We start from the raw sequence: 57,671 nt of genomic DNA, 5'->3' as shown, positions 1-57,671 counted from the left end.
GCGCTAAAAAGAATGGCAATGTGATTTGGCAGACGATGCATCCAACCTGACAACCAGTGCCAGTTTCCTAAAACACCTGCCGGATCCATCACATCAGGCTGTCTGGCCAAACTCAAAATCAGGTCAGTCTCAAAGCGTATTTGAGCAAGCTGTAAGGTCCACTCTTTTTGCCAAAGGCCAAACACTGTACTCGGGAACATGATCGTGCCAGACAAGGCGTAACTTCTGATGCTATGAACCAGGGTCGCCACCGCAAGCAACAAAGCCACTTTTATTAAACTGATGCTTTTTACAGAAAGCCGACCTCGTATAAACACCAGTGCACACATGACACAGGCTGCAGCAAAGGCAACACCGCTAAGCTTGATCGCGACCGCGGTAAAGGCCAACAGCGCAATGGTTGCAAAATCCCGATCAGTTTGTGAAGATATTTTTGTCGCAAACGCCAAACGCATCAGTAAAAGCGACATGGCGATTTCGACTAATCCAATCGCCATGTCTGGTGCTGGGTTGGCGATGGTGCCAGCGACGTAGCCAAAATAGATAAACAGCACACCACCAACAATCCATCGCCATAAAAGCGCCTGCCTTATCCCCACTTCAATCACTGTGCTCAACGACAAAATCAAAAGAAACAAACCACCCGTTGCATAGCCTTTGCCCCAAAAGGGATAAAAATTGAGCAGGGCAAGAAAGCCAAAATAGCTTTGATTAAAGGCAAAGCGCCAGTGAATGTTTGCCAGCCCCATTAACAACGGGTACTCGTTTAGCCATCGAATACTTTGAAAGTGATACAGGCCCGAATCGACGTTGTTGGGTGCCCCCATCGCACGCAAGCACCAAACGACCAGAAGGAGCACAAGGCAAATGAAGCCAAATTGGTAGGTTTTGAAAAACCCAACGAGATGTTTCAGTGACTGCACGATTGAAAATTGCTTATCGAACAAGCAGACACTCAGACCAACTACCACTGCGATCAGGCTGGCGATCCAATCGATTCGGATAAATAACTGTGCCAATTCGACCACAGCAGTAACAGCCGTAAAACCCACCCAAAGCGTGCCGCAATCGATGAGCCTTGCATTGGGGATGCCAACCAGTCTGAGCGTCAACCGACCCCAACCTGCTAAAGTGAAGGCGATCAACGCTAGTGCGACTGACAGCACACTGAAATCTATCGCGAGGTGGGTTGGATGAATGATTGGCAAAATGCAGTGACCTGTATTGTTAAGACCGCGAAATTTGCATACGTCGTGCCAACTCTCGTCTCGCTCGCAGGTAAACCGTAGTACCTTTATCAACCAAGTTTCTTTTGCGTCCCATATATTGCTCAAACAACTGGTCGAGCTCGGCAAGATACAAACGTTTCAGACGCCCCGAGCCAGAAATTGATCCCTCATAGAGCCTAAAAACCGCCAGATCTTGATCGATCACTGCATGCGTAGCGCCTTGTGCCAGAAGCTTCAAATAAAGCTCGTAATCCCAGCAGGTGTTGTTTTCAGCGTTGAACCCACCCGCCTGTTTATAGCTGTCAGCCGAAAAAAAAGTTGCTTGCTGAAACAACACGGCTGACCGATAAAGCATGGCCTGTTTAGTCAACACATTCGGTTTGACGCGTTTTCGCTGGCTGTCAGCATATTCGGTGAAGCCTTGACCAGTAACAAAAGTGTTTGTGCCATGCTGTTCAAAAAATTGACGGACTGCCGACAAGGCGCCAGGCAACAAGTAATCATCGGAGTTGATAAACCCGTAAATATCACCCGTGGCTCTAGCAAAACCTTGATTTAAACCATCAGCTGGGCCTTGATCTGTCTGAAATACTTTAATGATTTGATCCCCGTATGAGCTGATCAGTTCACGACTGCCGTCAGTGCTTCCTGGGTCAACAATGATGTACTCAAGCTCACAACCCGTTTGGTTCAGTATGGAGTCAATACATGCTTTCAAATATTGCTTCTGATTAAACGAGATGGTCACGATTGTTATCTTCATCGCGTCTTCTTGGTTGCGTTAGTTTTTTTGTACTGCGCGTAAACCTGCCCGATGTAGTCCCAAGTTTGCTCTGCACAACGCGGCCAGGAATAGGACTCAGACAAGGTTTTTGCTTGTTGTGCCAAGTGCTCACGTCTGACTGGATCGTTAATCAACTGTTCGATCGCGTCAGCAATAGATGTATCGTCAGTTGGATCAAAATAGACACCACCATCCTGTAAGGTCTCAGGCAAGCTGCTTTGATTCGAGCTCGCAATTGGTACGCCGACCGCCATGGCCTCAAGTAGCGAAATCCCGAATGTTTCACACCCCGAGGCGAAGACAAAAATGTTAGTCTGCGCAATACGCAAGGGTATTTCTTCGTGTGGCACAAAATCTAGCACCGTGACAAACTCATGACGAGGGTCTGATGCTTCGATTTGCTTGTTCAACAGACGCAAGGCGCGCCGCCCACCACCACCGACCAGAGTCAGTCTGAGCTGATGGCCACGATCACGCAACAACTTGATCGCCCTCACAACCACCCATTGATACTTGTACTCCAGGATTGGCGATACGTACAGGCATTCAATGGGCTGTGCTTTGTCACTTGGCCAGCTCGCTTGCGGCAAGGTTTCTTTAAAAACTTGCCCGACGCCATGAGCAATCACTGTCGTGTTCAGAAGCTTACCCGTGTAATGCTGGACTCGTTTTGCAGCATAGTGAGTAAGAAAAATAGACGCGGTTGCAAACCGAAAAGCACTTTTTTGAACAAGATAGATAACGGTTTGCTGTAAGCGATTCCGACTAAAGCCGAACAACTTTAATACGCCCTCGTCATAAGGCAGCATATTTTGATTAAGCGCAACCATGGGTTCGAAGCGACATACAGTACCGGCATCCGCCGAAAACAAAATCTGACAACCTGCCTCTCGAATCTCAGTTGGCAAACGGGTCGCCTGCCAAAACAGCTGGGTCAGCAAGGATTGCTCAGTCTCTTTAGCGTGATGCTTGACCAGCCAAGGTTTATCGGGGATTAAATCCAGTAATTTTCGATAGCTCCAGACGTGGATCTCTTTAAAGCCAAATCCTTCAATTCGCTCAATATCTAAGATGCCGATCAAATGGGCGACGCCCCCTCCGGAGCGTATGCGCGATGCATCGATAGCCACAACGAGATCACTCATGAACCGAATCCTTGACGACAGACATCAAACTCGAAGTAGCAATTTCAGGACTCAGTGTTGATGCCAGTTGCGCACTTCGTTGGCCCATTTGAATGAGCTGCTCATCGCTCTGTGAGGACAGGCGATGCATGGCTTCAGCAAGCTGGTCAACCGCGTGATCGCTAAAACCATCACCGTTGTAGTGCTTAATCAAAAACTGCAATTTTGAACCAACTTGATCTGACAGGATCAATGGCAAGCCTGCACAAGCAAATTCGTGCGCAACAACCCCCCAGGGTTCATAACGACTCGGCAAAATAAATGCCCCAGACTGTTCGGCATAACTAACGAGGGCAGACTGCTCTGCAAACGGTTCGATTGAAATAGCCGAGTCGTTTTTTTGTGCTTGCAAAAGCTCTGCATCCATAGGGCCATTGCCCACACACTTTAATTTCCAGGTGCCATGATAGGTAGATCGATAGCGGACATAAGCTTCGAGCAAGATATCAATCCCTTTTGCTTTGGCAAACCGCCCAACATATAAAAATTGCTTGGGGTATAAACACTGCTTGGCATCTGTCAAGCTTGTTGCCGCTTGTGAGAACAGCTCAGTGTTGCCAGATAAAAGATTGCCAATGATTTCGTTTTTTGTAAAACCAATCCTCGCAGCGTACTCATACTGCAATGGGCCCGGCACCCAAGCGAAAGAAAAATAGCGTTCCTTATACCAGTGCCGAATAAGTCGGGCGCCGATTTGCTGCCTCAGATTACCAAACCACTGACTATCCAGACCCATGACGACTGGCGTCCCTTGCTGCTTCAGCAAGCGCGCCACGGGCAGATAGCCCTTATCCTGCCATCCTGAGATATAAGCGACAACCGGCTTTAGGTTACTGGCAAATTCGAGCAGCGTTTTAGGCGAAAACGACGATCGATCGTGATAGTTAACACCCTCGATCGTCGCTGGAACAAAGGGGGTCAACTTGTTGTTTGTCCACCTGATCACGTGAACGGTGGCCCCATATTCACGGACTAACTGGGCAAAAATGGGCAGGTTATAGCCCATGATTTCGGTGTATAGATAAAGTATGTTCATCGAGTTTTACTTTGATCCTGATACGATAGTCTGATACAGATGCCTGGTCTCTGACGCACAACGAGCCCAATCAAACATGCTCGATCGTAACCTGCCCTTAAGTATCAAATCTTCGCGCCTCTCAGACCAGTAGACCACTCGTTCAATCGCTGCGCTGATGTAATCCGCTTGGTGTGGATCAAAATATTCTGCCGCATCGCCAATCACCTCTGGCATTGAACTGGTGTTACTGCTCACAACAGGACAGCCCTGCGCCATTGCCTCAAGTGGCGGCAAGCCAAAGCCTTCATAAAGAGACGGATAGACGAACGCCGAGGCATTGCGATAAAGCTGGACAAGATCGTCGTCCGAGCCGCCGCTGTGCTGCACTTGATCCAAAGATAGACCGAGCGCGTTGATCTTGGCTGTTTCTGCGGTCGTAAACGGGGCTGAGCCAAACGCAACAAGATTGAAGTCGCTCGATAGTCGCTTAGAGTTAGCGTACGCCTCTAGCAAGCGAGCGAAATTCTTGTAGGCGCCTCTCAAGCCAACGTAGAGTAAATAAGGCTTTGGTTGCCCCATGGTGCCTATGTAGGTTCGATCTACCTTTTGCGCTTCGTTAGCGTGAAACGCATCGCAACCAAGATGGATAACTGAGGTTTTAGCAGATGGTACGTCAAACAGACGGATCAAATCCCTTTGTGTCGAATGAGATATACAAATGACATGATCTGCTCGATGTACTGCTTGATATTTAGGGCTACTTTTTAAATCAGCGCTTGAGCACGTATCGCCCATTAGTCCAAGCTCACTGATCATGTCAAAGACAGACAAGACGGTGGGCGCCTTTTTTGAACCGCTGCGCCTGTTGCTGTAATACGTCTCATGAATGATGTCAGGCTGCCAACTCTCAATCAGGGCAGAGGCCAAGCGGCCGTTCAAACTCGTGCAAATTGAAGCCGTATAGGGGGGGTAGTCGGTCACCGCTATGCCGCGCACGATCGTCCGCGGTAATTCACGTAAATAGACATTTCGGTAAACAGGGGCGAAAATTTTCAAGCAATCTGCTGGCTGTTGCATTGCTCTCGCCAGCTCGCAAAAATAGCGGGACACGCCACCAGTACGTTGCAAGCAAAAGGCCTGATGATCAAATGCGATTCGCATTCAACGCATCCGTAAGAGATGTCTTTTGATACGACGCCACTGGCGCTTGGCAAAAGACGGTGCGATTTGATCATCGGCAATGAATTGATCGCCTTTGCAGTCTTGTAAAACTGCATCAGGGTGAATCAACGGGAAGATCATCGGTTCGGTCGCCATATTCGCATGGATGCCAACCACTTGGGTGTGTGTCGCCTCAGGCCCAAAACCGATGTTAGAGATCAGATTGACATTGGGGGCAACCTGCAGCATGCCCTTCAACAGACAGGTAAACGTCCACGAGCAATCCCAAGTATCCAGGCTGCCATTGTGAACCGCCTCAAAAGAATTGCGCCAGTAGGCCTGCTCGCCCTTGCTTGAGAAGGTCGTTTCAAGCCAACCTTCATCCCTGTACTTTGGCCAGAGGGTGAGGTCGCGATCATAGTGCTTCCAGGCTCTGCGCCATGACGCCCAACCCCAGATATGGGTGTAACGCGAGAAATAGTAGCTTGCCGAGCCCCGCTGACGACCAAACTGCAAATTGCCGCCTGACACCATACTGACACGGTCATCTTCACGATAGCGGCTCAGCATCTCTTCGCAAAACCGAAAGAAGGTGGGTTCAGGTAAACAATCATCCTCAAGGATAATGGCCTCTTCCACCATTTCGAAAATCCAGTCGATTCCACTCGACACCCGCATCTTGCAGCCCATATTGGCATCGGCAAAATTGGTCAATACCTCGCAAGGCCAATCGACCTGCTCGATGATGGCGCGGGTTTGTTGACATCTTTCTGCTTCGCCCAAACGATTGCTGCGCGGCCCGTCAGCGACCACCAACAACTTAGGTGGTCTGGCCTTCGCAATCTCTTTAAACACCCGTGCAGTCGTATCGGGGCGATTAAAGATGATGAGCGCAACGGGAGTATTGAGTTGAAAGTCTGACATCATGCCTTTGTATTTGAATCGGCGTGCCTAGCTTGCAAGACCCGCTTGGATAAAGCGCGACAATCGTTGCCTAGCCACATCAAGATTAAAGTCTTGTCGGTAGGCTTCAAAATGGTCAACAAGATCGGGGATCGCACTCAGTTGAGCCAAGCCATCGCAGATACTGTCTACGCTATCTTCTTCTACCGCCAGCCCGATTTTATAACGGCTGACCCGCTCACCCATTAAGTAGGCCGCTGAGACAAGAATGGGCTTCTTAAAATAGGCGGCCTTAGAGAGCATGTTGCTGCTTCGCGTAAAGTCGCGATAGACAGCAAAAATAATATCTGATGCCGCCATCACATCGTTGAAATGACGTTCATCCGGCAAATAATCCGGATAAACAAATAAATTGGCAGGATGATCAACGACCAGCGAATCCAAGGCACGTTGATCCGCTGGGGTGAGATTATTACGATTAATCCGGCCGATTTGCACAAAGTACCAAGCTTGCGGATCTAAACGACGAATCACGTCATACCAGCGCGCAAGATTTTTCTGCTTGCCGATTGAGCCACCCAGAAACACAATTTTGCGGCCTGCCGCTTGGGCGATAATTTGTTGGGTTAACGCAGTACGCGTCGCCGGCAAATCGACATCGGCAATATCAGGCATATATTCAAAATGCCGGTCAGGTAGTGTCTGCTGATAATGGTTGCAAACCAGTTCATCCAAAAAGCAGGTGCCGCGGTAGTTTGGTTTTTGGTAATACGCCTCGACCGGCTCGGCCCCTGGCGTGATGCAAACCGCTGACCACGGCGTCGATTCGATGAAGTCGACGTCGCGCCAAGCCTCTTCGTCGATCCGGTAGGCATCAATATACATATTCAGTACGTGACTGACCTGCCCAGGATAGTGAGTAAGGACCTCGTTCACAGCAGCGGCAAACTGCGCCGGCTGCAAGACCGATTCAGTTCTAGGCTGAGCTTCGTCCGAGGATGGCAAGGCCTGTCGACCCAGGCGAAAGCGTCGATAGGCGCTGTGAACGATCCCAACCACACGATGCGCGAAGAGTATGCCTAAGCGATGACCATGCTGCGTCAGAGTCTTAGGTCTGCCTTGATACCGCACTTTGTCATAGCCAGTATTCAACGCTTGCCAGGCCTGTCGCATCATCGAGGCTTGGGTTGCGTGGTGTTGCTTTGCTTCAAAAACAACCAACGCATCCGACGGCTCTAGCCCTTTTGCTAACAATTTTGCTCGCAAAGCACGAGGATCTGTCGATACGGCAATTACACGCCATCCCGCTTGTCGCAACATGTCGACAAACAGCACATGCCAAGAATCCAAGTGCCCTTCGTTCGAGATGGGGTTATAGACAAGGATATAGCCGTCGGGATTCATCGGTGCTCGGACGACTGCTTTGCATAACTGGTGACAGCAGTTTGATAGACCTCAAGATACTGACGCACCACAACCTCGGGGGCGAAGCGTTGCTCAACCAGCTGACGCGCATGAGACGATAGCTGCAACCAGCGCGCCGGGTCCTGAAGTATCCAGGTCATCCCATGCGCCAAACTGTCAGTGTCAAAGGCAGGCGCCAACCAGCCGCTTTGCTGATGTTCAACGATATCCGGTAACCCACCAATGTTGAAAGCCACCACCGGTATGCCACAGGCATGCGCTTCAATCGCCGTGTTGGGCAAGTTATCTAGCCGAGACGGCACCGCCATCACGTCTGCGGCGGCGTAGATCAATCGCATGACGGAATCGTCATTGACTCGGCCTAACCAGTGCACCTTGCACGGCCACTCCTGTGCAAGTGCTGGACGATGCTGACCAAAGATCAACAAATCTGGCACGACTTGCCCTGTCTTTTTTAACGCCATCAAAGCATCGCGCAGCAAGTCTTCGCCCTTGAGCTGCGCCATCCCGCCCGCAGAACCTGACAATACGTACTGCTTGTCTTGGGCTAACCCTAAGACGGCCCGAGCAAAGGTCTTATCAATCGGGTGCCAGAGGTGCTTGAGCTCGAGCGGGTTAGGGATCACACGCACCGGTTGATGCCCTAACAAGGCACTATCACCGACGCAACCTGCCATCCAATGTCCTGGTGTGACAATGTTGAACGTCTGGTTCGACCAGGCCTTGCGCTTGCGCTCCCAGGTCTGGCGATTCAGATCAGGGCCAGACTCACCCCTTGGCCGGTTGTCAGGTCGATAACCCACCCTGAAACGAGCCTCAGCCTGTTCATCGAACACCACATGCTCACCACCACAAAACGCCCACATGTCGTGCAACGTCCAGACAATCGGTTTGCGAATGCGGCCGATATCTTCAATGGATAGCAGATTGGCCACCCAGTGCAAGTTGACGACGTCGGCATCGCTCTCATTGATCTCAGCCACGACGTAAGCACTTTCGTCACCAAACGAATGCATGATGGTGTTAGTGCTCTTGAATTGACGGCGGTCAAAGTCACGCCACTTCTGCTGTAATTTGTTTTTGACTTTCTGACTGAAACTGCGCGGCCCTTTGCCTGCAATCACCCGGTCATTCGCCGTCTGGTGGGTCAATACCCGCATGCGACTATCAACACCACATTGCAACAAGGCCGTGTGCAAGCGGTAAGCGGCCCGCGAGGCGCCTCCACTGAAATCATCGGTCGAGAGTTGCAAGACTTTCATCTGTTTATCCAAGCGGTGATCAGGTTGGTTTGTGCATACAGTCGGTTAAAAACTTCATCAAGTGCTTACCCAAGGCGTCGCTACTGAAATCTTTTCTATAGAGGTCGAACTGTGCCTGACGACAAGGCGACTGGTTAACAAGTGCGACCAGGGCCGCTTGCATGGCGGGCACGTCGTTCTCGTCAACCGCCATCCCGATATCATATTGCAGCACTCGCTGACCCATTAAATGCCCACTCGCAACCAATATTGGTTTATCAAACGCAGCGGCTTTGCCGGGCATGTTGCTGCTGATTGTGAAATCGCGATAAACCGCAAAGATCACGTCACTCGCTTGCATGATTTCGTTAAAGTGCGCTTCGTCTGGCAAATAGGCAAGCTTAATGAAAAGATTCTCAGGACATTGCACCTTGATCTTGGCAAGTTCTCGCGCATCCTCTTCGGTGAGGGTTTTTTCAAACATCTCGCCGATCTGCACAAAAAACCACTGTCCGGCATCCATGACCGCAATCAGTTGATACCAGCGCGCCAGATTTTTGTTACCCCCGAGGGTTCCCCCCAGGAAAACAATATTGCGACCTCGGGCGCGTTGCTTAATTTCAGTCAAGAGGGCGGTTGGCACCTCTGGCAGTTTGCTCTCTGTGATGTCTGGCAAGTACGCGAAGCACTTGCGTGGCAAGGCGTAGAGGTATTGATCTCGGACGCGCTCATCCAAAAAGCACATACCCGCAAAGGAAGGCAAGTCGTAATAAGCTTCGCTGCCGTCGACGGTTGGCACGAAACGAATCCCCGCCCAAGGCAGCATGCGAGCTGAGTCAAACCGCTGCCAGCTTTGGCGTGTCGTCGGATACATGTCCATATACATGTTGAACACCAGGGTGGGTGACCAGCGACATTGTCTTCTGAACGCCGCAAGCCGTTTAGCGAAATCATCTGGGTTGAGAAACCTCGGATCATGGCCGGGGGTGTCTGGATCGGCACCCAACAAATGTTTCAACCGCGCATTCAAGAGAGGCTTCAAAGCGCGAAGCACGCGACCCCAAACTCGCTCGCTCAGCGTGCGCGGTGAGACAGCCCAATCCAGCACCTGCAAGTTTGGTGAATCCGCTTGCCCCTTGATCTGCAGCCTGGCGATTAAATCAGCCGTATCCGGGGTGGCTGCGATAACCCGCCAGTCAGCCTTGAGCAAGAGCGACACAAAGAGAGCGTTCCATGAATCGAGATGCCCGTGTCCAGAGATCGGGTTGTAGAGCAAAATGACCGGTGCAGATCGGTTCATCGAGCGACCACCTGCTGGTACCACATCTCAAGCAGCACCAATTTATAAGTGAAAAACAAGCCATGCCAGCCCTGCGCCTTCGTCGTTGCCAGCAGGTCATCCACTTTGTCGCGAAGAAGGACACCGCACTCAACGAGCTGCCCCGTGCGCAATTGATCACCATAGGCCTGGATTACGCCCGTCAGCCATTGATGCACCGGTGGCTGAAAACCCGCTTTGGGGCGCGATAACACCGCATCCGGCAAAACGCCTTTGAGTGCTTCACGCAGCCAGGCCTTCTGGCCTAGCGCTTGGTCAGGTTCAACCGCTCTGAGTGACATGACGGTTTTAATCAAGTTAGCATCGAGAAACGGCATGCGCGTTTCTACCCCGACGGCCATGCCGACCCGATCACCTAACGACAAGCAGTTTGACGTCAACCAGGTATCAAACAATAGGCGGATGATCGCTGCGGGTATTTGATCTCGAGCGGGTTGTCGGTGTGCGGTGGGTTCAAACAAAGTCTGCTGATTAACAGCACGCATCGCCTCACCGTAAACAGCTTTGGTTAAGGGATACGCCCCGGCGAAATCGGGATGCAAGAGGTAATACAGCAATTGCTCAGGCGGCTGGCGAGGGTCACCCAATTTCTGCAAGATATCTGCCCAATGGCGAAGGGCTGGATGCGCCCGAGGGTAATAAGACACTTTCAATAAGAATTGATGCGCCCCGGCCGAGCCTACCCAGCGGGCAAAGCGAAGCAGTGTCGGATGATCAGCAGCCAACTGGTTAAGCCTGACCGCCTCGGTCACATAGGGATAGCCCCAGAACAGTTCGTCGCCCCCAATCCCCGACAGCAACACTTTGATGCCTTGATCGGCAGCTGCTTTAGGCACAGAGTAATGCCCAAAAGCGGCCGGATCAGCAATCGGCTCATCCATGATGCTCACGAGTTCTGGGAAGAAATCAACAAAGCTCTCGACGGGCAACTCGACCTCATGGACAATCATCCCCAGCGAGGTTGCCAATTCACGAGCCTGCGCACGTTCATCATAATGTGGGCGACCTGGATAGCCAACACAGAAGGCGTGCATTGGCTGTGGGTTACTTTGTTGAGCGAGCGCTGCAATTGCCCCTGAGTCAATCCCACCTGACAGCGCGACACCTACAGGAACATCGGCGCGCAACGTCATGTTGACGGCAGACGTCAGACTGGCTTTGATTTCAGCAAGAATATCTGTCTTGCTTTTTGGTCTGACAATTGGTTCAGCGACCGCCTCGACATCCCAGTAGCGCTGCGGGTCGACTCGCCAGTCAGCGAGCGACAAGGTCATCGTGTGCCCTGCAGCTAGTTTATGCACACCGTGCAACAAGGTCGCAGGCTCAGGGATGAACTGATAGTGCAGGTACTGGTCGATGGCAACCGGGTTGAGCGCTGGTCGCTCGGCGAGCAAAGGCAACAGCCCTTTGAGTTCAGAGGCAAACGTTAATCGGTGCTCGTTGAATTGATAAAACAAAGGTTTTTCGCCGCAACGATCACGGGCAATAAAAGCGGTCTGTGCCTGCTTATCCCAAATGACGAAGGCGAACATGCCCACAAACCGCTTGACGCAAGCCGACCCCCACGCCTCGTAAGCGGCCAGTAGCACTTCAGTATCAGAATGGCTGGTAAAGCTGACCCCCTGCGCTTCGAGCTCGCCTCTCAATTCAAGGTAGTTATAGATCTCACCGTTGTAGGTCACCACGTAGCGTTCATGATGACTGAGCATGGGCTGGTGTCCCGCCGCAGTCAGATCGATAATTGAGAGGCGGGTATGGCCAAACTGAACGTGAGCATCGCTATAGGTGCCTGAGTCATCGGGCCCGCGGTGCGCGAGCTTGGCCACAAGCCGGTCAGACAGTAGCGGGCGAGACTCAGCTTGGCGATGGATCAGACCGAGGATGCCGCACATGCTAGCCCCTAGACCCGAAAGCTTGCTTCAGCTTTTTGAGCGCCCATTGTGGCGATCGAAAAAGCTGTTCTTTTCTTCTTCTGAGCTGATTGTTGAATCGATCTGGATGGCTGGATCCGCCGAAATTCTGATTCAACACGTGACGATCAGCGACCAGATTTTGTTTAACAACGGTTGGGTGAGTCAGCGGGCCTAAGGGCAACACCGGTAACCCTGCTTGATCGTCTGCGGTCACGGTGTGCGTCGCCTCAGGCCCAAACCCGATATTCGTCACGAGGTTCACTTGAGGTGTCGCGGTCAAACCACCGTGATACCAAACCGTCGCCGTCCATTGATAATCCCAGGTATCGATCTCACCGCGCTGCACCCGATCGAGCAAGCCTGACCAGATTTTTCGCTCAACGGGGTCGGGCAGTTTTTTCACCCAGTCAACGGTGTCCTTCCAGCCAGGCCAAAAGGGGATATCAACCCGATAGTGCTGCCACGCTCGGCGCCACGTCGCCCAGCCCCAGCAATGGTTGAATTTCGAAAAATAATACGCAGCGTCGCCACGCTTCTTACCGTTCTGAAAGTTATTGCCCGTGATGACCCAAACGCGCGAATCAGCCTCGTAACGCGTCAACAGGGTGTCACAAAAAGAGAAAAAGTCTTGGTTAGGCAGGCAATCATCCTCAATCACGATCGCCTTTTCTACTTGCTCGAAGACCCAGTCAAGGCCAGAACTGACGCGACGTTTGCACCCCATATTTGCTTCAGCGTAATTTCTTAACACCTCACAAGGCCAATCAATGTGAGCAACGATCTCACGCGTTTCTCGACAACGAGCGGCATCAGTGGGGTGCCCTGCGCGCGCACCGTCGGCGATGATCAATAATTTACTTGGCCGCTGCTCGCGAATCACCGCGAAACTTTGCCGGGTGTGTTGCGGCCTGTTGAAGATGATGAAGGCGATAGGGGTATCTAGCATCATCTATTCAACGTCAGTCAATGCGTTGCCTGCTAGCCGTTTAAACAAATCCGACGTTGCCATCAAATCTTGGTAGGTGCCATCTGCAACGATACAACCACTATCGAGCATCACAATCCGATCGCACGCCTGCACGGTACGCAAACGATGAGCGATCAAGATCATCGTACGCTCTTGACTCAAGTCTTGCACGGCCTGCATCACTGCGTCTTCTGTCATCCCGTCGAGTGCACTGGTGGCTTCATCGAATACCAGCACATCAGGGTTATGGTAAAGCGCCCGGGCAATCCCCAACCGTTGACGTTGGCCGCCAGAGAGCTTAACGCCACGCTCACCGACCACGGTGCCGTAGCCGTCGGGCAATTGGTTAATGAATTCTTCAGCTTGTGCCATCTGGGCGGCGCGATGAACAGCCTCGTGATCGATCTCGTGATCGGGGATACCTAAGGCGATATTTTTCTCGATCGACGCATTAGTCAAAAATACTGCCTGCGGCACATAGCCGACTCTTTTACGCCAAGCTCTCTCGTTCTGCTCGGTCAACTCAACCCCGTCGATCGCAATCGTGCCACTTGCCGGGGGATACAGCCCAAGAATAACGTCGGCCAGCGTAGTCTTGCCTGAGCCGGTTCTACCCACCAAACCGATACTTTGATTTTGGGGGATGGTGAGGGTAAGTTTGTTAAGCGCTAAGCGCTCAGCGGTTGGATACTTGAAACTCAGATCCGTCAATTGGATTTCGGTTTTAAAGCTCAAGGCAACTGCTTGCTCATCGTCAGCTTCTGTTTGCGCAGAACGCACCGTCGCCAAGTCAGCTTCTAAAGACTCGACGGCTTTGGTGTGATATTTGATCGTGATGGCGGCAGCAAACAGCTGCTGAAAGATTGGCACCAAGCGATTACCCGCCAAGGCATATAAAGCCAGTGAAGGGATGGCAGACATCCCCTGCCCTTTGAGAACGAAGGCCAACGTAACAGCCACAATCCCCGCATAGGCAAAGACCTCTATGACATAGCGCGGCATCGCCGAGGCCAGCGAATTAGACGCTTGAGTATTCATCAGCTCGGTCATGGATCGGTTGTATTCAACGGTCGAGGCATTTTCGCGGCCTAAGACGCGTAATTCTTTGATGCCTGATAGACCTTCGAGCGCGGTGCGACCCACGATCGTACTGGCCTCAACCATCTTTGCACCGAGCCTGACCTGTCTGACCCTGATCAACCGGTAAACCATCATGTAGCCACAACCCAGCACCATCACAGTCCCCAGTGCCACGACTGGGTCGATCGCCACGATCAGAGAAATAAGCACCAGGCCGCTGAGTCCTTTAGACACGACGCCAAGAAGCGATGCAAGAAAACCACCAACGGCAGATTCCACGTCGCCACCCAACACTCGGCCTAATGAGCTCGTATCGCGCTGAATATGAAACGAATAAGGTAAATAGAGATACCCTGAGAACAACTCGGTCGCTAAGTGACGCCGAGCAGATGCCAGATAGCGTGTCTGTACCCAGAGATTCGATGCCGTCACGGCATTACCAATTGCGAGCACGGCAACCGTCAGGCCACCAGCTGCAATAATGGCTGCCTGTTGGCCTTCGATACCCAAAAATTTCAACAAACTTTCAAGCCATTGATATTTGGTCAAGATTGTTGGATCCATCACAATCGCCATGAAAGGCAAAATGGATGCCACGCTGGCAGTCTCGAAGATTGATGCCACCAAACTGATCAAGACAACAAAGGCAAGGCCACGCTTGCTAGGAACAGGCAATATCTTATAAAGCCGGCTGAACGGCTCAATGACGCCCGAAACAATACTCACTGGGTAGCCTTAGCGAATTTGATTTAAGAAATCTGCATAGGCAAGTTTCAAGCCCGTCTCGATGTTGATTTTGGCCTGCCATCCAAGCCGCTTCAACAAACCGCTATCGATCAATTTTCTTGGTGCGCCGTCAGGCTTGGTTGAGTCGAACACAATTTCACCGCTGTAACCCACCACGGATCCAATGGCGTGCGCCACCTCTAAGATGGTGATGTCTGAGCCATAACCCACGTTGATATGACTTTGCATCGGGCTCGTATGCTCGTCATAGATTGCCTTATCCAGATTCATGACATGAACGCTGGCAGAGGCCATGTCATCGACAAACAAAAATTCACGATAGGGCTTACCCGAGCCCCAGATCGATACCGTCGGTGCCTGGGCGATTTTGGCTTCATGAAAGCGCCTGATTAAGGCCGGGATGACGTGAGAATTCTCTGGATGATAGTTATCACCAGGCCCGTAAAGATTGGTTGGCATCACCGAACGATAGTCAATCCCATGGTCCTTTTGATATTGCCGGTTATAGCTTTCGCAAATTTTGATGCCTGCGATTTTGGCAACTGCGTAGGGCTCATTGGTAGGTTCGAGAAACCCCGTGAGTAGGGCATTTTCTGGCATTGGCTGCGGCGCCAGCTTCGGATAAATGCAGCTACTGCCTAAAAACAGAAGCTTTTTGACTCCGTTGCGAAATGCTGCATCGATGACGTTGGCCTGAACCATCAAGTTGTCGTAAATGAATTCAGCCGGGTAAGTATTGTTAGCGTGAATGCCACCGACCTTAGCAGCGGCCAAATAGACCTGATCAGGCTTCTCAGTGGCAAAAAACGCCCTGACGGCCGCTTGGTCTGTTAAATCAAGTTCAGCGTGGGTACGACCAACGATTTGAGCCGGATCATGGCCGTTTGCGATTAACTGACGCACAATGGCCGAGCCGACCATACCACGGTGGCCTGCAACATAAATCTTGGGCATTTTGTTATTCATCGTCATTTCAAAAACTCACCGCAGGTTTAAAGACACGAGGCTTTGGTATGAAGCAGTTGCTACCAATAGCAACCGTTTTCAACCATCTCTTTATTGGTCGGGATATCCGTTGGTAACGGTTTTATCCAATACTGCGAATTATTGTAAAAGTTAGCTTGGCGCCAGGCTTCATCGTATTCGGTCTCCCAGCGCTGGCCTCGAATACCGAATAATAATTGGGTTTGGCCTCCCAAATGCACGCACGGCACCCCCATTTGCTTAATAAACTTCAGCAAGGGAAGAGAGTAAGCACCTGCGCCGACCACCGCAAAATCAAACTGATGTTTAGCAATCTGTTTTTTGATCGCTGTTAAACAATCAAAAAAGTTCTTGTAAGGATGTGATGTCGTTAACCAAGGTGGGTAGAACGATCTGACACAGATGGTTTTTTTAATAGAGGCGCCTGGCCAGATAGATGCAAACCGCAGGGCTTGCGCCTCGATGCTGTCAACCATGGGGTGGACCACCAAAACCGTCTTATCCGCCAACCCATAATGCCAAGCGTCTTTACCCAGATAAAAGGGCAGCAGATCGTCTATCACCGTCGTCGTCAGTCTGGTGGGGTTATATTGATCAAGTAGCGCGGTATCTTTACCAAACCACCACTCTGCGACTGCATCGAGCGAGCGGATTGAGTCGAGATACTCCTTCATCCACTTGGCGACAATTTTCTCGGTTAAGGGGAACACCCCCGCATTAATTCCGAGATTTTCGCCCCAAATAATTTGTTTATTTGCCTGACTATTGGCGATGCAATCGGTCTCAACTGCACCCAGTTTGCCAAAGGACATTGGCCGTTTTTTTTGGATGCTTTGTTTGATGAGTTCGTTGAACAGAACGACTGACATGTTTTTTGATCCGTCAGTGGTTGCTGACGTCTTTCTGAGCACGTTTGGTCAGACGCAATTTAGGCAACACCCAGCTAAAGTGTATTAATCGCGCATACAAAAATGCGTACACAACCGCACAAAAAACAAATGCAAACATTAAGCCCAGTGTACTTTTGCGGTAAACAATAGATAAGGCAACAGGGATCAAAGCGTAAGCCAACATCATAGGCATCACGCTAGAGTTTTGTTTCAGGCTCGACGAATCCGCCATCCATTTGCGGGCGATCCGCGACCAGACCAGGCTGTGCAGGTGCAGCCTGTCTGGGTGCCCCATTTTAAGCGTTCGCGCTGAGCGACGCGCCATCGAAAACAGCACTTCTAAAATCGGATAACCGCAAGCCAGAAGCGGTGCCCAAGGCGACATGCCTGGATTGCGGATAGCAACCATCACTGCGATCCAGCCTAACAGGAAGCCCAGCAAATACGCCCCGCCATCACCCAGAAAGATCTTGCCCGACGGGTAATTAACCAAGAGAAACCCAAACGTTGCCCCACCCAGAATGAAGCAAATCTTGGCCATTTCAGCATCGCCGCCTAAAAAGGCCAACAACCCTAGCCCAGCCAAACAAACCAACACCGTGCTGCTTGCCAAACCATTAAAACCGTCAATGATATTGATGGCGTTGGCTACACCACCCACCGCAAACGCAGTAAACAGCACCGACACGGGGGTGATCGCGAGCAACCAATCCACCCCACCAATACCTACCCTGGTAAGACTATCCCCAGTCAGCCACCATGCCAGCACACCGCTGGCGCAGGTCGCCAGCAAGCGCTCGGTCACACGCCCCCGTTTAACCACATCTTCAGTGACGCCGGCGATAAAAGCTGGCAAGGCAGCAATGAGGATCGGGCCCAACATGACCGCGATCTCTGGCGGCGCAAAGAACCAACCGATCCAGCAACCAATCAAAATGGCGACGCCACCGATACGGGGTGTTGGCTCTTGATGCACTTTTTGTACACCGGCTTCTGAGTCAAGGGTGTGAGACCCGTGTAAATGCGTCGTCCAAACAATGCCGAGACAGATTGCTAGAGAGGCAAAACCGGCTGCAGCAAGTGCAAGGTGAGGGATGGCAAAAAACACTGTGGCTGGACTCGTTAGGCGAGAAAAATATCGCACATGATAGCATGCTTCATGTCACTTGTTTCTTATCTTATTGACGATAAGCCTTTGATCTATTTGATTTTTATAGGTAAATGATGGAGTTGGTCAGAGGTCAGCATACGATCCCAGAACCCTTGGTCATACCTTTGCCACGCATGGCAACCAAACGGCAGGCGTTGCTCATTGAGACAATAGAGATGCTCAGGCTCGGCTTCAAAGGCGAAAGCAATGGCTTCGTCAACAGGTGGGACTTTAAAAAAACTGCATGCAGCTGGTACAAACAAGCCCCAAAAAACGTCTTCGTTTACGTCGATATTCAGCTGTGTGTTTTTGTAAGAGAAGCTCCAATAGTCTATAAGGTAACGGTAAGTTATCGATATCCAACCACCAGGCCAGTCCTCCATGAGTTTGTTTTTAAATAGGCGGGGTTGCCGCAATACCTTCAAAAAATCTTCGATATTGCGCAACGAGAAGCCGCCGTTTCCCACGCAAAAAAGGGTTAACGGCCTGACTGGTGTGGTGAAACCTTTAAACATGGGTGCACCGATATATGAATAGCCCTTATTGCACCAGAGTGCTAGCTCATCCTTAAGCACAAGGGCGTCTGTCTGCACCAGCAACATGTACTCGTAGTCCGTAAAGCGAGCGTAAAACTGCTCTGAAACAAGTAAGCGGTTGTAGCCCGCGATACTTTCAAAAAAATGATCCGAAAATAGTTGCAATCGGAGCCGTTCGCCATATTGCTTAGATAAAGCCACAAAATAAGATTGCAGACGCTCTGGCCCGACAATAAAAAGATCGTGCTCAGCCAGCACGTTCAAGGTGCGCTCAAGGGACATCAGCTCTGGCTCGGTCAACTCAGTTTTATAGAGCGGCACAACGATGGCTTGCTTGCTCGTCACGGCTGGCCCTTGAGGATTCTGACGAGCTTGTTTTTAACTCGTATGGGGAAAGCCAGATATTTGCGGGGAAATTTCTGATTCAAACCACCAAGATCATGATCGAAAAAATACTGATCAGCTTGGGCATTCTGCTTGATCTCAACAGGGTGAGTGATCAGCCCCAAAGGTTTGACTGGGATGCCGGGCTCGTCTTCAAGCGCGACGGTGTGGGTGCCGTCTGGCCCAACACCAATATTCGTAACTAGATTTACTTGTGGAATTGCTGTTAAAGCGCCATGGTGCCAAAGGGTAGCAAGCCAAGGATATGCCCATGAGTCAATTTTGCCTGCCCGAGCGCGATCAAAAATATCGATCCAATAAACTCGCTCAAGCGGGTCGGGCATTTTTTTATCCCAATCAGCTGAGCCTTTCCAATCGGGCCAAAACGTAAGCTCGCCATCAAAGTGTTGCCAGGCGCGCCGCCAAGTTGCCCAACCCCAGCAGTGCCCGAACTTAGAGAAGTAGTAAGACGCATCCCCACGTCGCTTGCCGCGTTGAAAGTTGTTACCCGTGACGACCCAGACACGCTCGTCATCTTTGTACCGCTCGAGCAAATCTTCGCAATAGGTAAAGAAATCCGGATGGGGTACGCAATCGTCTTCAAGAATAACGGCGGATTCAACTTGATCAAACACCCAGTTCAAGCCGCTCGATACCCTTCGCTTAAGCCCCATATTTTGATCGGCATAGTTGCGAAACACCTCACAGGGCCAATCGATCTGAGCAATGATGGCTCTGACTTCTTTGCACTTTTGCGCTTCCTCAGGCCGATCTGCACGCGGGCCGTCTGCGATCAAAAACAGCTTCTTGGGTTGTTGTACACGGATGCTGGCAAACGACTCCCGCGTGTGGCGAGGTCGGTTGAACACAATCAGGGCAATGGCTAGATCTGACATCGTCTCAACGCAAAATGGTATTAACTCGATAATACATTCTTCCAAGTAGCTCTCTAATACAAAAGTCTGTGGTTGCCAAAGCGCTGGGGTTAGGCAAAAAAGCAGTATACAAATCGAGTCGCCCGCTTGCCCTGAAATCAACTGGGTAGGCAAATACATCAAAGCCGAGATCGTCAAATAACGCTTTTGCCCGTGGCATGTGAAAGGCAGACGTCACCAAAATAATTCGGCTTTTTATCGGATCGAGCATTTTGGCGATCGCTTTTGCTTCATCGTGAGTGGTTTCAACAGGATCGCTGACCAAGATCTTTTCTTCTGGGACCTGTGCTTGGATGGCGTAACGCTTAAGGACTTGTCCTTCCGTTTCATCACCTAATTGCCAAGGAAGTTTGCCTCCTGTGAAAATAAGCATTGGCGCTCTTCCAGCTTTTATGAGTGCAATGCCGTCCCAAAATCGATCTGGATCACCCCACTCTGGGGCCACGCCGTGAGTAGTTTTGACCCAATCAATCATCCCACCAAGCACGACAATCGCATCTGCTTGGGGCGAATCATCGACAGTAAGCTTAAGCTGATATTGTTCGATCGAATTGATCAGAGTAAAGGCTGTGATCGGGATACTGGTCAGGTAAAGCGTCAGCGAGGCAATCGCGACCAATACCCTGCGTTTCAGCCAGATGCTCAACGCCAGCAACATAAAAACGACGAACAGTGGTGAAAAAAATAAAGGGAGAATTTTATGGGCGTAAATCAATGGGGTCTCGCATCCGGTGAAATAGAGCCTTTCACTCGAGTTGCCACTGCGTCTTTCTTGGCAACGGACAGTCGAAGCCTCGCACTATAATGCGCAAACGGTCATTGTGACCTATTCAGTCTCATCGTTTCTGATGTATTGAAATGGTTTTTTGGTATTCATAACGTCTTAGCCGATCCAACATGACAAAAACACGAAAGGGTCTCATTTTAGCTGGCGGGGCTGGTACGAGACTCTATCCGGCGACCAAGGCCGTATCTAAGCAATTGATGCCGATCTACGACAAGCCAATGATCTATTACCCCTTGTCGACTCTGATGCTGGCGAACATTCGCGACATTCTATTGATATCGACACCGGAAGACACGCCACGATTCGAAGCATTGCTTGGCGACGGGCACCAATGGGGGCTCAATATTGAATATGTGGTGCAACCCAGTCCGGATGGTCTGGCCCAGGCGTTTATTTTAGGTGAGCGATTTATTGGCGGACATCCGAGCACACTCGTGCTTGGGGACAACATCTTCTATGGTCATGACCTGGTCAAGAATCTAAAACATGCAAGCCAAGCCAATCACGGGGCGACAGTTTTTGCCTATCACGTACCTGACCCAGAACGCTATGGTGTAGTTGAGTTCGATTCAACATTTCGCGCTGTCAGTATTGCCGAGAAGCCGTTGAAGCCCAAAAGCAATTATGCAATTACCGGTTTGTATTTTTATGACGAACAAGTCTGCGAAATTGCTAAAAGCATTAATCCGAGCGCACGAGGTGAGTTAGAGATTACTGACGTCAATCAACGCTACCTTGATTTGAGCCAACTCAATGTTGAGATACTTGGTCGTGGCTTCGCTTGGCTGGATACAGGCACGCACGATAGCTTGCTCGAAGCGTCAAGTTTTATCGCTACGCTTCAAAAGCGACAAGGCTTGCAGGTTGCATGTCCAGAAGAGATTGCGTTCCGACAAAAATGGATATCAGTCGAACAACTTCAACGCCTGGCTGATCCATTAAAGAAAACCAACTACGGCCGCTATCTGCTAAAACTCATTGATCAGCCAAGCCTGTAATGATACTGGGAGCTTCCATTGCCCTACACTGTTAGTAAAACTGAGTTAGCAGGGGTGCTTGTACTAGAGCCGAAAGTCTTTACCGACTCGCGTGGCTTTTTTTTTGAAAGTTTCAATCAGAAAGATTTTGCCGCTGCGACGGGTCTTGATGTCACGTTTGTTCAAGACAATCACAGCCAAAGTAGCAAGGGCGTATTGCGGGGGTTGCACTATCAGATAGAACAACCTCAGGGCAAATTGGTTCGTGTCGTTCGAGGGGCAGTATTCGATGTATCAGTTAACCTACTGCGTAATCACCCAGAGTTCGGTAGGTGGGCTGGTGTCTATCTGGACGAGAGAAATAAACGGCAGTTGTGGATACCACCCGGATTTGCGCATGGGTTTCTAGTATTGAGCGATCAAGCCGATTTTTTATATAAGACGACTGATTTCTATTCACCTCAGGCCGAGCGCTGTTTAGCCTGGAACGATCCTACAGTTGGTATAGATTGGCCTCTCGAAATTGAGCCGATTCTCACAACTAAGGACCAAAACGGAGCATCGCTCACGCAAGCCGATCAGTTTCCGCACATGTAGGCACGACGTCACTAACCTCTATCTACGAATGAATTCTCTCAAGCTTCACCCTCTGGCACTGTTGAAACCAATCGTGAGCAGTGCTGGATTGATCATAGCCCTTACCGCTGGGTTGCTGATTATCCTGAATCAATATCCCGCTTTGGTCAGTCTCGATCCAAAATATCGGATCTCCACTTCTGCTCTTGGCCTGATTTGCGCATTTGCAACGAGCCTTGTCAGCCCCCGTGCCGGTTTGATCGGTGTCATGTTTGCCCTGCCTTTGCAGCCTAAGCTTGCGTGGCAGATTCAACAATATTTTGGTTATGGGCGGATACTGCCTGTACACAACGCGGGTCTTGACTTAGTGGCTGGATTGGCACTTGGGACGTTAATCAATGGCATCTGGCGACGGCGATTCTGGCGCGATACGATCGCAATGCCTTGGCCGGTGGGCTTAGCTATGCTTTTGGTCACGTTTTCTGCAATCGTCGCGATTGCCAGAAATTTAAAACAAACGTCTTCTTTCTTCCGCTTCGACATTCTGGTTTACAACCTTTTTCATCTTCGCTCGCTCGACTGGCACGATGACTTTCGTCCGCTTTTCGACTGGGCAGTGTATGGCTGTGCATTTTTATTCATTGCGCTACTCGTCCCACTGTTAAAGGCACTTAAAAAGCGAGAGTATTACTTATTTATCCCTCTGATTGTGGCACTGGTGATGGCCGCAATTGTTGGGATTCGACAGTCTCTATACGGTATCGGATTTACCGCAGTTCAAATGCTTTTTCGCTCTGAAAGCTTCGGCTTTATGGCCCTCGGTTTTCAAGATGATATTCATTCGTTTGCTGGCCAAATGCTGATTGGGGCAATTGGGCTCTGGGGCTTGATCTACTGGTCAAAAAATCTACCCTTGCGCGTTGCTCTTGTCTTAGGGGTAATTCCCTTATCTTGGGTCGCTTTATTTTTAAGCAAATCAAAAGCTACCTTTGCGCTTGCTTTGCTGACGCAATTATTGGTTTTGCTCTGCTGGTTAAATAGGCATCGCCAGTATTTTTGGCCAATTGTCCTAGGGTGCGTTGCAACTCTATTCATATTTTTATTAGGCGGCCTCTTCTTTAGCGAATCGTGGCTCGCTTTCATCAAGAGTAGTCTGCAACTTGCTGGGGTGAGGGATCTGGCTGCATTTAACCTTGCGCTCTCTTATCGCCCCGAGGTGTATGCCGCGGGTTTGAAAATGTTTTCTCTGTTCCCAATATTTGGCATGGGCCAGGGTGAATATTATCGACAGTCTGCAAATCACGATCTAACTCACTCTTTCTTTTTAAGCATTCAGCAAAATGGCGAAAATGGACACAACTATTTCCTTCATACACTCGTTGAAACCGGTCTCGTTGGGGGTATCGTCTTTGGCATTCTCCTAATTTATCCAATCGTTCTTACCCAAAATCGACGGGCACTGATTCCAGCAGCGATCGGTTTGGGTGCTATCTTGATTGGCAACATCTTCGCGCACTCGTTATTAGTCCGAGAGACCTTGCTCATCGCTGCAAGTATGTTAGCTTTGATGTATGTCTATGCAGAGGCAGAGAACGACTCGTTTACTCTGAGCACTAACGAATCGATTAACGAAAAGCCGAGTAGGGCACTTAAAGGCCTAGCGAGCGCGAGCCTATGTGCAGGACTGGGCGTATTGGCAGTGGTCATAGGGATCATGACATACAGCGCCCAAGCTCAATTCCCGTTCACTGTTGACACCCAGTGTTATAAAAATCGACCAGTAGATCCCGACGGATGGACCGCGGGTCTATTCGAACTGCCGCTTACGGACGATGTCACGTCGGTAACTATTCATTTAAAGCCCAACCAACTGATTCTTGATCAACGTCCTTTGGCTATGCAATTTTCTTTGCGAGACCTGAATTCCACACTCTTGTCGTCACAGTCTTTTAGCTTGACGCAAGCTGGGCCGAGAAGTTTCACGATGGAAGTACCTGCAGACTCCTTGTTGAAGCGCTCACAGAAAATTCTGTCGGTCACACTTGAACGATGCTTTATTCCCAGAAACTTAGGAATCAACGAAGATAGCCGACGCCTCGGTGTACAAATTGAGGGTATCGATATCAATACCGATTAGCTGATGCGCTTCACAAACTTTCGCCCGAAGCTAATACCGCGTAATTCAACGCATCGATATAAAATATAAGAAGTCCCGAACACAAAGGGCGCGGTGGCGGTCAGCGCAATTAAAAACCGAAGTCCGGGTGCGATGTTTAAATAGCCCTCGCTCTGAATCAGAAGATACACACATCCGGTCACGACAAAGATATGGGCCAGATAAATAGAATAAGAAATCTCGCCAAGAAAATGCAAGGGTCGCCCACTAAGCCAGCGATTAAGTTTAGGTTGCGCGCCTGAGATCACGATAAAGAAAATACCGTAAAGCAAGATAACTGGCTTGGTCAAGGGCGCAATGCAAACGAGACCGAGCAGTATATAAAACACACTGGTCTTTGTAATGCTGTTGCCTGTCTGGCGATGGTGCCTGAGCCAGTTAGCTGCGGCCATACCAGCGACAAAAGCGTTAAGTCTGTAGGTAATAAAACTGGGTTGCCCAAAATGTGCCAAGCTACCCGCATCAAGATAGTTACCTAATAATCTCGGGCTCAACAAAGCTAAAACGACACTCGCCGCTACAAGCAGGATTTGCAATTTCTTGGTCCGAAACGAAAAAAGTAGCAAGGGAAACAATAAGTAGAACTGCATCTCAAGTGAGAGGCTCCAGTCCGGTAGCGGGGTGCTTGACTGCATTCCCGGGATAGCACCATAAGCAAAACTAAGATGCGCCAGCCACCAGTGTGGGGACGTGACCGCCCAGGCTGTCACCGGGTGGTAATTCGCCTTATCAGCTATCCAGGGAGGCGGGAAGATAGTCTCAATCTGATCGTGCATCGTTGCCAGCGGATCTGCCAGCAGGAAACAAACCCCGAGCAAGACAAAGTAGAGAGGTGCGATTCTGAATAAGCGTGCGATATAAAACTTGATGGCAGTCACACCAAACAGTTGATCGTAGCCGTGCCGACCTTTCCAGGTGTGCACCATCAAAAATCCAGACAACACCATGAACAAATCAACAGCGAGGGGATGCAAGGCGAGCAGTTTATTTGAGTATCCAACTGCTTTGGCCAGATGACCGGTATAGACCCACAAGGCAAGACCAGCACGAAACCCGTCAAGCGCCGCAAGATGTGAATACTGATCTGATTGGCGCTGTATCATCTCAGTTGCAGGTGTAATCCATCTGAGTGCTGCTGTTTCTGAAGGGATCGGTCAGCGCATCAGAGTACTCACCCAGCAACAGCCTCTGCTTAGGCAGAAAATGCGCCCTGAAGTAGCGACTAGCCGTGGCAATCGTATTGCCACGTTCGGTTAGCTTGACGCAACCGTCTTTGATCGCAATCGTACCGGACTGCTGCTGCTCGGTAAGGCGTACGTCGACCAAGCGATGCTCTTTGACATACTCTTTGGTGAAGACTTGATCGAAAGCGTCGAACTTAATCCCGCCACCCCGTTGCTGGATTTTTTCTAGGATGTAAAAGGATAGAGAACGATCAATCACCGTTGGTACTGAGATCGCAAACGAATAGCCCAACAGCAGCCAGATACACAGCAATTGAAGGCCTTCAAACAAACTGAATACCCTAAACCATTTGATGGTGACAATCAAAGTGATAGCCACAGCCGCTGCAATAACAGCATCGATGATCGAGCTATAAAACAAAACATTGACTTTAAAATACGCAATGTGTGCGTAATAGATCGCGAGTAACAAGACCCCGTATATGGCGGTGGCGACGATCAGTTTGAGGTATTTCATACTTTAAACACCATGATTTTGTTGCCAAGAAAACTCAAAATAGTTTGAATAACCGTGGCGAGTAAAAAGCTTAAGCGGTAATCGGTGCCGTAAATATCGGTAGACACATACATGACACAAAAATGCACACCAGCAAGCGTCACTGATAAAGTGACGAACCGAGCGATCTGTTTTTGAACCGGCTCTTCCGAGTTGTTAAATACAAAATAACGGTTACCCAAAAACGATGCGATGATGCCAAAAACAGAGGCCATCATATTCGACAGGCCGGCTGACTGCCAAAGCAGCACTTTTAAACAAAAGGTGAGCACTGAAAAGTGCACGATGGTTGCAATAACACCGTTAATAAGAAACTTGGCTGGTTGAACAAGCGTTAGAAGCGACTCGCGATTAAGTCTGCTCAGCATGTGTAACCGTATCGATTAAGGCAAGGTAGTCCACGGGGTTGGTTGTCCCACTGCGAACAATACCGGTCAACATCAAGGTCATTAAGGTGAGCGCACCCGTCTGCATAAACACCAGCATCAGTATGCCCAGTGCCACCGAGAACCAGCCCGGCGTCGCAAAACCCATGAGCTTGAGGGTAATAGCCAAAAAACTGACCAAAACGGATAATGCTGCGATCAACGCGCACGCGATGCCGACACGCACCAAAACGTCTTCAGCAAACACCATGAGGGCCTTGAAGCCATGCAAAGCGAGCCCCACAAAGTTCATCTTGCTTTGACCGGCATAGCGTGGCCCTCGGTCAATCAATTGCGATGCAATACGCATCTTAGAGGTCAAGGTGCAACCAGCGACGTGAGTCCAAAGCTCTTGCATAGCAGCGAGACGTTTCACCGCATTAGGTTTGAGTGCCATATAGTTGCCGAAGCTAATTTTGCGCCCTGTCAGCAACTGAAACAGGGCTTTGTAAACGACATAAAAGGCTTTAAATCGCCACGTCTCGATCCGGCTCTTGCGTTGGGCGACCACGACATCTACATCAGGTGATTGCAAGGGCGCGACCAACTCTCGAATCGATTCCGGTGTGTCTTCACCGTCAGAATCCATCACGACGGTAAAGCTCATATCGGGCAATTTATCTGCAACGTAACTCAAGCCCAGCGCAATCGCGCGCTGATGTCCGACGTTACGTTTAAGTGAAATCACGACTCCTTTCAATCCGGCGGCTTCGATTGCTTCGATTTGCACCGGCTGCCTCACTGATCCGTCATCCACCACCACCACGTAAGGTCGATCACCGTACTGAGCGTTTAAGGTTTGAAAAAGGCGGGTTGAGGCCTCACGATCTTCGTAGACCGGCATAACGACAGCGAAGGGCTGATCCGGAGTGTATGAAGACATGAGTGTTGGCCGCTTGGTTTAGAGCACGGTTTTAAAGTACGCGATGGTGCGAGCCAGGCCTTCTTCTAGCGCCACCGTCGGTACCCAACCCAACAACTCTTTTGCTTTCGAAATATCCGGGCGACGCTGCTTGGGGTCATCCTCAGGCAGGGGGAAATGAATCAGCTTGCTCTGAGATCCCGTTAGTCTTAAAACACGCTCTGCGAGCTCAAGCATCGTGAATTCGCCAGGATTGCCAATATTGACCGGTCCCGTGACCGCATCATCAGCGTTCATCAAACGGATAAAGCCTTCGACGAGATCATCGGCATAACAAAAACTGCGCGTTTGCGAGCCCTCACCATAGACGGTTAGGTCTTTGCCCTGCAGGGCTTGCACGATAAAGTTACTCACGACACGACCATCGTCTGCGGCCATGCGTGGGCCGTAGGTATTAAAGATCCTGACCACGCGAATGCGAAGCTTATGCTGGCGGTGATAATCAAAAAACAAAGTCTCAGCCGCGCGCTTGCCTTCGTCGTAGCAGCTGCGGATGCCAATGGGATTGACATGACCCCAGTAACCTTCTGGCTGGGGGTGCACAATCGGATCGCCATAGACCTCTGAAGTCGAGGCCTGAAATATCTTCGCGTTGGACTTGCGCGCGAGTTCGAGCATATTTAACGCACCCAAGACAGACGTCTTCATGGTGTGCACGGGATCATGCTGATAATGAACAGGTGACGCTGGACAGGCTAAGTTGTAGATCTCATCCAGGCCATCAATGTGGATTGGATCAACCACATCGTGCTCGATCACTTCAAAGTTTGGATGACCGAGCAACTGCTGGACGTTTCTGCGGTTGCCCGTGAAAAAGCTGTCAAGCGCGATGACACGGTGCCCCTGAGCGGTCAGCCGGTCACAAAGGTGTGAGCCTAAAAAACCTGCACCACCAGTAACTAGAATCTTTTTCATGCTCATCTGCGACAAGGTTTAAACACGGCCGACGCCGGCATAATGAAAGCCGTGCTGCTTCATGACGACTGGATTCAGATGATTGCGCCCATCAAACACAATGGCGGCTTTGAGCGATTGTTTCAAAGCATCTAAGTCTGCTGTTTTATATTCGGCCCATTCAGTCACGAGTGCCAGCGCATCAGCGTCTTGAGTCGCAGCCATGGCATGATCAACCAGCGTTAAACGACCATTGCGAATCAGATCGGCAAATACTTGTTCAGCGACCTCTTTGGCGACGGGGTCGTGGGCGACGACTTGTGCCCCGGCATGACACAGGGCACGAATCAAATCGATAGACGATGCTTCGCGCATATCGTCGGTCTCGGGTTTGAAAGCGAGGCCCCAAACGGCGATCTTGCGGCCAGTGAGGTCTTTGCCCATTTTGGCGACGATATGCTCAAACAAATATTGCTTCTGTTTTTTGTTGCGCGACTCGACACCGTTTAAAACCAGCGGCTCAACGCCCACGCTCTGCGCGATCCGCACCAGCGCTTGGACATCTTTAGGGAAGCAAGAACCACCATACCCACAACCTGCTTTCAGAAAGGCTGGGCCAATCCGACTGTCCATACCCACGCCTTGACGAACGTCTTCGACGTCAATGCCATAACGGTCGCAAATATTGGCAATCTCGTTCATGAAAGAGATGCGGGTAGCCAACATCGCATTGGATGCATACTTAATCAGCTCAGCTTCTTTAACCCCCACTGTCAGCAGCCGCTTTTCGTCATCCACGAAGGGGCGATACAGCTTAAGCATGTTTGCTTTGGTGTTTTCATTATCGGTGCCAATGACGATGCGATCAGGTTTGAAGAAGTCCTCAATTGCAGCGCCTTCTTTCAGAAACTCTGGGTTACTGGCAACATCAAACTCAATAAAGCATTTACGCTGAAACAACTGCCACGCGACTTCGCCTTTGACCGATTCTGCAGTACCAACTGGCACGGTCGATTTGTTGATCACAATGGCGGGTTGGGTCAGCTGTTGGCCGATTTCGCGGGCGGCCGCTAAAACATACCGCAAATCAGCTGAGCCATCTTCGCCTTGCGGTGTACCCACAGCAATAAACACTAGCGTAGGTTCGGTGGATTCAGACTCGACCTTGGTCAAGCCAGCCTTGATACCTAGCTCAAAAGTCAGATATTTGTTCGATACCGCAGCATCGACAATTTCTTTGAGACCGGGTTCATAAATAGGTATTTGACCCGACGCTAGCTTGGCTAGCTTTTTGGGGTCGGTATCTACACAAACCACTCGATTTGTTTTGTTCGCTAAACACGCAGCGGTGACCAGGCCGACATAACCTGCACCTACAACTAAAATATTCATAAGGACCAGACTTGATTTGTGTAAATTCAATACCTAAGGCTAATTATAGCGACTGCGTGGTTTACTTAATACCTTCAGATCGAGCACAAACGCTGCTGGATACAAGCTTCACTTGGTCATTCAATGACTTTCTGAGCTCATCATCTGGCAAAAAATACTTGAAGTAGCCATCTATCCTTGTACTCGGCGCCAGGCATGGATCAGGGTAACGGTAACCCGGGGGGATATTCCCCGAGTAACCATTGATGGTTCTCAAGTGGTGATCTTGGGCGTAGATGACCGCGTCAACTTCTGTCAGCAAATACGTCTCTTCGCTGTCAGCCGTTAAGAACAAAATATTGTCTTGCTCGAGCGGTTGAGTGATCAAGTCTGACAGGTGTCGACTTCTGTCCAGCCAATCCTGCTTGGCAACGTGCAAAAAGTTGTAATGGCTCGCTTCACAGGTCGCCCCAAAGCCCACCAATAGGCCGAGGATTATTTTGGCCAATTGAGGTCCTCGCGATTCAAGTAATGCCTGCATGGGTAGCGCGACAAGCACGGCGACGGGCATCATCATGACCAGCACGACTCTGGATACGGCGCGAATCGATCTCAAAGCGGGCAATTTTTCAATTGCATTTAAGTACAAGGAATGGCCGTCAACGGACAGCGTAAGAAAAAACAGCATGGCCAAGGCGATGCTTGAAACGCGTCCAACCAAAAGTATGGCGCCCCAGGTATCAGGTCTGATTTTTTTTAACCAGCAATAGGTCAACCCGGCCAGGCCCAGCAGCAAAGGCCCTATGCCCAAAAACAACTGTTGTTCATGCCGCACGGGGATATCAGTAAAGTGTTTACCTATCCAGCCAGTGAGCTGGGACCCATCGCCCGCCAAATAGCTTGCCGGCCTTGGCAACATTGGTTTGATGTCTTCAAGCGTCCGAGAAAAATGGTACATCAAGGCAATTTTCTGGTACTCACGTAAAACCAGCGCAGCCGCGCAGACCGCCAGCGCAGCCAAGACGAACCACGCGATAGTGATGATCCATCGTGGTGGTGGGTTGACTGGCACTTGAGGCCGTGTTGAAAGCAGTCTGCAAAAAACATAAGCAACAAACATCGCCGACAACAAACAAACGAGAAATAAACCTAAATAAATCGAACAGAGCGTTTGCATGGCGCACCATAGCCCTGTCTTTGCGAGATCGATTAGCCGAAAGCTAGACAGGGCGCGATACCAAGCACCGAACGCCAATGGCGTAGCAAAGCGATAGACTAACTGGGCATGGTTTTCTTTATGCAACACAGGTAAGGCAAACGCAAAAACGAAAGCCCCGATCGCGGACGCTAACAGTGAAAATCCAAGGCCGCGTAATACCCACCAACACACCCAAAAATTCAAGAGATTGCCAGTGATGAACCAGAGTAAAAACGCGTCCTCACGCGTAAAACCGGCAACCCGCGCGACAATGTAGCTAGCGGCTGAGCCAAAATGATTATCGCTAAACGCGAGCACCCCTCTGAAAGGGAAAAAATAATGCGGGCTCCAAAGGCTGGATACTTGACCCGTGACCCATTGGTAAAGGTGCTCGAGCACAATGCTGTTAAAGCGCGCATCGACCAGATCGCCCGGCATTTGTTGAAACCAACCGACCGTCGGCATCAAATAGCAGAGCAAGCCTGTTGAAAAGATGACGGCAAGGCCCAGCCATTCAAACCAAGCCAGTCGTTTGTTGCTTGCCCTGAGCGACTGGGTCTTGGCTAAAGGCGTAAGTAACATTGATGCTTGCCTAAGCTCTAGTGACGTACAAGTTTAAGCAACTGAAACGCGCTTTCTTGCCAAGTCACATACGGCATATCAGTCGATACGGGATGTTTTTGGTTCTTGTATAAGGCTAACCAATCAACCACGCCTGCTTTGATTTCGCGAGCGGTGAACCCATCAAAATAATAGGCATAGTCGCCCGCGACTTCTCTAAAAACAGCGAGGTCAGTCGCTAAGAGCGGCAAGTCATAGGATGCCGCCTCGATCAACGGCAAACCGAAACCTTCACCCACCGACGCCATAATCAGCGCATCGCAGGTCTCGTAAAGCTTTTGCAGATATTGATCGCTGATGCCTTCAAGCCAGAAGAGTTTTGCACCGGCTTGGGGGTGACCGCGCAACTTTTCAGCAAGGCCGTCGATGTTCCAGCCAAATTTACCCACAAGAACGAGCGTGATATCTTCACCCGCAGACCACAATTGCTCAAACGCCAACAGCACTTGTTCGTGATTTTTTCTGGGCTCTATCGTGCCAACCATTAAAAAGGTAGTCGACGTTTTGATTTGTTTTAGTAATACCTCCGCGTCAGCGTCAATCCCAGTTGTTGGCACAGAGTTATCAATATCGCAACCCAGCTGAAAATGCGTGATGCGCATTGGCTTTAAGCCCTCAGCTTTGGGTAGAAAATCGGCTTTAATCTCATCCGCGACTGCCTTGGATATGCAAATCAACTCTTGTGCTTGCATCACCGTGCTGAACCACTGCGTAAATACTGCCTCAATCCCCAGCGGAAAATTTTTGGGCATAGTGATAGGCAGCAGGTCATAGACAACAAACTTAACCTGCACACCTAGGTTACGCATGTGCCGCAGCAGTACCTCGCGTGCGGGGACAAAAGATGGATGCAAATCTAAACCGAGAAAAATATCTCGATCGGTAAAAAGCACAGCTTCGTCTCGCAAGCTTGACTCGTGACGAGTACCGCCCCCTTTGGCTTCATCCGTTGGAGTTAACCAACGCTGCATGAACTGCGCTGCATGGCGATAGCCTTCATAGTCTGGCGTCGTGTAAACAGGCAATATCTCAAAACCAGACGGTGGTTGAGTGACAAAGGCATGCAATAACGCTCTGACCACGCGCTGTATTCCGCTCTTGGCATCCATCGCCACCAGCATTGAAATATCCACACAAATCCGCCTGGCTTCGCGGGCAGTTTGATTTCTGGCGAGCGCCTGCGCTAGCCTGAAACGGTTGTGCGCGCCCCACCCCTCAAGATTTAGCGACGAGATCGATGCAATCAAATCACGGCCAATTGATCCTTGGCTGCGGATTTTTCTGGCGGTACTAAGCTGCAGACCAGTCGCACTCGCAGAGGGTTCTGAACCAGGGATTGCCGTTTGAACCAGCTCTATTGCCTTCTGATAGACCTCAGCCACTTTAATCTTGGTCAGGCAACGTAGTCCGTAAGGACACTGTTCTTTAGCCGCGATATGGCAGGGTGAGCATTCCTCTGCCGTATGCAAAACGATTGAACGACCGAAGACTGGCGCCCACTCAGCGACTGTTTCGTGACCGCCATAGATACCGAGCACCGTGAGTCCAAGGTATGAACCGATGTGCGCACCAAAAGAATTATTCGCAATGCAAAGACTGCTGTCAGACAGGGATTCGACCAAGGCGTCGTAAGCCAAGGCAACATGGATCTTTATCTTGGGCGATTGCTCGGCCAGAAACGGACGAGCTTCTTTATCGCTCATCACGTAGACATGGATGTTATCTACTGCTGTATGCTCCGCCAGCTTACCAACCAGGTCTTTGAAATTGGCAACCCCCCACTCTTTGACCTCATTGCCCGCATAGGGAAAGACGGCAATCGACCCACCCCCAGCGTCTGCTTTACGTGCAAATTCAGGTGCGGCGAGGTAGTCGTCGTCACGGCCAGGAATCGCGTCAATCAGCGCAAGCATTTGCTTGGCAGTTGATTGCTCGTTCAGGCGTGTTTTCTTGTATGACACATCTTTGGCGGAAGGCAACAATAAATTGATTTGCTGATCGAGCTCACGATTAAAAGTTTGGTAAGCAACCTTCAATCTCGCCCCTACCGCAACTAATAGTTGGCGCCCATCTGGCTGGCGTCTCAAATCAATCGCAATATCGTAGTGATCTGGCAGTTTCTCAATAAAGCCTTTGATCGCGGCGCTATTAGCACTGGGCGAAGCTGCAGATTTTTGCTTGAAAAAATCGAAAGTGTAAATTTGATTAAAGACACCCAGACTGCGCGCCAGCGGCAAACACCAGCTTCCGACCACTGCGTCAATTCGAGCAGCAGGATAGCGAGCGCTGAGTTTCTTGATGGCTGGGATGGCCAAAATAAAATCACCCAGGTGGTCGAGCTTGATCAGCAAGATATCTTGAGCAGCTGCGGCCAGGGAATGCCCCTCATTGATCACCAGCTGAGATATGCTGGGCGCCGCCGTCGTGTCATCTGAGGCAAACCGCGCCATACTTTGCAGTGCGACGCGAGCACTCGCATCCCATGAGAAAGTCTGGTGATGCGCATCGCCATGCGCAATCAGCTTGGCTTTGAAAACATCATCTGTCAGCGCTTGTTCGAGCTTGGCAGCGATACTGTTAACCGAGGTCGGATCGAATAAGGCCTCAGGCAACCCGATCACTTCTGGCAAGCTGGAGGCGTTTGCGGCAATAACCGGCGCCCCACAGGCCATGGCTTCAAGCGGCGGCAAGCCAAAACCTTCGTGTAATGAGGGGAAGATAAAGAGCTCGCAACAGTTATAGAGCTTGAGCAAGTCTTGATCTTCGAGATATCCAGTGATGATCAAGTCTGTATCACGCAATCCTGCTTCTTTTGCGGTCTTTCTAAAAACCGACGTGTAATCAATCGGCATTTTGCCGGCGAAGACCAGTTGGCGCGCCTGTCTGACATCGCGCGGCAATTGGGCATATGCTTGAATCAAGCGAACCAGATTTTTTCGCTCATCTGCGCCACCCGTATACATAATGAACGGTCGATCGATGTCGTATTTTTTCTTCAGTGCGGCAGTCTCGTCAGCAGACAGAGATAACTTTTTGAACGAAGCGTCACAGGCACCAGAGATGTTGATGACATCCGCTGGTGCCGACCGGAGTGCAGTCAGCGCCTCTTGCCGTGCACTTTCAGAAATCGCTAACAACAAATGACTGTTGCGCAATGAATTGATTTTGCGCTGATAGAAATCCTGATGCAGTTTGCTGCTCAAAAAATGTTTATCAGGGCTGATGAGCGGGATCAGGTCATACAAGATCACGGCTGTCGGGGTCTTTTTATCAAACACCCCGACGCTCGTCACCGTGTCGTCACCCAAACCTTCAAAGAGACTGGTGATCAAAACGAGATCGGGTTGAAGACTCTCAATAAACGCTTCTCTGATTCGCTCTGAAACCTCACGCCGCTGGTGATTGGACGGATCAACCTCGCGCGTCGGACCCATACCATCCCACACCCGAATCTGCTCTTGAGGCAGTAAGCCATCAAACGCTGCACGAATCGGCGCAACGGTATCGACCAGCAGACTGTTCAATACCAAAATAATTTCGTGACCCACGGCGTTGCGCACGATCGCTTGCGCAATGGACAAGGAATAACGCCCTATCCCACGAAAACGGCTCTCAGATTGAGCCCCTTGCATGTCAATGACGATACGCATCAGTGCTTCTCTGTCTCTTTAATGGCCGAATCCAGTTCATTGAACAGATGCCTGACGGCTTGAGGCTGATCAGCCAGCATCTCTTCATCAGCCACATTCAAATCATTTGAGCCCGGACTTTGCTGAGCTTTGTTGGACTGATTGCCTAAATTTAATATTTTGTGAAGCAAGTCAAAAACGCCAAGGCGCTCACTCACTTTGATTAAAAACCTGTGCAGCTTAGGTTGGCTATTTATAAAAGACTGCGCTCGTCTCAAAACAGCAAAAATGATCTTTTTAATTAGTCGCTTAACCCTAGGTATCGGGCGACGAGCCTCAATCAATGTCAAATGATCTTGAATCCTTTGCTGATGAGCCTCACCCAGCCGAACCCGCTTATCGTAGCGTTGATCTAAATCATGCAACGCCCGAGTGAGCTGAAGCTTGATATCAGCCATCTCATCATTAACTTGAGCGTCATACCGAGCAGACGCATACCCGAGTGTTATCCCAAAGTCTCTGTCAAAAGCATGGCTTACCATCGTCAACAGCTCGGGAGTTGCCGTTTTTTGTGCCACCACTGCATAGTCAGGGCTGACACCAGCAAAAACATCGTAAATCTTATGGTCTCGCTCTAGATCCAGACCAGACGGCTCTTGCAACCGTAAAATTTTTGTCCGATGAAAACCATAATATTCGGGCAAAAATTCCATCAGCAAAGGAGGTAGCGGCCGTTCGTGCGTGGGATCAAGATAGAAGTTAGCAGTGCCGACGAGGATATTTTCTGGATTCGGGGTCTCTAGAATCAACAATCCGCCTGGTAGCAAAACCCTTAGCGCTTCTTGTACGACATGCTGTAACACTTCGAACGGGATGTGCTCGGCGAAATGAAATCCCGATACGACAGCCTGGCTATTGTCCGCGACACCTCTTAAGGCGGCGAGCGCATCTTGCGTGCGAACGTTCAACCCTCTCAACCGACACTCAGCAAGCATGCCCTCGTCGAGATCAATACCGTGTGCTTGAAACCCAGTCTCAACCAACAACTCTAGCCATTCGCCCCGGCCACAACCTAGATCAATCGCAGGTGCCGCTGGGTACTGCTTGAGCAGCGGTTCAATCAGCGGCAAATATACTCGCTGTCTTTGCTTGATCACCTCAAGCGAACCTCTGTGTTTGTCTTCAAACGCACGGTAAAAACCATCTGTCATCGCTTGCACTCCATGATGGGCGGCAACCAGTTCACACCGACAAAATAACCCTTGTCTACATTAATGACGTCAAAGACAGCCGCCAGATCGCGCCACTCATAATTTTGAGAAATATGTGTATCTGCTGTATGCAAGGCTGCTGAGATCGAATAGCTGCCTACCCCTAAATTCGCAGGGAAGCTAAAGCTATACGTCATCCGGCTACCCGCGCTAATTCGTTCGAGTTTATTGTCCAGGTGGTGGGTATTCGTGCCGAAAACCGCCTGACCAAGACGATCTTTAATGACATAACCCAGCACTAATTCTGGGACATCCTGATGGGCCAATATCTCAACGATTAGCTTAATTGGCTGGCCAACGCCGACCACTTCAATTGCTTGCCCGGCCTCGTCACAGATTGAAACTTTTTCCATGGTGACCTCGCCAGTCCCGGATATGGTCTGCACTTTACCGTCGGCATTGGTCGTTTGTTTGACAGTCACATTGCCACGTTTTGCCAGCAAAGCGTTGTAATAATCCATGACTGCGGCAGGCTCACCCTCCATGGATAGTTGCCCTGCATCGAGCAAAATGGCCCGATCGCAAATGCTCTGGATAGAATTCTTATCGTGAGACACAATCAATAGCGTCGTCCCTTGCTGACCAAAGGCTCTGATCCGGTCGAAACTTTTATGCTGAAAATAGGAGTCCCCCACTGACAGGGCTTCATCGACGATCAAAACGTCTGGCCGCTTGGCAGTGGCCACGCTGAAGGCCAAGCGCATTTGCATCCCGCTTGAATAGACTCGAACCGGTAAATCAATGTAATCGCCGATTTCAGCGAAGGCCTCGATCTCTGGCATCAGTTGTTCGACTTCCTGCCCGCTCAAGCCCAGCAATTGACCCGCCATCATCGCATTCTGACGACCGGTGAAGTCAGGGTGAAAACCCATGCCCAGTTCAAGCAAGGCGGCGACGCGGCCCGTGATATGCACACTGCCCGAGGTTGGTTGGGTAGTGCCGGTGATCATTTTTAAAAGCGTGCTTTTACCGGCGCCATTGATGCCAATAATGCCGACTGCTTCGCCCGGTTGGATGGCAAAACTGATATCTTGCAAGACCCATTTCAGTGTCGATTGAGCCTTCACCCAGGGCAGTATCCATTCGGCCAACCGCGCCCACCGATTCGCGTACTGCTTGTAAGCCTTGCCAAGATTGGTAACTGTAATCGCACCCATCAGAGCTCATCCACCATTTCGCCGGAATGCTGTCTAAACAACCGCAATCCGAAGGCACAGAGCAACACGGCTAACGTCGTCACCGGCCAGAGCGACAACCAATTCGGCCACAGGCCTTCGACTAAAACGCGCTGATACGAGGCAATCAGCGGCGTCATGGGATTGTATTGAACGGCGCTTTGCATGGTCGCGGGCAAAATTGACAGGGGATAAACCACAGGGGTCAGCCAGAACCAGAACTGCAAGACGACTGAAAAGAATTGCCCGACATCTCTAAAAAAAACGTTTAAGACACCCAGACTCACACCTAAGCCGATCGTAAACAGTGTCTGAATAAGAAGCAAAGGAATCAGCGATAAAAATGCCATCCCTGGAAATAACCCTGTAAAAATCAAGAACACCGTGAATAAGCCAAAGATGATCAAGAAATTGACCAAAGCATTCACCACAACGATGACGGGCAAACAGAGCCTGGGAAAACTGATTTTCTTGAGCAGATTAGCTTGCTCAAGAAAAATGTTTTGTAAGCGACTCACAGTTTCAGTGAACAAACCCCACGTGAGGACACCTGCACAAAGGTAAATACTATATGCAAACTTGGTATCGACGCCGGGTAACTTGGCGCGCATGATTTGCGAGAAAATGACCGTATAAACAACGATCATCGAGAGCGGCTTGATAATCGTCCAGACCGCGCCTAGCAGTGCGTTGGTGTACTGGCTCTGAAACTCACGCTTAACGCTCTCGAAGATAAAGCCCCGGTAACCCCAGAGGGCGGCAAACATGCGCATCGCTTAACCTTGATGGGTGGTCAGCATTAGACGCGCCCGTAATTATCTTCAAAACGGACGATATCGTCTTCGCCCAGGTAACTGCCGCTTTGCACCTCGATCATCACCAGATCGACTTTGCCGGGATTTTCGAGGCGATGTTTGTGCCCAGCTGGGATGTAGGTCGACTCGTTGGTGGCAATGAGCAAATCCTGATCACCATTCACCACTTTTGCCATGCCATCAACGACGATCCAGTGCTCACTGCGGTGGTAATGCATTTGCAGCGATAACGAGGCACCCGGTTTGACTACGATGCGCTTCATTTTGAAGTTAGTGCCTTCTTCGAGCACGGTATAAGTGCCCCAGGGGCGGTGCACGGTGCGATGCAGCTTATACGCTTCGTGGTCAATTTTTTTCAGTTGCCCGACGATCTGCTTGACATCTTGAGAGTGATTTTTGTCTGCGACCAGCAGGGCATCAGGAGTATCGATGATGATCAGGTTTTCAATGCCGACGGCCGCGATGATGCGATCTTCGCCCTGGATGTAACAGTTTTTGACGTCGTGCATAAAGGCCTCAGCCTTCACGCTGTTGCCGTTTGCATCGGGTTTGATCAAATCACCGAGCGCGTTCCAAGAGCCGATATCGCTCCAGCCGATCGAGCACGAGACGACGGCTGCGTGATGGGTTTTCTCCATGAGCGCGTAATCGATTGAAATGCTTTCGGCTTTTGCAAACGTCGCGGCATCAAGTTCGATCTGATATTGGCCTGCGCCCTCAACACGGCGTGACACCTTCAGGCTTTCGTCAACCGCCTTCAATACCGCTGGCGCGTATTCACCCAGTTCGGTCATGGCGGTTTGAGCCGTCATGCAAAACATACCTGAGTTCCAGAGGTATTTACCGCTATCCACATAGGCTTGCGCGGTGGCCAGATCGGGCTTTTCGACAAAACGCAGCACGTCGTGACCGCTGGCTTCTATGTACCCATAGCCGGTCTCAGGCGCTTCAGGTTTAATCCCAAAGGTAGCTACCTTACCTCGCAAAGCCAGCTCGATCGCCGTGGCAACGGCCTCGCTAAAGGCGGTGAAATCAGCAATCAGGTGATCTGCCGTCAAAAACAACATCACGGCATCGGGACCATAGGTTTGATGAATGGTGAGTGCTGCGGCAGCAATTGCGGGCGCGGTGTTTCGGCCTTCTGACTCGAGAATAAAGCCCAGGGGCACAGGGATGGGGCCCGTCTCTCGGTACTCGTCTGCGGTTTTGAAGAATAAGTTTCGATTGGTCACCGTCAGGACTTCGACGGCACCCGGCAGCGCGATGGCTCGCAGAAATGACTTCTGCAACAAGCTCTGGCCGTCTGCCAGGCGAATAAAAGGCTTGGGGTGCAACTCTCTGGACACCGGCCATAGGCGAGTACCGGCACCGCCGGACAAAATTACTGGGATTAATTTCATGCTGTCTGTCGGTCTTCGATTGGCTACTGGTGGAGTTTGACCTTTTTTTGTACTTTTTAGTACATATCCGCAAGTATAATCGCCCTTTTGTTAGCGTATCGGGTTTAAGCGTGGCGAATTCAAGTCAAAAAACGATTGCAGTCGTAACCGGCATCACCGGACAAGATGGGGCCTACCTCACAGAATTGCTCTTAGGCAAGGGTTATACCGTTTACGGCACCTACCGCCGCACAAGTTCGGTGAATTTCTGGCGCCTTGAAGAGCTGGGTGTCGACAAGCACCCCGACTTGCACTTGGTTGAATACGATCTGACCGATTTGTCTTCAAGCATTCGCCTGCTGCAAACGACTGGCGCAACTGAGGTCTATAACCTCGCCGCTCAAAGCTTTGTCGGCGTGTCGTTTGATCAACCACTGGCGACAGCAGATATCACGGGCATTGGCCCGGTCAACTTGCTTGAAGCCATCCGCATCGTTAACCCCAAGATCAAGTTTTATCAAGCCAGCACCTCAGAGATGTTTGGTAAGGTGCAGGCCATCCCCCAGATTGAAAGCACCCCTTTTTACCCACGTAGCCCTTACGGTGTGGCCAAGCTCTATGCCCACTGGATGACGATCAATTACCGCGAGAGCTACGGGATTTTTGGCACCAGCGGTATTTTGTTTAATCATGAGTCGCCCCTGCGCGGTCGCGAGTTTGTGACCCGCAAGATCACCGATTCAGTCGCCAAGATCAAACTGGGCAAGCTCGACGTGCTTGAACTCGGCAACATGGATGCCAAGCGCGATTGGGGTTACGCCAAGGATTACGTTGAAGGCATGTGGCGCATGCTGCAAGCCGATGAGCCTGACACCTTCGTGCTCGCAACGAACCGCACTGAAACGGTTCGTGACTTTGTCACCATGGCCTTTAAAGCGGCTGATATCTCGCTTGACTGGAAGGGTAGCGGCGAGCAAGAACACGCTATCGATATACTGTCTGGCAAAACACTGGTTCGCATCAATCCCAAGTTTTACCGGCCAGCGGAGGTCGAGCTTTTGATTGGTAACCCTGAAAAAGCCATGGCTAAGCTAGGCTGGGCCCCTAAAACGACGCTTGAAGAACTTTGTCGCATGATGGTCGTGGCAGATCTTGGGCGCAACGAGCGCGGGTTCTCGTTTTAAGCAATCAAATGAGCTGGTGACTGGTGTGTTCAAGTATCGAGACAAGCATTGAAGCGAGTACTGATCACGGGTTTGCAGGGGTTCACTGGCCACTATATGGCCCGCGAACTCGAGCAACACGGCTACGAGGTCTGGGGACTCGGTGATGTCCCGTCGGATAACCCTCGCAGCGTAGTCGCCAATCTGTTGGATCTGCCTAGTCTGAAAGAGGCAGTCGCTAAAGCCCAACCAAACTATGTCGTGCACCTGGCAGGGATCGCTTTTGTTGGCCATGGCCAGCCCAAGGCTTTTTACGACGTCAACCTGGTTGGCAGCCGCAATCTGCTCGAAGCCCTGGCACCGGTTGCAGCGGGTTTAGCGTGTGTGTTGCTGGCAAGTAGTGCGAATGTTTACGGTAATTTGCAAGAAGGCTTACTTAGCGAAGCAAAACCTGTTGAGCCAGCGAATGATTACGCTGTCAGTAAATTGGCAATGGAATACATGGCCAAGCTTTGGATACCTAAAATCCCGGTTGTGATTGCACGCCCCTTTAACTACACGGGCGTCGGCCAATCAGACAGCTTTTTGATCCCAAAGATTGTCTCGCATTTTGTGCGCAAGCAAAGCACCATCGAACTCGGCAATATGGACGTTTGGCGCGAGTTCAATGACGTACGCGATGTTGTGCATGCTTATAGAACGCTGCTTGAGGCCAAGCCAGTCGGGCAAATCATCAATGTGTGCTCGAGCAACCTGGTGTCGCTGCGCGGGGCGTTGCAAATGGCGTCTGAACTAACAGGTCAAACGATTGAAGCACGTGTCAACCCAGAGTTTGTTCGCGCCAACGAGGTGCTCAAGCTCGGTGGCGATAACAGCTTGTTAAAACAATATGTCTCTGAGTGGGCACCACGCGGCTTGCACGAAACCCTTGCCTGGATGCTGCACTCTGCAGCATTAAAATCATGATCAAAGTTGGCTTTGGCGTCTCAGCGCTTGTCAAAGGAATGGCCGGTGGCGGTATCGACGGCATTGGCAACTACACCCTCGAAATGCTTCGACGCATGGAAGCAGTTTCCAATGGCACGGTTACCAGCAATGCTGAGCTCTACAGTGCGCCGATCAGATTGATGCCTTTCGCCTTTGGCGATGAAGTGCCCGCTAGCCTGACAGAAGTGCCTGGGATGACGCTGGGTCACTATTCGCTTAGCGCTTTATTCTCGGCCACGACTGGCCTCAGTTGTCCGGGCATAAGCGATTTTGCTAAGACAGTGGATCTGATCCACGCCACTGATCACTGGGTACCAAAATGTTCTCGCGTGCCTGTGGTGGCAACCTTGATGGATGCGATTCCCCTTTCTCATCCTCAATGGGTGAGCGGCAAGCTACGCGGCCTAAAAAATGCGCTATGGAAACGAGCCGCAAACTGGGCCGATTCGGTCATCACGATTTCTGAATACTCCAAGGTCGAGTTATCAACTTGGTGCGGTATCCCGCTTGAGACGATACGCGTGATCCCCCTGGGCGTGGACGAGCGTTGGTACAACGAGGTTTCTGAAACCCGCCTGACAAGCATCCGTGACAAGTACAAACTCCCGACTTCTTATTTTGTATCGGTAGGAACCTTGCAGCCTCGCAAAAATGTCGTTGCTGCGATTCAAGCCCATCGGGCGCTGCCCGCTGCCGAGCGGGCAAGTCATCCCCTTATTATCATTGGCCGCGCCGGTTGGAAGTGTGAAGACGTTTTAGCCTTGATTGCTCAAGAAGCGCCGTCAGGTCTAGTCCGTTGGTTAGAGCATGTGCCAGCAGACGATTTATTGCCTGTCATCAAGCCAGCACGCGGCTTGATTTTCCCATCGCTGGCCGAAGGCTTTGGTCTGCCTGTCATTGAAGCCTTTGCCGCCCAGGTTCCGGTCATCACATCCAACACCACTTCTCTACCTGAAGTCGCTGGTGATGCTGCGCTGATGATCGATCCACACGATGTTGAGGCCATCAGCCAAGCAATGACGAGATTGATTGCCGATGACGCGCTGGTGAGCGAATTAAAAGTAAAAGGACTGGCGCGCGCTAAAACTTTTACCTGGGATGCGTGTAGCAATCGAACCTTAGACGTTTACCGCGAAGTGTTGGGTCGGTAAAGTCGCTGATACAACGCCATATACTGCGCCGCCATTTGATCCGCCATAAAGTGGGTCTGATACCTCGCCAACGCACCCTCACCCCAGACCTTAACCTGCTCGCGCTCCCGCCAAAACCGATCCAGGGCTGAGCCGAAACCCTGCGCATCGTTTGGCCCCACCACCAACCCCGTCTCTTGATCTTGATTGACATAACTCGTGCCAGTACCGATCTCGCAGGTGATCATGGGTGTGCCCTGCTGGGCAGCTTCTGCCAGCACAATGCCAAACGCCTCAGATCGCAAGTGGGACGGAAACACAAACCCATATGCCGCCCGCATGATGCAACGCTTTTCCTCGTTGGTGACATCCTCAATGAAGTGCAGGTTTTTAAGGCCAAGCACCTGGGCCTGGGCTTTGAGGGCATCATGCTGATCCCCTTTGCCCACGATCACGGTTGGATAATCGCGGCCTTTTAAGGCCTCAAGCAGAATATGCAAGCCCTTGTAATACCGAAGCGCACCTAAAAACAGAAAAAATCGCTCGCCAAAACGATCACGCCATTTGGACACGGCAGGGTCTTGCAGTGAGCCCTGCTCAAAATGCTCAATCCCGTAGGTGATCAGCTGCGTCTTATCTTGCCACTGCTGCAACACGGGGCTACTTGCCATGATCCCCGGCGATGCGGCCACGATCTGTTGCATCTTGCCAAAATATTTATCCCGAAGGGGGGCATAAAGCTGATTAAGCCGGACCTGACTCACCACATCTGAGTGATAGCTGAGGATGGATGGTTTTTTAATCCCCGTCATCAGATATGACAGGTCAGCGAAGGGCCAGGGAAAGTGCATATGCATCACATCAGCCCAAGCAGCCTCTTTGCGAAAGTTCAGCAGAAAGCTTGCGGATAAACCGGTTGAAGCGACATACAGATCTTGGTGGTAACGACGGATCTCATAACCACTTGGGTCAATATCGATGCGGGTTTTGCCGGGTGTGAGCACTAACACACGGTTTTCAACCCCCCTCTGACTGGTATGGCTGGCTAAGGTGTGGGCCACCTGCTCGATACCGCCATAGGTATCAGGGAAGAAGGTTTTAAGTACGTGCAAGACTCGCATGTTTACTGGCGATTCTTCTTTTTTACCACCAACCATTTAGGCATGCGAAACAGCACCAACGTGCGATAAAGCACCACATAAGACACCGAGAACAACACAGTGCAGACGATCAACGGGGTTTGAAATTGCCAGAACAACACGGCGGGGATGACTGCCATCGATGACAACACCCAGAGATAGGGCGAGGTCATCGCATTGCGCTCGGTGATGAGATGCGCCTCGGATGAACCAACGGCCCATCTGACCAGACGCTTATAAACCAGCATATGCAAGTGCACCCCATCCGGCGCGCCGGGGGATGTCCCTCGCACGAATTTTTTTCGATAAATCGAAAACAAGGTCTCAAAGACAGGGTAAATACAGAGCAACAAGGGAAACCACGCCGAAACGTTCGGATGCCTGGCAAGCATGGTCACTGAAAGAGCGCCAATCATATAGCCGATGAAGTAGGCACCCCCATCACCCAGAAAAATTAAACCACGGGGATAGTTCCAGATCAGAAATCCGCCGAGCGCGCCGAGCATACCCACCGCAGCAACCAGAATCAGCCGGTCACCAAGATAAAACGCGACGTAACCGAGGCCCGCCAAAATCATCGCCGCTACAACCGTGGCCAGCCCGTTGTAACCGTCGATGATATTGATGGCGTTTGCCGCCCCCGCAATCGTAAAAATCGTGAACACAAATGAGACTGCGCTGATTTTGAGGATGTCATCCAGGCCATAGACGTTGACCCGCGTGACGGCTGACCCGAGCCACCAGTACACCAGCGCGCCACTAACCAAGGCGAGGCCCAGCCTGGCCAAGACACGCACATTTTTAAAAACGTCTTCGCCCAAGCCACCTAAAAACACAGGTAGCGCACTAACAAACAAAATCACCAGGTCTGGATAAATCTCAGGGTCGCGGAAGGCCGCCAACGCAAACACCGGGATCATCGCCGTGAAGATCGCTACCCCGCCCGTGCGCGGCACGGGACTGGCGTGATATTTTTGAACACTGGTGAGATCGTGATCGACCCCAGCCAGCCGCAGCCGGCGATGCCGTACCAAAAGCAATGACATCACCAGTGAAACGAGAAACGCGCCTAAAACGTAGGCCATGCGCAGCGAAATCCTTATTATGTTTGCGGGATTTTACTCTGAAGCCAAACAACCCGTTTGTTTAAACATCAATCGCCGCGACAGCACCAGAGCGCTTACGTAACTCGAATTTCTGGATCTTGCCGGTCGACGTCTTGGGCAAGTCACCGAACTCGAAGGCGCCAGGCACCTTGAACCCGGCGAGATGTTGCTTACAGTGCGCCACCAGCTCGGCCGCTTCGACTTGGGTGCCCGGTTTTAGCTCGATAAAGGCGCACGGTGTTTCTCCCCATTTGGGGTGGGGCTTCGCCACCACGGCCACCGCCATAATGGCTGGATGCTTGTAAAGCACGTCTTCAATCTCGATGCTCGAGATGTTTTCGCCACCAGAGATAATCACGTCCTTACTTCTGTCTTTGATCTTGATGTAACCATCGGGGAAGCGAACGCCCAGATCACCCGTGTGAAACCAGCCTCCCTCAAAGGCATCCTGAGTGGCTTGGGCGTTCTTTAGATAGCCTTTCATACAGATATTGCCGCGCACCACGATCTCGCCGATGGTTTCGCCGTCTCGTGGCACAGGCTCAAGCGTTAGGGGATCAAGCACGTCGGCACCAGCCTGCAAGTGATATCTGACCCCTTGTCGGGCGTTATAGACTGCGCGCTCAGCCGCTGGCAACTCATCCCAGGCCTCTTGCGGTGCGCACAGCGTGCACGGCCCATAAACCTCAGTCAAACCGTAAACATGTGTCAGTGAAATATTCAACGACGCCATACTCTCTATCAAGGTGGCAGACGGCGCTGCGCCGGCCACCATAGCCTTAACCGTTGCGACCGCTTTGCCAGGCCCCACGTTAGCCATGCCATATTGCTTGAGGGGCTCGGGGGCATTCACGAGCATGCTGTGAACAATCGGCGCCCCGCAATAATGAGTGACCGCATGGTCGCGAATCGCCTCGAAGACACCCTCTGGCGTGACTTTACGCAAGCAGACGTTGACACCGGCCCGCGCGGCAATTGTCCAGGGAAAGCACCAGCCGTTGCAGTGAAACATCGGCAAGGTCCACAAATACGTGCAATGCGCTGGTAAATCCCACTCAAGAATATTGCTCACGGCATTGAGATAAGCACCACGATGATGGTAGACCACCCCTTTGGGTTCGCCAGTGGTGCCCGAGGTGTAGTTGAGCGCGATCGCGTCCCATTCATCACCCTGAAAATCAAGCGGTTCAGCCGAGGCATCCTGAAGCAAAACATCATAGGTATTTTGACCAATCAGATCGCCAGCACCTTGGTATTGACTGTCATCCACATCGATCACGCTGGGTGAACAAGCCGGATTGACCCGCCGAGCTTCGATCAAGGCTGCCTGCATCACGGCCGAGAATTCTCTATCCACGATCACGACTTTAGACGCCGCGTGGTTGAGCATATAGGTCAAGCTGGCCGCATCTAAACGAGTGTTCAAGGTGTTGATGACTGCGCCGATCGCTGGCACACCAAAATGGCATTCAAGCATTTCAGGGATATTGGGCAGCATCACGGTCACCGTGTCGCCCTTGCCCACCCCCAGGCTTTTTAACGCATGAGCCAACTTCATCGCCCGCGCGTAGGTCTCAGCCCACGTCCGGTTGATGCTGCCATGGATCACGGCCGTGCGCTCAGGATGCACCTCAGCTGATCGCCTGATGAAGTCAACCGGGGATAAAGCCGCAAAATTGGCTGCGGTCTTGGGCAGATCTTGCTCGTACATATTCATGATGCTTGTCTCTTATTGTTGGTCAGGTCGGCACAGACAATTAGTATCTTACGTCGAGTGCTATGCTTTTGCTTATGCGAACCGAATCGCCTTCCTCCTCTCGCTCGCCTGACTCACCTTATCAGCGCAATCAACTGTTGTTGGCAATGGCCGGCATCTGTGCGGCAGTCGTGGTAGCGGCCTTTGATTCGACCATCGTCAGTACGTCAATGCCTCAAGTCGCCCAGGCACTCGATGGGATGGACAGCTATGCGTGGGTAGGGACGGGATATTTCTTGGCTTGCGCAATCACGATTCTGATTTTTGGCAGGATCGGCGATTTGTATGGCCGCAAGCATTTGATGCTGATCTCGTTGGCCATTGTCGGCCTGGGCTCTATCCTGAGCGGCGTTTCGCAGAGCATGGCGCAATTGATTGGTTTCAGGATTTTTCAGGGGCTGGGCGGCGGCATGATGATTGCCACCACTTTCACCGCGCCTGCAGATATCTTCCCCGACCACAAAGAGCGGGTTCGCTGGATGGCACTGGTGTCGGTGGCCTTTGCTGTCTCAAGCGGGCTAGGCCCCGTTTTGGGGGGCATGCTGACCCAGGCGCTGAGCTGGCGAGCAGCTTTCTTTTTGACCCCGGCCGCCGCGGGGGTCGCCATTTATATGATCTGGACGCATTTCCCTAAAGTGACGCCTCCGCGTAAGGCGGATAATCATCGCTTTGACTGGTTAGGCGCCGCCGTCCTGACGGTTGCGGTTGGGGCGCCACTGGCAGGTTTAGAACTAGCCATCGCCCCCTCGAAATCCAACCATCTGCTGCTTGCCTTGAGTTTAATGTTGGCGGGCGGTCTGTCGGCCTGGGCACTGATCCCCATCGAGCGTCGCGCCGTCACGCCCATCTTTCCTTTGAGGATTTTGCGCACGGCAAAAGCCCGTTGGCTGAATCTTGCAGCCTTTTTAATCGGGGCTGTCATGTATGTGCTTATTTTCTATATCCCCCTCTTACTGCAAGATCAGTTTGGCTTCAGCCCAACCAAGGCGGGCTTATTGATGACCCCACTCGTGGCAGGCATCCCGATTGGCAGCATTTGTAATGGCTATTTTTTTAGACGGATTTCTCATCCTCAGCGGCTAATGGTTTTGGGCGCAGCCCTGTTGAGCCTGGGTTGTGTCTCAACGGTCACCTTCACGGCTCAAAGCTCAGATACCTGGATTCTGCTCACCCTGGCGCTCTGCGGTGTTGGCTTGGGCTTTTTGCTGCAAAATTTCACGCTCTTCATGCAAATGCTAGCCGAACGGGCTGATGTTGGCGTTGCCTCAGGCCTTGTTCAAACCACCAGAGCAGTCGGCAGCGCAGCCGGCACCGCAACGGTGGGGATTTTGATTGCGCGCATTTCTGTCGGCACGGGGGTCAAGGTTGGTTTGATCATTTGCGTGCTTGTTTGCGTCTTTGTGGCATGGGTAAGCCTGCGAATCCGGATTCAACACGAGGACAATCCCTAGGATGCGTTGCAGCCAGCCGTCTTAACCTGGGCTGCTCGTATATCATGACGCCATATGCGAATTTCAATACAGCAAATTAACTCCGTGCTGGGTAGCGCGCTGCTTACAGCCATACCTGTTTTGCTTCTGACAGAAATCGGCCATGCAAGCAATGCTTGGTATGCGCTGGTGTTGTCGTCTCTCGTGATGTGGTTCACCAGAGAAGGGGGCGTAAAAGCCACCTTGACTGGGCTTAGACCTTATCGGGCCTTAGCCAGCGCGCTAGCCTACTGCCTGTTGCCAACCCTGCTATTTATGAGCTTGCATCGAACAGGGGCTGGGGCAGAGCTTGAGCGCGCGACGCGTTTGTTGTGTGGCTCTCTGTTTGTCTTGGGCGCTGTGCTCAGCATGAAACCTCAGTGGCTGCGTCAAGCATCGTGGGGCTTCGTCTTTGCCGGGCTGGCAAGTTCAGCCTATGTGTTCTGGCCAGCTGAGCGCGAGCTTGGGCGACCATTAACGCCAGAATTCAACTCAGTGTCGTACGGCAATTTAATGCTGCTGATCGCAGTCCTGCTGATGTATTCGACTCGCTGGACGCTCACCCCCTGGTCGCGCACAGAAAAAACCATCAAGTGGGTCACTGTCGGCATCACCTTCGTCGCGTTTGTGTTCACTGAAACCCGAACCGGCTGGCTGGCCCTGCCTGTTTTCGGTGTGATCTGGATTTACCTGAATGGCTGGGTGAAACGCCTCGCAACCATGTTGTATGTCACCATCGGCTTGATTGCGGTCTGCACGATTTTAATTTTGTGCATACCCAAGATGCATCAACGCATCACAGAGGGTGTCAACGAAGTCAGTGAATGCCTCACGACCAATTCAACCGCTTTTACCTCGACTTGCATTCGGGTGCAGTTGTGGCGCTCGTCAATGGACATGTTTGTTGAGAACCCGATCCTTGGTTTGGGACTGCGCAAGAATTTTCAGCCTGAACTACAACTGCGGGTCAGCAAAGGTCTCGTATCCCAACGAGTCGCTAACGGTTGGGCCGAACCTCATAGCGACATGATGATGGTCTTGGCCACGCAAGGTGTGTTGGGTGGCTTAGGTTTGTTATTAGTGTACTTTGCACCCGCGTTTTTATTTGCACGCCGGCTCTCGCTTGGGCGTGACAACAATGCCAGAGTTGCGGCGGCGATGGGCCTGGCGATTTGTCTCGGCTTTGCGGTGTTTGGTTTAACCGAGCTGATGTTCCGCGGCATGCGAACCGTCGGTTTTTACGCTGTGATGATTGGTTGGTTGATGGCCTTGTCAGACCCAGAGTTTAACGCCGAGGATTTGCGAGCCAAAGTGTAAAAGAGTGCAACAGTTGGGCGCGCTCTATTGAAAACCATTTCATAAAAGTTCACACTATATTCATCGTGACCTCACGTCTCGATTAATTGATATGGGGTGGTAATGGCAGCATTTAACTCTCTTGCTTATTCAAACGAACTGGTCAGCGCTGGCGTCAGTCGTGCACAGGCTGACGTTCACGCTAACGTGCTTCACCGTGTTTACGATGACAATCATCAGCAATACGCAACAACCAATGACTTCAATGATCTTAAAGTGCAATTGCAAATCATCGAAGTCGCTGTCAGAAAACTAACAACAAGTATCAATAGTCTGGTGATCTCTCAAAAATTCATCATCTGGATTTGTGGCACCTTGGCAGCTCTGTGCGTCGGCACGATGGGCATTGGCATCCCAGTGGTCTTTCATTCCATCAAATAGACCCGCACACGGCACTTAAAACTCACGGCAACTCAAGCTCTGCAATGATGGGGGCATGATCCGACAATTGGGTCCACGGCCTGCCCTTCAATACTTTGGCGCTTTTAACGGCAAAACCTCGTTGATAAATACGATCTAAAGGCAGCAAGGGGAAAGCCGCAGGAAACGTCCTCGGCGATGGCTTTAATTTCGCTAGTTCAGACGATAGCTCAGGCATCTTCAGCGCACTTTTAAGTTGACGGGAAGATTGAGCAAAGACTTCAGATACGCCAAGTGCCTCGACAAACAGCGGCGCCAATTCGTCCTTCCAGTCATTGAAATCACCGGCAATCAGCAGGGGCTCTTGCTTCGGTACAAGACGATCGATACGCTCACAAAGCAGCTCTATCTGCCGGATCCGACTCGCAGCAAATAAGCCCAGATGAACGACAACGCAATGAACCCGCGCGCCTTTGATATCAAGAATGCCATGCAGCAAGCCGCGTTGTTCAAGCCCGTGATCGGATATGTCCTGATTCTCGAACTCAATGATCGGATACTTGGCTAATAGAGCATTGCCGTGATGGGTTTGAACACGAACTGCGTTGGGCTCGTAGGCCACTTGCATCTGCAAAGCCGCAGCGAGGGACTCATGCTGGGCATGCAGGTTTGAGTTTTTTTCGTTACGCCCCTGCACTTCTTGCAAGAACATGATGTCGGGATTAAGCGTATGCAAATTCACACGCAACGCTGCAAGCGAATCTCGACCAGAGACCGACTTGCCCTTGTGGATGTTGTAGCTAACGATACGAAGCACGGTCATTGCTTACCCCTCTCTGACCGTGCTTCGCTGAATCACGTTAGATACTTCACGCTGGCTTGATATCCGCCTGGCGCAAACGGATATGCAGTTCGCGCAACTGCTTCTCGTCAACTGGCGAGGGGGCTTGTGTCAACAAGCACTGCGCACGCTGTGTCTTGGGGAAGGCAATCACGTCGCGGATCGACTCGGCACCCGTCATCATGGTGACAATACGATCCAGGCCGAAAGCAATACCGCCATGTGGCGGCGCACCGTATTGCAACGCGTCGAGCAAGAAACCAAACTTGAGCTGAGCTTCTTCAGCATCAATCTTCAGGGCACGGAAGACTTTGCTCTGAACTTCTTCGCGGTGGATACGAACCGAGCCACCACCGATCTCCCAACCATTCAGCACCATGTCGTAGGCTTTGGCGATCGCTTGTGATGGATCGGTCGTCAACAGATCTTCGTGGCCATCTTTCGGACTGGTGAAGGGATGGTGAGCCGCCACATAGCGATCCGCCTCTTCGTCATATTCGAACATCGGGAAGTCAACCACCCAGAGTGGTTTCCAGACGTTATCAAACAAGCCGCCAGCTTTACCGAACTCACTGTGACCAATCTTGACGCGCAGGGCGCCGATCGCGTCGTTCACAACCTTGGCCTTGTCCGCACCAAAGAAAATCAAATCGCCGTTTTGTGCACCGGTGCGCTTGAGCATTTCAGCCAGGGCTTCGTCGTGCAGATTTTTGACGATGGGTGACTGCAAGCCTTCACGGCCTTGAGCGATGTCGTTGACCTTGATCCAGGCCAGCCCTTTTGCACCGTAAATCGCCACGAACTTGGTGTAACTGTCGATCTCACTGCGCGTAATGGCTGAGCCGCCCGGCACGCGCATCGCGACTACACGGCTACCTTCGGTTGTCGCAGCCTGCGCGAACACTTTGAAATCGACGTCTGTCATGACGTCGGTCAAATCGGTGAACTCGAGCTTGACGCGAAGATCTGGTTTGTCTGAACCATACAAGCGCATGGCCTCTGACCAGGGCATGGTCGGGAAAGGCGCTGGCAAATCAACGTTCTGCACGGCTTTGAAGACGTGGCGAATCATTTCTTCAAAAATTTCGCGAATTTCGATCTCTGACAGAAACGAAGTTTCGCAGTCGATCTGGGTAAATTCGGGCTGGCGATCAGCGCGTAGGTCTTCATCGCGAAAGCACTTAGTGATCTGGTAATACCGATCAAAACCAGACACCATCAACATCTGCTTGAACAACTGGGGCGATTGAGGCAAAGCAAAAAACTCACCTGCATTGACGCGTGATGGGACGAGGTAGTCGCGCGCGCCTTCAGGTGTGCTCTTGGTCAACATCGGAGTTTCGATATCGATAAAGCCCAAGCCATCCAGAAATTTACGCACTTCAATTGAGACGCGGTAGCGCAACATCATGTTGCGCTGCATTTGGCCACGGCGCAGATCAAGGACGCGGTGTGTCAGACGCGTTGTCTCAGACAGGTTCTCGTCGTCGAGCTGAAAAGGTGGGGTCACTGACGGGTTGAGAATCTCAACTTCGCGGCAGAGAATCTCGATTTCACCAGAAGCAAGATCGCTGTTGCTAGTGCCCGCTGGGCGCTCGCGCACCAGGCCCGTGACGCGGATACAGAATTCATTACGAAGGCGTTCGGCAATCGCAAAACCTTGCTCATTATCTGGATCAAACACGATCTGCGCCAGACCTGCGCGATCACGCATGTCGATAAAAATCACGCCGCCATGGTCGCGACGACGATGCACCCAACCAAACAAAGTGACCGTTTGACCCAAGTGATCACGACAAACCTGACCGGTGTAGCAGGTACGCATTCAAAGTACTCCAAGAAAAAACGAGCGATTCATAACGAACAATTACGACGCGGGTGGTGAAACCACGCCCATCGAAACAATGTACTTCAGCGCCGTATCCACTGACATGTTCAGCGGGATCACTTCGGCGCGTGGCATTAACAGAAAGAAACCTGAGGTCGGGTTGGGCGTTGTGGGGACGTAAACACTGACAAAGTCACCCGCGAGGTGCGCCGCAATTTCACCTGTCGGTGCGCCTGTCAAAAATGCAATCGACCAAGAGCTTTGATGCGGATAACGGATCATCACCGCTTGACGAAACGCCTGCCCGTTAGGCGCCAGAAGCGTATCACTGACTTGCTTGACCGAGTGATAAATCGAGCGCACGAGTGGGATCCTGCCAAGAATCTTTTCTGACAGGCTAAACAGTCGTTTACCTAAAAAGTTCGCACCCAGCATACCAGTGACCAGGAGCACCACCAAAACCAGCAGCACTCTGAAGCCTGGCAAGTCAAAACCAAACAGCGCCTGCGGCGACAGAAAGGCTGGCACGACGCCTTCAAGGGTATTAACGACTATCCCTAAGACCCAAATGGTAATCACCACGGGCACCCAGATCAAGAGGCCGGTAAGCAGGTAGGTTTTCAGCCAGCGCATGATGTGGGTGTTGTCCTGGTGGGCTTAACTGTTAGCGGTCGACCCACCGGAGGAACCGGCGGATGAGGAGGATGGCGTGGCAGCAGAGGCGGCCGAAGAAGTGTTGTTAGAACCGCTCGCCGAACCAGTGGAGGACGCTGCGGCGGGCGTCGATCCAGCGGCCGAGCCACTGGCTGGTGCCGACGGTGCAGCGCTCGAACCACCCGAAGCGGGGGCAGCATCTTTAGCTGCTGGGACCGCAGCAGGCTCAGCAGTCTTGGCCGCGCCAGTACCCTTGTCGCGGAAATCCGTCACGTACCAACCTGAGCCTTTAAGCTGAAAACCAGCTGCAGTGACCTGCTTGGCGTAGGTTGATTGCTTGCACTCGGGGCAGACGGTCAAAGGGGCGTCTGACATCTTTTGCAGCGTGTCGTGAGCGTAACCGCACGCGCTGCATTTATAGGCGTAAATTGGCACGATGAAACTCTTTGGATAAACACAGATAGCCGAAGCCAGGCCCAGGCATCCGATAAATCGGGGAAAGCCTTGAATTTTAGCGGGTTTTTACTGATTCGGTGCTTTAGATCAGAAACATGACCGCAGCGACCGCCGTCGGCAAGAGCGCAGCCATAAACAATCGACCGCCAGAAATCGCTTCATTCTCAAAGCTTCCCTTAAGAATCGAGTAGCCCGCTGGATTCGGGGCGTTCGCAATGACGGTCAAACCGCCCCCGGCCACCGCCCCTGCAACCAGCATATAACGCCAGGCCTCAGAAGTCCCGTCGACCAGTGAACCCAAAAAGGTCAAGGCGGCGTTGTCGGTTAAGGCGGTTAGGCCCATCCCACCAAAAAACAAGACCAATGGCGAAAGGCCACCAAGCAAATCCTGAAGCCACCATTTTTGCAAAGCACCCAAAACGACCAAACCCGCCAGAAAAAATCCCACGAGCAGGCCCTCTTTGATCATCAGGCGTGATTGATGCCGCGGATAAGCTGTGCAAAACCCGATGAAAAAGACCAATAAGCCCATGAATATCGCGGGATGGTGCGCGGTAAGCACTACGCCCGCCAGAAAAGCCAGATGCACCAGGACGACAATTTTGGGCACTCGAACTGGGACATCCTCTGTGATGCCGCGGTGTGTCTCGACTTCACCGGTAAGCAGTTGTTTTCTAAAAACCAGGGTGAGTAAGACAGCGTTAAACATGACCGCAATCAGTGCTCGCCAGCCGAACTGAGTCAGCATGTAGGCGCTATCCCAACCAAAACTTGAAGCAACCATCAGCACGGGCGGCGCCGCGTAAGCCGTCAGCACCCCACCAATGGATACATTGACGAACAACACACCTAGCGTCAGGTATTTAAAGGTTTCGTGACCAGGGCGTTTGAAGTAGGCGTCACGCAAGAGCAGTGCGGCCAGGGTCATGGCCGCTGGCTCGGTGATCAGAGACCCCATCAGCGGAACCACGCTCAGCACAATAAAAAAAGTCGCAAGGTGCTTATTGACCGGTAGCGCGCTCGCCAACAGACGTACCAGCGCCGCCACGAGTTCAAGAATTGGCCGACTCGCTGCCACCACCAAAATCGCGAACACAAATAAAGGCTCGGTGAAGTTACTGTGGTCAACAAAGTGAATCGCGGTTGACGTCCCCGCCATCACCGCCATGGCGACGATGAGAATAAAGGCCCAGATACCGAAGACAACCTCTACCTCGGCCAACAGATGCCAGAAGCCCGCGTGAGGCCCTTTTTTATCGGATAGCTTGGCAAAAATCGCAACAGAAAAGGTGTGCAACACCGCACACGCAAACAGCACGGTTGCCAGGACTTGAACAGAAAACGGAATCGCCATCGCGGTGTCGCCCAAACATAAACGGTATGCCGGGCACTATAACTCGCCACGCGTTACCGGACGACGGTTTTTACTTAATGCCCCTGCAGATACATTTGCTTACAGCTGTTTGCCCGACTAAGCACTGCGCCCAGCCCCTAAACGCGGCGGTCGGCCAAAATCATTTGAGCCGCTTTCTCTGCGATCATCATGGTGGGCGAGTTCGTGTTGCCAGACGTGATCGTTGGCATGATCGAGGCATCAGCCACGCGCAATCCCTGAATACCATGAACGCGCAGACTCGCATCAACCACAGCCAGTTCATCCTGACCCATTTTGCAGGTGCCGACAGGATGGAAAATAGTGGTACCGATATCGCCGGCCGCTTGCGCGAGTGCCGCCTCGTCATCACCCACGTCCACGCCCGGCTTGTGCTCTTGCGGCTTGAATTTTGCCAGGGCAGACTGGCCCACGATGCGACGTGTGAGACGAATACTATCAGCGGCGACGCGACGATCTTCTGGGGTCGACAAGTAATTACAAAGAATCTCTGGGGCCTCGGCCGTATCAGACGACAGCGGCTTCACGTGACCCCGGCTGGTCGGGCGGACATTGCAGATCGACGCGGTAAAAGCCGGGAAACTGTGTAGCGGTTCGCCAAACTTTTCGAGCGACAGGGGCTGCACGTGATACTGCACGTTCGCTCGCGTTTGTGAGGGATCAGATTTAGCGAACACCCCCAGTTGCGAGGGCGCCATGCTCATGGGGCCTCGACGGGTAAGTGCGTATTCAAGCCCGATCATCGCCTTGCCCCACAGCGAATTCGCCATCGTGTTCAAAGTGCGGGTGCCTTGCACGCGGTAGATCATTCTTAGCTGTAGGTGATCTTGCAGATTTTGCCCCACGCCTTTGAGTTCATGCACAACGGGTATGCCCAAAGGACTCAAGACGCTCGAAGCACCCAAACCAGACACTTGCAAGATATGCGCCGAGCCAATTGAGCCAGCGGCCATCACTACTTCTTGAGCGGCCCGGGCGATCTGTTTGGTGCTGTCTTTGATGAACTCAACGCCGACCACGCGCTTGCCCTCAAACACCAGCCGAGTCGTACGGGCATGGGTTAAAACGGTCAGATTACGGCGATGTTTTATCGGCCGCAGATAAGCTTTCGAGGCGTTCCAGCGCCAACCGGCCTTTTGGTTGACTTCGAAATAGTTGCTGCCTTCGTTATCGCCGGTGTTGAAGTCATCAATGGGTTTGATACCGGCCTGCTCAGCGGCGAGACGGAACTGATCCAGGATCTCCCAAGACAAGCGAGCGGGTTCGACGCGCCACTCACCATCAGCGCCGTGAAACTCGCTGTTACCGGCGTGGTGATGCTCCATGCCTTTGTAGACCGGTAGTACGTCATCCCAACCCCAGCCCGGATTGCCGGCGGCGACCCAGCCATCGTAATCAGCACGCTGGCCGCGCATGTAAATCATGCCGTTGATGGAGGAACAACCGCCAAGCACCCGCCCCCTTGGGTAACCGAGCTGACGGCCATTTAGGCCAGGATCAGCCGCCGTCTTGAAACACCAGTCGGTGCGCGGGTTGCCAATGCAATACAGGTAACCCACGGGAATGTGAATCCAGTGATAGTTATCGGGCCCACCTGCTTCAAGCAATAACACCCGGTTCTGCGGATCGGCGGATAGCCGGTTGGCGAGCACGCAGCCTGCTGAACCAGCGCCGACAACAATGTAATCAAATTCAAGTGCAGTAGCGCTAGCGTGAGAAGTCGTCATAGTTGTCTTTTGAGCAGCGGGCTACATAGCCCGACGAATCGTTATTTGTCACAAGGATAGCCTGATCTTGGGCATTTTAATCATATGCCGCCGCAGGAGGCCCGTGCCAAGCGGACCCTACAGCACTAGAACTTGATATAAAATTAGTGATATAAACATCACAAAATTTATATTTCGTTATAGTTTGTGATAAATTAATCACATGGATATTGTACAGATACAGGATTTCATCATCCAGAGCCGAAAAGAAAAAGGGCTCACACAAGCTGAGCTCGGACGACGTGCCGGGGTCACTCGCGAAATGGTCTCCCGCTTCGAGAATGGTTTGCACGAAATAGGTATCGTCAAGCTGCAGCGGATATGCATGGCGCTCGGCCTTGAGCTTCTCGTTCGGCCCGGCCGTGGCCGTCCGACAGTAGACGACTTAGATGCGCTTTTTCCAGATGATTCGGATTAAACATGCAGCGAATTAAAAAACTT

At 51.5% G+C, this 57,671-nt stretch carries 50 protein-coding genes (2 of these 50 only partly in view); 11 read left to right on the top strand and 39 right to left on the bottom strand.

The features are described from left to right. The 18 genes from BCM14_RS07190 to BCM14_RS07105 form a co-directional block, all read right to left on the bottom strand. Nucleotides 1–1,166, bottom strand: the 5' portion of a protein-coding gene (locus tag BCM14_RS07190; RefSeq protein WP_106227316.1) for an LIC_10190 family membrane protein. Its footprint begins 625 nt before the window's first position; only the first 1,166 of its 1,791 coding nucleotides appear in the window; it begins with the start codon at nt 1,164–1,166; its stop codon lies off the left edge, out of view. A 61-nt stretch (nt 1,167–1,227) separates the two neighbouring features. Continuing rightward, nucleotides 1,228–1,992: a glycosyltransferase family 2 protein gene (locus BCM14_RS07185; RefSeq protein WP_106227315.1), complete on the bottom strand. Its 765-nt coding sequence runs from the start codon at nt 1,990–1,992 to the stop codon at nt 1,228–1,230. Then, complete coding sequence (locus tag BCM14_RS07180) at nt 1,989–3,158, bottom strand: glycosyltransferase family 4 protein (RefSeq protein ID WP_106227314.1); 1,170 nt, start codon at nt 3,156–3,158, stop codon at nt 1,989–1,991. Before BCM14_RS07180 ends, BCM14_RS07185 begins: the two co-directional genes overlap by 4 nt. After that, a complete protein-coding gene (locus BCM14_RS07175) occupies nt 3,151–4,233 on the bottom strand; it encodes a glycosyltransferase (RefSeq protein ID WP_106227313.1) in 1,083 nt (360 codons plus the stop codon). The genes BCM14_RS07180 and BCM14_RS07175 overlap by 8 nt, the downstream gene beginning before the upstream one ends. A 6-nt stretch (nt 4,234–4,239) precedes the next feature. Next, nucleotides 4,240–5,376 carry a glycosyltransferase family 4 protein gene (locus BCM14_RS07170; RefSeq protein WP_106227312.1) on the bottom strand — a complete coding sequence of 379 codons (1,137 nt, stop codon included), beginning with the start codon at nt 5,374–5,376 and terminating at the stop codon, nt 4,240–4,242. Further along, complete coding sequence (locus tag BCM14_RS07165) at nt 5,377–6,303, bottom strand: glycosyltransferase family 2 protein (RefSeq protein ID WP_259673476.1); 927 nt, start codon at nt 6,301–6,303, stop codon at nt 5,377–5,379. Nucleotides 6,304–6,327: 24 nt separating this feature from the next. Next, nucleotides 6,328–7,683 carry a glycosyltransferase family protein gene (locus BCM14_RS07160; RefSeq protein WP_106227311.1) on the bottom strand — a complete coding sequence of 452 codons (1,356 nt, stop codon included), beginning with the start codon at nt 7,681–7,683 and terminating at the stop codon, nt 6,328–6,330. Next, entirely contained in the window at nt 7,680–8,966 is a 1,287-nt protein-coding gene (locus tag BCM14_RS07155; RefSeq protein WP_106227310.1) for a glycosyltransferase, read from the bottom strand. The genes BCM14_RS07160 and BCM14_RS07155 overlap by 4 nt, the downstream gene beginning before the upstream one ends. Nucleotides 8,967–8,985: 19 nt before the next feature. Beyond that, on the bottom strand, nt 8,986–10,245 hold the full coding sequence (locus BCM14_RS07150) for a glycosyltransferase family protein (RefSeq protein WP_106227309.1): 1,260 nt from the start codon (nt 10,243–10,245) through the stop codon (nt 8,986–8,988). Next, on the bottom strand, nt 10,242–12,176 hold the full coding sequence (gene asnB, locus BCM14_RS07145; protein WP_106227308.1) for an asparagine synthase (glutamine-hydrolyzing): 1,935 nt from the start codon (nt 12,174–12,176) through the stop codon (nt 10,242–10,244). The genes BCM14_RS07150 and asnB overlap by 4 nt, the downstream gene beginning before the upstream one ends. Nucleotide 12,177: 1 nt before the next feature. Beyond that, nucleotides 12,178–13,143 (bottom strand): glycosyltransferase family protein, encoded by a 966-nt coding sequence (locus BCM14_RS07140; RefSeq protein ID WP_259673475.1) that lies wholly within the window; start codon nt 13,141–13,143, stop codon nt 12,178–12,180. A 3-nt stretch (nt 13,144–13,146) separates the two neighbouring features. After that, the gene (locus BCM14_RS07135; protein ID WP_106227306.1) at nt 13,147–14,970 is read right to left on the bottom strand and encodes an ABC transporter ATP-binding protein; all 1,824 of its coding nucleotides are present in this window, start codon (nt 14,968–14,970) and stop codon (nt 13,147–13,149) included. 9 nt (nt 14,971–14,979) lie between these two features. Next, nucleotides 14,980–15,957 carry a GDP-L-fucose synthase gene (fcl, locus tag BCM14_RS07130; protein ID WP_106227420.1) on the bottom strand — a complete coding sequence of 326 codons (978 nt, stop codon included), beginning with the start codon at nt 15,955–15,957 and terminating at the stop codon, nt 14,980–14,982. A gap of 59 nt (nt 15,958–16,016) precedes the next feature. Then, nucleotides 16,017–16,844 (bottom strand): hypothetical protein, encoded by an 828-nt coding sequence (locus BCM14_RS07125; protein WP_106227305.1) that lies wholly within the window; start codon nt 16,842–16,844, stop codon nt 16,017–16,019. Between the two features lie 13 nt (nt 16,845–16,857). Then, on the bottom strand, nt 16,858–17,973 hold the full coding sequence (locus tag BCM14_RS07120; RefSeq protein WP_106227304.1) for an MraY family glycosyltransferase: 1,116 nt from the start codon (nt 17,971–17,973) through the stop codon (nt 16,858–16,860). A 92-nt stretch (nt 17,974–18,065) separates the two neighbouring features. Further along, nucleotides 18,066–18,896: a DUF5672 family protein gene (locus BCM14_RS07115; protein ID WP_106227303.1), complete on the bottom strand. Its 831-nt coding sequence runs from the start codon at nt 18,894–18,896 to the stop codon at nt 18,066–18,068. Continuing rightward, nucleotides 18,893–19,831: a glycosyltransferase family protein gene (locus BCM14_RS07110; protein WP_106227302.1), complete on the bottom strand. Its 939-nt coding sequence runs from the start codon at nt 19,829–19,831 to the stop codon at nt 18,893–18,895. Before BCM14_RS07110 ends, BCM14_RS07115 begins: the two co-directional genes overlap by 4 nt. A gap of 4 nt (nt 19,832–19,835) precedes the next feature. Further along, nucleotides 19,836–20,585, bottom strand: a complete 750-nt coding sequence (locus BCM14_RS07105; protein ID WP_146129727.1) for a YdcF family protein — start codon at nt 20,583–20,585, stop codon at nt 19,836–19,838. A gap of 182 nt (nt 20,586–20,767) precedes the next feature. Between BCM14_RS07105 and rfbA the strand changes: the two genes are divergently transcribed. The 3 genes from rfbA (at nt 20,768) to BCM14_RS07090 (ending at nt 24,347) form a co-directional block, all read left to right on the top strand. Then, entirely contained in the window at nt 20,768–21,655 is an 888-nt protein-coding gene (gene rfbA / locus BCM14_RS07100; protein ID WP_106227300.1) for a glucose-1-phosphate thymidylyltransferase RfbA, read from the top strand. Between the two features lie 18 nt (nt 21,656–21,673). Next, nucleotides 21,674–22,231 (top strand): dTDP-4-dehydrorhamnose 3,5-epimerase, encoded by a 558-nt coding sequence (rfbC, locus tag BCM14_RS07095; RefSeq protein WP_106227299.1) that lies wholly within the window; start codon nt 21,674–21,676, stop codon nt 22,229–22,231. 88 nt (nt 22,232–22,319) lie between these two features. Then, nucleotides 22,320–24,347, top strand: a complete 2,028-nt coding sequence (locus BCM14_RS07090) for an O-antigen ligase family protein (protein ID WP_259673474.1) — start codon at nt 22,320–22,322, stop codon at nt 24,345–24,347. Here BCM14_RS07090 and BCM14_RS07085 read toward each other — a convergent pair. The 12 genes from BCM14_RS07085 to BCM14_RS07030 form a co-directional block, all read right to left on the bottom strand. Then, entirely contained in the window at nt 24,344–25,489 is a 1,146-nt protein-coding gene (locus BCM14_RS07085) for an acyltransferase family protein (RefSeq protein ID WP_106227297.1), read from the bottom strand. The two genes, BCM14_RS07090 and BCM14_RS07085, sit on opposite strands and share 4 nt — an antisense overlap. A gap of 1 nt (nt 25,490) precedes the next feature. Next, a complete protein-coding gene (locus BCM14_RS07080) occupies nt 25,491–26,087 on the bottom strand; it encodes a hypothetical protein (RefSeq protein ID WP_106227296.1) in 597 nt (198 codons plus the stop codon). After that, nucleotides 26,084–26,494, bottom strand: coding sequence for a GtrA family protein (locus BCM14_RS07075; protein ID WP_106227419.1), 411 nt, complete (start codon nt 26,492–26,494; stop codon nt 26,084–26,086). Before BCM14_RS07075 ends, BCM14_RS07080 begins: the two co-directional genes overlap by 4 nt. Then, nucleotides 26,478–27,434 (bottom strand): glycosyltransferase, encoded by a 957-nt coding sequence (locus BCM14_RS07070; RefSeq protein ID WP_106227295.1) that lies wholly within the window; start codon nt 27,432–27,434, stop codon nt 26,478–26,480. Before BCM14_RS07070 ends, BCM14_RS07075 begins: the two co-directional genes overlap by 17 nt. Nucleotides 27,435–27,452: 18 nt before the next feature. Beyond that, nucleotides 27,453–28,388 (bottom strand): UDP-glucuronic acid decarboxylase family protein, encoded by a 936-nt coding sequence (locus BCM14_RS07065; RefSeq protein ID WP_259673473.1) that lies wholly within the window; start codon nt 28,386–28,388, stop codon nt 27,453–27,455. A gap of 18 nt (nt 28,389–28,406) precedes the next feature. Further along, the gene (locus BCM14_RS07060) at nt 28,407–29,759 is read right to left on the bottom strand and encodes a UDP-glucose dehydrogenase family protein (RefSeq protein WP_106227293.1); all 1,353 of its coding nucleotides are present in this window, start codon (nt 29,757–29,759) and stop codon (nt 28,407–28,409) included. A gap of 61 nt (nt 29,760–29,820) precedes the next feature. Beyond that, the gene (locus BCM14_RS07055; RefSeq protein ID WP_106227292.1) at nt 29,821–31,518 is read right to left on the bottom strand and encodes a hypothetical protein; all 1,698 of its coding nucleotides are present in this window, start codon (nt 31,516–31,518) and stop codon (nt 29,821–29,823) included. A gap of 17 nt (nt 31,519–31,535) precedes the next feature. Beyond that, nucleotides 31,536–35,207, bottom strand: coding sequence for a glycosyltransferase (locus BCM14_RS07050; RefSeq protein ID WP_106227291.1), 3,672 nt, complete (start codon nt 35,205–35,207; stop codon nt 31,536–31,538). Then, on the bottom strand, nt 35,207–36,397 hold the full coding sequence (locus BCM14_RS07045; protein WP_106227418.1) for a class I SAM-dependent methyltransferase: 1,191 nt from the start codon (nt 36,395–36,397) through the stop codon (nt 35,207–35,209). The genes BCM14_RS07050 and BCM14_RS07045 overlap by 1 nt, the downstream gene beginning before the upstream one ends. Continuing rightward, entirely contained in the window at nt 36,394–37,614 is a 1,221-nt protein-coding gene (locus BCM14_RS07040) for an ABC transporter ATP-binding protein (protein ID WP_106227290.1), read from the bottom strand. The genes BCM14_RS07045 and BCM14_RS07040 overlap by 4 nt, the downstream gene beginning before the upstream one ends. Then, on the bottom strand, nt 37,614–38,405 hold the full coding sequence (locus BCM14_RS07035; protein WP_106227289.1) for an ABC transporter permease: 792 nt from the start codon (nt 38,403–38,405) through the stop codon (nt 37,614–37,616). The genes BCM14_RS07040 and BCM14_RS07035 overlap by 1 nt, the downstream gene beginning before the upstream one ends. A gap of 26 nt (nt 38,406–38,431) precedes the next feature. After that, nucleotides 38,432–39,847, bottom strand: a complete 1,416-nt coding sequence (locus tag BCM14_RS07030; RefSeq protein WP_106227288.1) for a mannose-1-phosphate guanylyltransferase/mannose-6-phosphate isomerase — start codon at nt 39,845–39,847, stop codon at nt 38,432–38,434. Between the two features lie 110 nt (nt 39,848–39,957). On the opposite strand from BCM14_RS07030, the gene gmd reads away from it, so the two are divergent. From gmd to BCM14_RS07015, 3 genes are read left to right on the top strand one after another with little or no spacing between them, the layout of a single operon-like run. Beyond that, entirely contained in the window at nt 39,958–41,010 is a 1,053-nt protein-coding gene (gene gmd, locus BCM14_RS07025) for a GDP-mannose 4,6-dehydratase (RefSeq protein ID WP_106227417.1), read from the top strand. A gap of 48 nt (nt 41,011–41,058) precedes the next feature. Then, complete coding sequence (locus BCM14_RS07020) at nt 41,059–41,955, top strand: NAD-dependent epimerase/dehydratase family protein (protein WP_259673471.1); 897 nt, start codon at nt 41,059–41,061, stop codon at nt 41,953–41,955. Further along, nucleotides 41,952–43,127, top strand: a complete 1,176-nt coding sequence (locus BCM14_RS07015; RefSeq protein ID WP_106227286.1) for a glycosyltransferase family 4 protein — start codon at nt 41,952–41,954, stop codon at nt 43,125–43,127. Before BCM14_RS07020 ends, BCM14_RS07015 begins: the two co-directional genes overlap by 4 nt. Here the strand turns inward: BCM14_RS07015 and BCM14_RS07010 are convergent. The 3 genes from BCM14_RS07010 to BCM14_RS07000 all read right to left on the bottom strand — a co-directional run bounded on the left by BCM14_RS07010 (nt 43,103) and on the right by BCM14_RS07000 (nt 47,068). Further along, nucleotides 43,103–44,263 carry a glycosyltransferase gene (locus BCM14_RS07010; RefSeq protein ID WP_259673470.1) on the bottom strand — a complete coding sequence of 387 codons (1,161 nt, stop codon included), beginning with the start codon at nt 44,261–44,263 and terminating at the stop codon, nt 43,103–43,105. The two genes, BCM14_RS07015 and BCM14_RS07010, sit on opposite strands and share 25 nt — an antisense overlap. Further along, nucleotides 44,230–45,330: an MraY family glycosyltransferase gene (locus BCM14_RS07005; RefSeq protein ID WP_106227285.1), complete on the bottom strand. Its 1,101-nt coding sequence runs from the start codon at nt 45,328–45,330 to the stop codon at nt 44,230–44,232. Before BCM14_RS07005 ends, BCM14_RS07010 begins: the two co-directional genes overlap by 34 nt. Nucleotides 45,331–45,391: 61 nt before the next feature. After that, nucleotides 45,392–47,068, bottom strand: a complete 1,677-nt coding sequence (locus BCM14_RS07000; protein WP_375318472.1) for an acyl-CoA synthetase — start codon at nt 47,066–47,068, stop codon at nt 45,392–45,394. Between the two features lie 74 nt (nt 47,069–47,142). Here BCM14_RS07000 and BCM14_RS06995 point away from each other — a divergent pair, with 74 nt between their 5' ends. The 3 genes from BCM14_RS06995 to BCM14_RS06985 all read left to right on the top strand — a co-directional run bounded on the left by BCM14_RS06995 (nt 47,143) and on the right by BCM14_RS06985 (nt 50,313). Further along, a complete protein-coding gene (locus tag BCM14_RS06995; RefSeq protein ID WP_106227415.1) occupies nt 47,143–48,558 on the top strand; it encodes an MFS transporter in 1,416 nt (471 codons plus the stop codon). 54 nt (nt 48,559–48,612) lie between these two features. Then, on the top strand, nt 48,613–49,893 hold the full coding sequence (locus BCM14_RS06990) for an O-antigen ligase family protein (protein ID WP_106227283.1): 1,281 nt from the start codon (nt 48,613–48,615) through the stop codon (nt 49,891–49,893). A 102-nt stretch (nt 49,894–49,995) separates the two neighbouring features. Next, on the top strand, nt 49,996–50,313 hold the full coding sequence (locus BCM14_RS06985; protein ID WP_106227282.1) for a hypothetical protein: 318 nt from the start codon (nt 49,996–49,998) through the stop codon (nt 50,311–50,313). A gap of 22 nt (nt 50,314–50,335) precedes the next feature. Here BCM14_RS06985 and BCM14_RS06980 read toward each other — a convergent pair whose 3' ends face one another. The 6 genes from BCM14_RS06980 to BCM14_RS06955 all read right to left on the bottom strand — a co-directional run bounded on the left by BCM14_RS06980 (nt 50,336) and on the right by BCM14_RS06955 (nt 57,191). Beyond that, nucleotides 50,336–51,115, bottom strand: coding sequence for an endonuclease/exonuclease/phosphatase family protein (locus BCM14_RS06980; RefSeq protein WP_106227281.1), 780 nt, complete (start codon nt 51,113–51,115; stop codon nt 50,336–50,338). Nucleotides 51,116–51,161: 46 nt separating this feature from the next. Continuing rightward, nucleotides 51,162–52,958: an aspartate--tRNA ligase gene (gene aspS, locus BCM14_RS06975; protein ID WP_106227280.1), complete on the bottom strand. Its 1,797-nt coding sequence runs from the start codon at nt 52,956–52,958 to the stop codon at nt 51,162–51,164. A 42-nt stretch (nt 52,959–53,000) separates the two neighbouring features. Beyond that, nucleotides 53,001–53,594: a DUF502 domain-containing protein gene (locus BCM14_RS06970; protein ID WP_106227279.1), complete on the bottom strand. Its 594-nt coding sequence runs from the start codon at nt 53,592–53,594 to the stop codon at nt 53,001–53,003. A 24-nt stretch (nt 53,595–53,618) separates the two neighbouring features. Beyond that, nucleotides 53,619–54,050, bottom strand: a complete 432-nt coding sequence (locus tag BCM14_RS06965; RefSeq protein WP_106227278.1) for an FmdB family zinc ribbon protein — start codon at nt 54,048–54,050, stop codon at nt 53,619–53,621. A 103-nt stretch (nt 54,051–54,153) separates the two neighbouring features. Then, nucleotides 54,154–55,425, bottom strand: a complete 1,272-nt coding sequence (locus tag BCM14_RS06960) for a putative Na+/H+ antiporter (RefSeq protein WP_375318471.1) — start codon at nt 55,423–55,425, stop codon at nt 54,154–54,156. 137 nt (nt 55,426–55,562) lie between these two features. Further along, the gene (locus BCM14_RS06955; RefSeq protein ID WP_106227277.1) at nt 55,563–57,191 is read right to left on the bottom strand and encodes a GMC family oxidoreductase; all 1,629 of its coding nucleotides are present in this window, start codon (nt 57,189–57,191) and stop codon (nt 55,563–55,565) included. A 202-nt stretch (nt 57,192–57,393) separates the two neighbouring features. Here BCM14_RS06955 and BCM14_RS06950 point away from each other — a divergent pair, with 202 nt between their 5' ends. Beyond that, the gene (locus BCM14_RS06950; RefSeq protein WP_106227276.1) at nt 57,394–57,648 is read left to right on the top strand and encodes a helix-turn-helix domain-containing protein; all 255 of its coding nucleotides are present in this window, start codon (nt 57,394–57,396) and stop codon (nt 57,646–57,648) included. A gap of 2 nt (nt 57,649–57,650) precedes the next feature. After that, a protein-coding gene (locus BCM14_RS06945) for a type II toxin-antitoxin system HipA family toxin (RefSeq protein ID WP_106227275.1) crosses the window boundary here: on the top strand, nt 57,651–57,671 show its start. Its footprint extends 1,155 nt past the window's final position; 21 of the gene's 1,176 nt are visible here — the first part of the coding sequence; it begins with the start codon at nt 57,651–57,653; its stop codon lies beyond the right edge, outside the window.

It is taken from the genome of Jezberella montanilacus (assembly GCF_003003055.1).
Lineage (GTDB): Bacteria > Pseudomonadota > Gammaproteobacteria > Burkholderiales > Burkholderiaceae_B > Zwartia > Zwartia montanilacus.
Note: the sequence above shows the minus strand (reverse complement) of the source record. Positions and strands in the feature narration are given on the sequence as shown.

Coding starts and splice junctions, on each gene's coding strand:
- BCM14_RS07185 (WP_106227315.1), bottom strand. CDS start 1,992: ATGAAGATAACAATCGTGACCATCTCGTTTAATCAGAAGCAATATTTG.
- BCM14_RS07180 (WP_106227314.1), bottom strand. CDS start 3,158: ATGAGTGATCTCGTTGTGGCTATCGATGCATCGCGCATACGCTCCGGA.
- BCM14_RS07175 (WP_106227313.1), bottom strand. CDS start 4,233: ATGAACATACTTTATCTATACACCGAAATCATGGGCTATAACCTGCCC.
- BCM14_RS07170 (WP_106227312.1), bottom strand. CDS start 5,376: ATGCGAATCGCATTTGATCATCAGGCCTTTTGCTTGCAACGTACTGGT.
- BCM14_RS07165 (WP_259673476.1), bottom strand. CDS start 6,303: ATGATGTCAGACTTTCAACTCAATACTCCCGTTGCGCTCATCATCTTT.
- BCM14_RS07160 (WP_106227311.1), bottom strand. CDS start 7,683: ATGAATCCCGACGGCTATATCCTTGTCTATAACCCCATCTCGAACGAA.
- BCM14_RS07155 (WP_106227310.1), bottom strand. CDS start 8,966: ATGAAAGTCTTGCAACTCTCGACCGATGATTTCAGTGGAGGCGCCTCG.
- BCM14_RS07150 (WP_106227309.1), bottom strand. CDS start 10,245: ATGAACCGATCTGCACCGGTCATTTTGCTCTACAACCCGATCTCTGGA.
- asnB (WP_106227308.1), bottom strand. CDS start 12,176: ATGTGCGGCATCCTCGGTCTGATCCATCGCCAAGCTGAGTCTCGCCCG.
- BCM14_RS07140 (WP_259673475.1), bottom strand. CDS start 13,143: ATGCTAGATACCCCTATCGCCTTCATCATCTTCAACAGGCCGCAACAC.
- fcl (WP_106227420.1), bottom strand. CDS start 15,957: ATGAATAACAAAATGCCCAAGATTTATGTTGCAGGCCACCGTGGTATG.
- BCM14_RS07125 (WP_106227305.1), bottom strand. CDS start 16,844: ATGTCAGTCGTTCTGTTCAACGAACTCATCAAACAAAGCATCCAAAAA.
- BCM14_RS07110 (WP_106227302.1), bottom strand. CDS start 19,831: ATGTCAGATCTAGCCATTGCCCTGATTGTGTTCAACCGACCTCGCCAC.
- rfbA (WP_106227300.1), top strand. CDS start 20,768: ATGACAAAAACACGAAAGGGTCTCATTTTAGCTGGCGGGGCTGGTACG.
- BCM14_RS07085 (WP_106227297.1), bottom strand. CDS start 25,489: ATGATACAGCGCCAATCAGATCAGTATTCACATCTTGCGGCGCTTGAC.
- BCM14_RS07080 (WP_106227296.1), bottom strand. CDS start 26,087: ATGAAATACCTCAAACTGATCGTCGCCACCGCCATATACGGGGTCTTG.
- BCM14_RS07075 (WP_106227419.1), bottom strand. CDS start 26,494: ATGCTGAGCAGACTTAATCGCGAGTCGCTTCTAACGCTTGTTCAACCA.
- BCM14_RS07070 (WP_106227295.1), bottom strand. CDS start 27,434: ATGTCTTCATACACTCCGGATCAGCCCTTCGCTGTCGTTATGCCGGTC.
- BCM14_RS07065 (WP_259673473.1), bottom strand. CDS start 28,388: ATGAAAAAGATTCTAGTTACTGGTGGTGCAGGTTTTTTAGGCTCACAC.
- BCM14_RS07060 (WP_106227293.1), bottom strand. CDS start 29,759: ATGAATATTTTAGTTGTAGGTGCAGGTTATGTCGGCCTGGTCACCGCT.
- BCM14_RS07055 (WP_106227292.1), bottom strand. CDS start 31,518: ATGTTACTTACGCCTTTAGCCAAGACCCAGTCGCTCAGGGCAAGCAAC.
- BCM14_RS07050 (WP_106227291.1), bottom strand. CDS start 35,207: ATGCGTATCGTCATTGACATGCAAGGGGCTCAATCTGAGAGCCGTTTT.
- BCM14_RS07045 (WP_106227418.1), bottom strand. CDS start 36,397: ATGACAGATGGTTTTTACCGTGCGTTTGAAGACAAACACAGAGGTTCG.
- BCM14_RS07040 (WP_106227290.1), bottom strand. CDS start 37,614: ATGGGTGCGATTACAGTTACCAATCTTGGCAAGGCTTACAAGCAGTAC.
- BCM14_RS07035 (WP_106227289.1), bottom strand. CDS start 38,405: ATGCGCATGTTTGCCGCCCTCTGGGGTTACCGGGGCTTTATCTTCGAG.
- BCM14_RS07030 (WP_106227288.1), bottom strand. CDS start 39,847: ATGAAATTAATCCCAGTAATTTTGTCCGGCGGTGCCGGTACTCGCCTA.
- BCM14_RS07015 (WP_106227286.1), top strand. CDS start 41,952: ATGATCAAAGTTGGCTTTGGCGTCTCAGCGCTTGTCAAAGGAATGGCC.
- BCM14_RS07010 (WP_259673470.1), bottom strand. CDS start 44,263: ATGGTTGGTGGTAAAAAAGAAGAATCGCCAGTAAACATGCGAGTCTTG.
- BCM14_RS07005 (WP_106227285.1), bottom strand. CDS start 45,330: ATGGCCTACGTTTTAGGCGCGTTTCTCGTTTCACTGGTGATGTCATTG.
- BCM14_RS07000 (WP_375318472.1), bottom strand. CDS start 47,068: ATGAATATGTACGAGCAAGATCTGCCCAAGACCGCAGCCAATTTTGCG.
- BCM14_RS06995 (WP_106227415.1), top strand. CDS start 47,143: ATGCGAACCGAATCGCCTTCCTCCTCTCGCTCGCCTGACTCACCTTAT.
- BCM14_RS06990 (WP_106227283.1), top strand. CDS start 48,613: ATGCGAATTTCAATACAGCAAATTAACTCCGTGCTGGGTAGCGCGCTG.
- BCM14_RS06985 (WP_106227282.1), top strand. CDS start 49,996: ATGGCAGCATTTAACTCTCTTGCTTATTCAAACGAACTGGTCAGCGCT.
- BCM14_RS06980 (WP_106227281.1), bottom strand. CDS start 51,115: ATGACCGTGCTTCGTATCGTTAGCTACAACATCCACAAGGGCAAGTCG.
- aspS (WP_106227280.1), bottom strand. CDS start 52,958: ATGCGTACCTGCTACACCGGTCAGGTTTGTCGTGATCACTTGGGTCAA.
- BCM14_RS06970 (WP_106227279.1), bottom strand. CDS start 53,594: ATGCGCTGGCTGAAAACCTACCTGCTTACCGGCCTCTTGATCTGGGTG.
- BCM14_RS06960 (WP_375318471.1), bottom strand. CDS start 55,425: ATGGCGATTCCGTTTTCTGTTCAAGTCCTGGCAACCGTGCTGTTTGCG.
- BCM14_RS06955 (WP_106227277.1), bottom strand. CDS start 57,191: ATGACGACTTCTCACGCTAGCGCTACTGCACTTGAATTTGATTACATT.
- BCM14_RS06950 (WP_106227276.1), top strand. CDS start 57,394: ATGGATATTGTACAGATACAGGATTTCATCATCCAGAGCCGAAAAGAA.